At 43.5% G+C, this 47,929-nt stretch carries 48 protein-coding genes and 1 pseudogene; 5 read left to right on the forward strand and 44 right to left on the reverse strand.

All coding sequences use genetic code 11. The features are described 5' to 3' along the window. The first annotated feature begins 105 nt into the window (after positions 1–105). On the forward strand, positions 106–1,293 hold the full coding sequence (locus E2L07_RS09315) for an IS256 family transposase (RefSeq protein ID WP_134228649.1): 1,188 nt from the start codon (positions 106–108) through the stop codon (positions 1,291–1,293). A 727-nt stretch (positions 1,294–2,020) separates the two neighbouring features. On the opposite strand, the gene E2L07_RS09320 is transcribed toward E2L07_RS09315, so the two are convergent. From E2L07_RS09320 to uvrB, 19 genes are all read right to left on the reverse strand, one after another. Further along, on the reverse strand, positions 2,021–2,875 hold the full coding sequence (locus tag E2L07_RS09320) for a MurR/RpiR family transcriptional regulator (RefSeq protein WP_010899704.1): 855 nt from the start codon (positions 2,873–2,875) through the stop codon (positions 2,021–2,023). Positions 2,876–3,122: 247 nt separating this feature from the next. Then, on the reverse strand, positions 3,123–3,758 hold the full coding sequence (gene hisIE, locus E2L07_RS09325) for a bifunctional phosphoribosyl-AMP cyclohydrolase/phosphoribosyl-ATP diphosphatase HisIE (protein WP_010899705.1): 636 nt from the start codon (positions 3,756–3,758) through the stop codon (positions 3,123–3,125). Further along, positions 3,755–4,513: an imidazole glycerol phosphate synthase subunit HisF gene (gene hisF / locus E2L07_RS09330; protein WP_134229424.1), complete on the reverse strand. Its 759-nt coding sequence runs from the start codon at positions 4,511–4,513 to the stop codon at positions 3,755–3,757. The genes hisIE and hisF overlap by 4 nt, the downstream gene beginning before the upstream one ends. Beyond that, positions 4,513–5,247 carry a 1-(5-phosphoribosyl)-5-[(5-phosphoribosylamino)methylideneamino]imidazole-4-carboxamide isomerase gene (hisA, locus tag E2L07_RS09335; protein WP_010899707.1) on the reverse strand — a complete coding sequence of 245 codons (735 nt, stop codon included), beginning with the start codon at positions 5,245–5,247 and terminating at the stop codon, positions 4,513–4,515. The genes hisF and hisA overlap by 1 nt, the downstream gene beginning before the upstream one ends. Then, entirely contained in the window at positions 5,240–5,884 is a 645-nt protein-coding gene (gene hisH / locus E2L07_RS09340; RefSeq protein ID WP_134229425.1) for an imidazole glycerol phosphate synthase subunit HisH, read from the reverse strand. The genes hisA and hisH overlap by 8 nt, the downstream gene beginning before the upstream one ends. Continuing rightward, a complete protein-coding gene (gene hisB / locus E2L07_RS09345; protein ID WP_134229426.1) occupies positions 5,885–6,469 on the reverse strand; it encodes an imidazoleglycerol-phosphate dehydratase HisB in 585 nt (194 codons plus the stop codon). Next, positions 6,466–7,740 carry a histidinol dehydrogenase gene (gene hisD / locus E2L07_RS09350; protein ID WP_134229427.1) on the reverse strand — a complete coding sequence of 425 codons (1,275 nt, stop codon included), beginning with the start codon at positions 7,738–7,740 and terminating at the stop codon, positions 6,466–6,468. Before hisD ends, hisB begins: the two co-directional genes overlap by 4 nt. Further along, on the reverse strand, positions 7,737–8,375 hold the full coding sequence (gene hisG / locus E2L07_RS09355; protein WP_134229428.1) for an ATP phosphoribosyltransferase: 639 nt from the start codon (positions 8,373–8,375) through the stop codon (positions 7,737–7,739). Before hisG ends, hisD begins: the two co-directional genes overlap by 4 nt. Further along, entirely contained in the window at positions 8,372–9,565 is a 1,194-nt protein-coding gene (locus E2L07_RS09360; protein ID WP_010899712.1) for an ATP phosphoribosyltransferase regulatory subunit, read from the reverse strand. Before E2L07_RS09360 ends, hisG begins: the two co-directional genes overlap by 4 nt. A gap of 224 nt (positions 9,566–9,789) precedes the next feature. Next, a complete protein-coding gene (locus E2L07_RS09365) occupies positions 9,790–10,290 on the reverse strand; it encodes an acyltransferase (protein WP_010899714.1) in 501 nt (166 codons plus the stop codon). Then, positions 10,287–10,934: a pyrophosphatase PpaX gene (gene ppaX, locus E2L07_RS09370; protein WP_010899715.1), complete on the reverse strand. Its 648-nt coding sequence runs from the start codon at positions 10,932–10,934 to the stop codon at positions 10,287–10,289. Before ppaX ends, E2L07_RS09365 begins: the two co-directional genes overlap by 4 nt. After that, a complete protein-coding gene (locus E2L07_RS09375) occupies positions 10,924–11,877 on the reverse strand; it encodes a nucleoside recognition domain-containing protein (RefSeq protein ID WP_010899716.1) in 954 nt (317 codons plus the stop codon). The genes ppaX and E2L07_RS09375 overlap by 11 nt, the downstream gene beginning before the upstream one ends. Before the next feature lie 27 nt (positions 11,878–11,904). Next, positions 11,905–12,774: a prolipoprotein diacylglyceryl transferase gene (gene lgt, locus E2L07_RS09380; RefSeq protein ID WP_053430292.1), complete on the reverse strand. Its 870-nt coding sequence runs from the start codon at positions 12,772–12,774 to the stop codon at positions 11,905–11,907. Positions 12,775–12,793: 19 nt separating this feature from the next. Beyond that, complete coding sequence (gene hprK / locus E2L07_RS09385; RefSeq protein WP_010899718.1) at positions 12,794–13,726, reverse strand: HPr(Ser) kinase/phosphatase; 933 nt, start codon at positions 13,724–13,726, stop codon at positions 12,794–12,796. 264 nt (positions 13,727–13,990) lie between these two features. Next, positions 13,991–14,350, reverse strand: coding sequence for a phage holin family protein (locus E2L07_RS09390; RefSeq protein WP_010899719.1), 360 nt, complete (start codon positions 14,348–14,350; stop codon positions 13,991–13,993). 2 nt (positions 14,351–14,352) lie between these two features. After that, on the reverse strand, positions 14,353–14,550 hold the full coding sequence (locus tag E2L07_RS09395) for a PspC domain-containing protein (protein ID WP_010899720.1): 198 nt from the start codon (positions 14,548–14,550) through the stop codon (positions 14,353–14,355). A 17-nt stretch (positions 14,551–14,567) separates the two neighbouring features. Then, positions 14,568–15,662, reverse strand: coding sequence for a DUF4097 family beta strand repeat-containing protein (locus tag E2L07_RS09400; RefSeq protein WP_134229429.1), 1,095 nt, complete (start codon positions 15,660–15,662; stop codon positions 14,568–14,570). A 93-nt stretch (positions 15,663–15,755) separates the two neighbouring features. Further along, positions 15,756–18,629, reverse strand: a complete 2,874-nt coding sequence (gene uvrA, locus E2L07_RS09405; protein WP_134229430.1) for an excinuclease ABC subunit UvrA — start codon at positions 18,627–18,629, stop codon at positions 15,756–15,758. A 5-nt stretch (positions 18,630–18,634) separates the two neighbouring features. Then, complete coding sequence (gene uvrB / locus E2L07_RS09410; RefSeq protein ID WP_134229431.1) at positions 18,635–20,617, reverse strand: excinuclease ABC subunit UvrB; 1,983 nt, start codon at positions 20,615–20,617, stop codon at positions 18,635–18,637. Positions 20,618–20,818: 201 nt separating this feature from the next. On the opposite strand from uvrB, the gene E2L07_RS09415 reads away from it, so the two are divergent. Next, on the forward strand, positions 20,819–21,382 hold the full coding sequence (locus E2L07_RS09415; protein ID WP_134229432.1) for a class D sortase: 564 nt from the start codon (positions 20,819–20,821) through the stop codon (positions 21,380–21,382). A gap of 57 nt (positions 21,383–21,439) precedes the next feature. Here the strand turns inward: E2L07_RS09415 and E2L07_RS09420 are convergent, their stop codons facing one another. The 10 genes from E2L07_RS09420 to secA form a co-directional block, all read right to left on the reverse strand. After that, positions 21,440–21,664, reverse strand: coding sequence for a DUF2198 family protein (locus E2L07_RS09420; RefSeq protein WP_010899725.1), 225 nt, complete (start codon positions 21,662–21,664; stop codon positions 21,440–21,442). 58 nt (positions 21,665–21,722) lie between these two features. Next, a complete protein-coding gene (locus E2L07_RS09425) occupies positions 21,723–22,913 on the reverse strand; it encodes a PDZ domain-containing protein (RefSeq protein WP_243854936.1) in 1,191 nt (396 codons plus the stop codon). A gap of 228 nt (positions 22,914–23,141) precedes the next feature. Then, entirely contained in the window at positions 23,142–24,590 is a 1,449-nt protein-coding gene (locus E2L07_RS09430) for a S41 family peptidase (protein WP_459554161.1), read from the reverse strand. Positions 24,591–24,812: 222 nt separating this feature from the next. Next, on the reverse strand, positions 24,813–26,183 hold the full coding sequence (locus E2L07_RS09435) for a murein hydrolase activator EnvC family protein (protein ID WP_134229434.1): 1,371 nt from the start codon (positions 26,181–26,183) through the stop codon (positions 24,813–24,815). A 33-nt stretch (positions 26,184–26,216) separates the two neighbouring features. Continuing rightward, complete coding sequence (ftsX, locus tag E2L07_RS09440) at positions 26,217–27,113, reverse strand: permease-like cell division protein FtsX (protein WP_134229435.1); 897 nt, start codon at positions 27,111–27,113, stop codon at positions 26,217–26,219. Beyond that, a complete protein-coding gene (ftsE, locus tag E2L07_RS09445; protein WP_175414358.1) occupies positions 27,103–27,789 on the reverse strand; it encodes a cell division ATP-binding protein FtsE in 687 nt (228 codons plus the stop codon). Before ftsE ends, ftsX begins: the two co-directional genes overlap by 11 nt. 578 nt (positions 27,790–28,367) lie before the next feature. Beyond that, complete coding sequence (locus tag E2L07_RS09450; RefSeq protein ID WP_134229436.1) at positions 28,368–28,703, reverse strand: c-type cytochrome; 336 nt, start codon at positions 28,701–28,703, stop codon at positions 28,368–28,370. A 61-nt stretch (positions 28,704–28,764) separates the two neighbouring features. Further along, positions 28,765–29,637 (reverse strand): YitT family protein, encoded by an 873-nt coding sequence (locus E2L07_RS09455; RefSeq protein ID WP_053431917.1) that lies wholly within the window; start codon positions 29,635–29,637, stop codon positions 28,765–28,767. A gap of 386 nt (positions 29,638–30,023) precedes the next feature. Then, a protein-coding gene (prfB, locus tag E2L07_RS09460) for a peptide chain release factor 2 (RefSeq protein WP_134229437.1) occupies positions 30,024–31,125 on the reverse strand; the annotation gives its coding sequence in 2 pieces (ribosomal slippage) (positions 30,024–31,052 and positions 31,054–31,125; 1,101 coding nt in all). 40 nt (positions 31,126–31,165) lie between these two features. Then, positions 31,166–33,682, reverse strand: a complete 2,517-nt coding sequence (secA, locus tag E2L07_RS09465; protein ID WP_134229438.1) for a preprotein translocase subunit SecA — start codon at positions 33,680–33,682, stop codon at positions 31,166–31,168. 406 nt (positions 33,683–34,088) lie between these two features. Here secA and E2L07_RS21735 point away from each other — a divergent pair, with 406 nt between their 5' ends. Further along, positions 34,089–34,286: a SunI/YnzG family protein gene (locus tag E2L07_RS21735; protein WP_420897813.1), complete on the forward strand. Its 198-nt coding sequence runs from the start codon at positions 34,089–34,091 to the stop codon at positions 34,284–34,286. A 144-nt stretch (positions 34,287–34,430) separates the two neighbouring features. Here E2L07_RS21735 and hpf read toward each other — a convergent pair whose 3' ends face one another. Further along, a complete protein-coding gene (gene hpf / locus E2L07_RS09470) occupies positions 34,431–34,994 on the reverse strand; it encodes a ribosome hibernation-promoting factor, HPF/YfiA family (RefSeq protein WP_010899736.1) in 564 nt (187 codons plus the stop codon). A 410-nt stretch (positions 34,995–35,404) separates the two neighbouring features. Here hpf and E2L07_RS09475 point away from each other — a divergent pair. Continuing rightward, positions 35,405–35,641, forward strand: a pseudogene (locus E2L07_RS09475) (transposase); the annotation flags it as partial. Positions 35,642–35,815: 174 nt separating this feature from the next. Here E2L07_RS09475 and E2L07_RS09480 read toward each other — a convergent pair. After that, complete coding sequence (locus E2L07_RS09480) at positions 35,816–36,013, reverse strand: cold shock domain-containing protein (RefSeq protein ID WP_010899738.1); 198 nt, start codon at positions 36,011–36,013, stop codon at positions 35,816–35,818. Positions 36,014–36,917: 904 nt separating this feature from the next. Between E2L07_RS09480 and E2L07_RS09485 the strand changes: the two genes are divergently transcribed. Further along, entirely contained in the window at positions 36,918–37,751 is an 834-nt protein-coding gene (locus E2L07_RS09485) for a DUF6612 family protein (RefSeq protein ID WP_134229439.1), read from the forward strand. A gap of 53 nt (positions 37,752–37,804) precedes the next feature. Here the strand turns inward: E2L07_RS09485 and fliT are convergent, their stop codons facing one another. The 13 genes from fliT to E2L07_RS09550 form a co-directional block, all read right to left on the reverse strand. Beyond that, positions 37,805–38,164, reverse strand: a complete 360-nt coding sequence (fliT, locus tag E2L07_RS09490; RefSeq protein ID WP_134229440.1) for a flagella biosynthesis regulatory protein FliT — start codon at positions 38,162–38,164, stop codon at positions 37,805–37,807. Then, positions 38,164–38,565 carry a flagellar export chaperone FliS gene (gene fliS, locus E2L07_RS09495; RefSeq protein WP_053430278.1) on the reverse strand — a complete coding sequence of 134 codons (402 nt, stop codon included), beginning with the start codon at positions 38,563–38,565 and terminating at the stop codon, positions 38,164–38,166. Before fliS ends, fliT begins: the two co-directional genes overlap by 1 nt. A gap of 45 nt (positions 38,566–38,610) precedes the next feature. Further along, on the reverse strand, positions 38,611–40,209 hold the full coding sequence (fliD, locus tag E2L07_RS09500) for a flagellar filament capping protein FliD (RefSeq protein WP_134229441.1): 1,599 nt from the start codon (positions 40,207–40,209) through the stop codon (positions 38,611–38,613). 19 nt (positions 40,210–40,228) lie between these two features. Next, positions 40,229–40,561, reverse strand: a complete 333-nt coding sequence (gene flaG / locus E2L07_RS09505) for a flagellar protein FlaG (RefSeq protein WP_053430276.1) — start codon at positions 40,559–40,561, stop codon at positions 40,229–40,231. Positions 40,562–40,705: 144 nt separating this feature from the next. Further along, positions 40,706–41,548, reverse strand: a complete 843-nt coding sequence (locus E2L07_RS09510; protein ID WP_134229443.1) for a flagellin N-terminal helical domain-containing protein — start codon at positions 41,546–41,548, stop codon at positions 40,706–40,708. Between the two features lie 268 nt (positions 41,549–41,816). Next, positions 41,817–42,044, reverse strand: coding sequence for a carbon storage regulator CsrA (csrA, locus tag E2L07_RS09515; RefSeq protein ID WP_134229444.1), 228 nt, complete (start codon positions 42,042–42,044; stop codon positions 41,817–41,819). Beyond that, on the reverse strand, positions 42,045–42,500 hold the full coding sequence (gene fliW / locus E2L07_RS09520; RefSeq protein WP_134229445.1) for a flagellar assembly protein FliW: 456 nt from the start codon (positions 42,498–42,500) through the stop codon (positions 42,045–42,047). Positions 42,501–42,575: 75 nt separating this feature from the next. Further along, positions 42,576–43,163: a DUF6470 family protein gene (locus E2L07_RS09525; RefSeq protein ID WP_010899747.1), complete on the reverse strand. Its 588-nt coding sequence runs from the start codon at positions 43,161–43,163 to the stop codon at positions 42,576–42,578. Between the two features lie 24 nt (positions 43,164–43,187). Further along, entirely contained in the window at positions 43,188–44,375 is a 1,188-nt protein-coding gene (gene flgL, locus E2L07_RS09530; RefSeq protein WP_134229446.1) for a flagellar hook-associated protein FlgL, read from the reverse strand. A gap of 19 nt (positions 44,376–44,394) precedes the next feature. Continuing rightward, positions 44,395–46,065 carry a flagellar hook-associated protein FlgK gene (gene flgK / locus E2L07_RS09535; protein ID WP_134229447.1) on the reverse strand — a complete coding sequence of 557 codons (1,671 nt, stop codon included), beginning with the start codon at positions 46,063–46,065 and terminating at the stop codon, positions 44,395–44,397. Positions 46,066–46,097: 32 nt separating this feature from the next. After that, positions 46,098–46,595, reverse strand: coding sequence for a flagellar protein FlgN (locus tag E2L07_RS09540; protein WP_134229448.1), 498 nt, complete (start codon positions 46,593–46,595; stop codon positions 46,098–46,100). A 16-nt stretch (positions 46,596–46,611) separates the two neighbouring features. Beyond that, the gene (gene flgM / locus E2L07_RS09545; protein ID WP_010899751.1) at positions 46,612–46,872 is read right to left on the reverse strand and encodes a flagellar biosynthesis anti-sigma factor FlgM; all 261 of its coding nucleotides are present in this window, start codon (positions 46,870–46,872) and stop codon (positions 46,612–46,614) included. 466 nt (positions 46,873–47,338) lie between these two features. Next, a complete protein-coding gene (locus E2L07_RS09550) occupies positions 47,339–47,779 on the reverse strand; it encodes a TIGR03826 family flagellar region protein (RefSeq protein ID WP_010899752.1) in 441 nt (146 codons plus the stop codon). Positions 47,780–47,929 lie beyond the last annotated feature (150 nt).

The raw sequence follows: 47,929 nt of genomic DNA on the forward strand, positions 1-47,929 counted from the left end.
ATTTTGTGTAAATAGAAATGCACTAAATGATGTTCATAGAAAAAAGAAGACCCTTTCTGTAGAATAAAGTTAGCCGACTAAATTCACAGAAAAGAGGTCTTCCCTATGAATCATCTTACTACAGATTTAATCGAAGCACTAGCACAAAAACAAGATATCGAAGAAGTTTTTCGTCAGCATTTGGAAACAGCTATCAATCAGCTGTTGAAACATGAATTAACTGTCTTTTTAGACTATGAGCCTTATGATCGAGAAGGTTTTCATTCTGGTAATTCCCGTAATGGCTTTTACGATCGTACGTTTAAAACCGAATACGGAGAACTACATCTTCGTATCCCTAGAGACCGTAATGGCGAGTTCCAACAACAAACAATAGCTCCTTATAAGCGTTCCAATGATACGCTGGAACAGTTTGTCATTCATCTTTATGAAAAAGGGATTACGACAAATGAAATCGCTAATCTTATCGAGCGAATGTATGGACATCACTATTCCAAACAAACGGTTTCGAACCTAACGCAACTTGTTTCTGAAGACGTGCAGGCTTTCCATGAACGAAAGCTGGAAGAACGCTATGTGTGCATTTACCTAGATGCCACTCATATTCCGATTCGACGTCAAACGGTTGAAAAAGAAGCTGTCTACATCGCTATTGGTATTACGGAAGAAGGAAACAAAGAAGTTTTAGACTTTACCATTGCACCAACAGAGTCTTCTCACGTATGGGAAGAACTCATCCAATGCCTACATGAGCGAGGAGTAGAAAACGTCCTTCTTTTCATTTCCGATGGATTGCCAGGGATGACGGATAGCATTCATCGCGTCTATCCAAAGGCGAAGCATCAAGTGTGCTGTGTACATGTCGCTCGAAACATTTCCAGTAAAGTACGTGTAAAGGATCGCGCAGCCATTCTCGATGATTTCAAGGCTGTCTATCAAGCGAAAGACCGTGAAGAAGCTTTAGAAGCCTTAGAACAAATGCAAAGTAAGTGGGAAAAGCCCTATCCACGTGTCATTGAATCTGTGATGAACAATGAACAGATCTTAACGTTTTATGATTTTCCAGCTTCCATTCGTCGCAGCATCTACTCGACAAATTTAATTGAAGCTTTTAACAAAGAAATCAAACGATATGTCAAACGCAAAGAACAATTCCCGAATGAAGAATCCTTAGAACGTTTTCTCGTGACACGGTTTCTAGACTATAATCACAAATTTGGCATGCGTTGTCATCGAGGCTTTGAAAAGGCAAAATCAGAATTGATACACATGTTTGAAGCACTAGAATATTAAGCTCTAGCACCAATCCGCCATCCTTGACCTTGTTTGCGGTCGTGGTGTTGTGTACGTTGGCGGATGGGAAAAATAAAGCCCTATGTGGGACTTCATCCGCACACCGAGCGTACCACGACCGACCTTTTCTAAGTTCTCGCTGGCTGGGTCCCTGAACCCAACCAGCAAGAACTAAGAAAAGGCACAAGGTCAAGGACAAGCAGCTACCGCTGTGGCTCTGTGTTTCACCTAAAATAGAAGTTTTACCAAGTAAAATAAGCAGGGCTAACCTATCTACTAGAAACAGGGGTATTTACACAAAATTATTGACACACCCCGACACAAACCCATCAAAATCTCTATACCAGATAAAGTGAAAAGGAAATCCCATAGCATACTCTGAAATACCTGTTGAACTTATTCTACTTGGTGGAAAAAAACGACATGTAACAAAGGGATAATCATGCTCATTCCAATGATCTTTTTATTGACCCTTCCCAAAGCAATCACCTCTTTTAAATTTATTATATAATACAATACATACTCTGGACTCTACTAAGAATACAGCCTACTTGCTTTAAAAGTAATAGGATATACAATAGGGGCTAGAATCAATAATACTTGGAATGCTTCACTAGTATTAAAATGATTCAGGGTTTACGTTTATACATGAATGAACAGAAAAAAGTTCGGACCATTTTATTTTGATGATCCGAACTTTTTTCGTCTGGCTAGTTTTGTCCCAGCCTCACTTTCGTTTTTCTTCTGTTTTCTTTCGCGATGCATCAAACGCATCAAGGAGGTCGCTTCCGATTCGGTGGAAAACAGAAACGTAGAGAGCGTCGATCACATTTAATTGGCTCGTCCTTGAAGCAATGCTTCCGATCCGCTGCTGTACTTCAATATCAGGGATGAGTAATGAAACAGCCGCTTTACGGGTAAGAGCAGAACGGGATGACGCTGTAATTCCAATAAGCTTAACGTTTCGCTCCTTTGCATAGTCTGCTATGTCGAGTACTTCCTTCGTATTTCCAGACGTACTCATACAGATCACCACATCCTGCTCATCCATCATCGTAATAAATGGGATCATCTGATGATAGTCACCTGAGGCAAGTGAGTGGAAGCCTAAACGCATAAATTTATACTGACCGTCGATACATGACGTAAATGAGCCACCAACACCAAAAAAGGCTATTTTTTTGGCTTTCACCATTTGCTCAACCGCTTCCGTAAATGCCTGTTCATTCATCGCTTTTGTTGCCATATCTAAAGCCATTTGATTCAACGACGAGACCTTTTGAAATAAGATCGGCGGGGAATCATCGGTTTCTAAAAGGGAGGCACTGTTAATGTAAGCTTCTTTTCGGGTTAGTTCTTTCGCTAGCGCCAGCTTCAGTTTCGGGAAGCTTTCTAAACCTAAGCGCTTACAAAATCGGACAATGCTTGATTGGCTGGCATTGGCTTGCTCCGCCAACTGCTTTGTCGTCATCGTTGGGACAAGCTCCGGATGTTTCAGGACATAGTTTGCAACCTTCGTCTCCGCCGCTGGAAAAGAAGCTAATTCCTGTTCTATTTTCGCAAGTAACATCGTTTGTGGCACAAAATCACACCGTTTCTCATAAATTGTTCCTTTTCTATCATCGTCGTTTTTTTATTGAAAATCAAGTCTTCATTTAAGCAAAATGACCTTCTACGATTTGTTTCAACAAGCTTGATTTGACCATTAAGTTTTAATGTGAGAGAGTCTTGGCTTGTTGCCAGTCCTACAGGGGAGTCATTGTTTATTTATCCCTGTCCCTTACAAAAGAAAACGACCTTGCACGAGCTAAGCAAAGTCGTTCCATCCGTCACTCCTCTTTTGGGCGATGCCTTTCTTCAAGTACGGCTAGCACCTCATCGACGGGAAGCTTCTGTTCACGAAGAAGGACGAGTAAATGATAAAGCAAGTCAGCCACTTCCCACTTCAGCTCTTCGGCATCGCGATTTTTTGCAGCAATGACTACTTCTGTTGCCTCTTCTCCGACCTTTTTCAATATTTTGTCTACACCTTTTTCAAATAAATAGGTCGTATAGGCCCCTTCAGGCATTTCAGCTTCTCGCTCAGCAATAAGCGCTTCAAGCGTTGCTATGATTCCAAATCGATCGCTAGCTCCATATATTTTTTTTCCGAAAACCGATTCAAAAAAGCAGGAATACTTCCCTGTATGACATGCGGGCCCTTTCAGTTCGACTAGAACGACTAATGCATCGCCGTCGCAATCGTAACGAATGTCGACCACTTTTTGTGTATGACCAGACGTTGCCCCTTTATGCCAAAGCTCTTGTCGCGATCTGCTGTAAAACCAAGTTTCTCCTGTTTCCACCGTTTTTTCGAACGATTCACGATTCATATAAGCGACCGTTACAACTTCCTTGCTTTGCGCATCTTGGACAACAGCCGGAATAAGCCCCTTGTCGTCAAATGTTAGATCATCAACGTTCATCGTACCGCCACCCCTTCTTCACGCAAATGCGTTTTCACTTCAGCAACTGATGTTTCTTTATAATGGAAAATGGAAGCGGCCAAAGCGGCATCCGCATAAGCATTCATAAAAACGTCCACAAAATCTTCCTTTGCTCCGGCACCACCTGAGGCAATCACTGGAACGCTCACGGCTTCACTCACCTTGGTCGTCAAGGCAAGGTCAAAACCCGTCTTCGCACCATCTTGATCCATGCTTGTGAGCAAAATTTCCCCAGCTCCGCGACGGACTGCTTCTCTCGCCCAGTCACACACTTCCCATTCTGTCGGTGTCCGTCCTCCATGGGTGTAAATACGCCAAGATCCAAGGGCTACATCGTATTTTGCATCAATCGCAACGACGATACACTGGGAGCCAAAATAGTCGGCACCTTCAGTAATAAGCTCTGGACGCGTAACCGCTGCTGTATTTAACGATACTTTATCTGCTCCTGCACGCAGCACGCGCTTCATGTCCTCCAGGGAGTTGATCCCTCCTCCAACGGTAAACGGAATCGCCAACGTTCCTGCCACTTTTTCGACCACATCAATCATCGTCTCACGCCCTTCGTGGGAGGCGGAAATATCAAGAAATACGAGTTCATCTGCTCCTTGTTCATCGTAAAAGGCAGCAAGCTCTACAGGGTCACCAGCATCACGTAAGTCAACGAATTGCACCCCTTTGACGACCCGGCCATCCTTCACATCTAAGCATGGAATGATCCGCTTTGTGAGCATTAGCTCTCCTCCTTTAACGCATCTTCCAGCGTAAATTGATTCGTGTACAAGGCTTTACCGACAATAGCCCCTGCGATTCCGTTCTGCTTTTCGTTTCTGAGAGCATCGAGGTCTTGTAAGGAGCTAACCCCTCCTGATGCGATCACCTGTTTTCCTGTCGCCTTCGCTAGCTGAACAATCGCCTCCGTATTCGGCCCCGACAGCATGCCATCGCGAGAAATATCAGTAAAAATAAAGACTTCTGCCCCATGCCGGGCGAGCTCTTGCCCAAGCGTTTCCGCTTTTACCGAGGACGTTTCCAGCCAGCCTTCCGTTGCCACGTACCCGTCGCGCGCATCTAAGCCGATGGCGATTTTTTCTCCGCCATATTTCTGCAACATTTCTTTCGTAAACGCAGGATTGTTCACGGCCACACTCCCTAAAATCACCCGACTGATTCCCCGGTCTAGGTAATACGCGATGTCCTCTGCCGTTCGGATTCCGCCCCCAACTTGAACGTTCACATCGAGCTCTGTTGCGACCTTAACGACGTGCTCGTGGTTCATACGTTCTTTTGCCTTAGCTCCATCTAAATCGACCATATGAATCCATTCAGCACCTTGTTCGGCAAACGACTTTGCCATGGTAAACGGAGAATCCCCATAAACGGTCTCTTGATTGTAGTCGCCTTGGACGAGACGAACACATTTGCCGTCGCGCATATCAATCGCCGGGTAAATGATAAACTTAGCCACGCGCCTTCACTCCCTTTTCCACCATTGCTCCGTAATTGCGTAAAATACTCATCCCAACGTTGCTGCTTTTCTCTGGATGAAATTGAGTCCCAAAAATGTTCCCACGCCCAACGACCGCTGGCACCGTTTCATAATAATGACTTGTCGCAAGCAGAACATCGTCCGCTTCCGTCTTCACGACATAAGAGTGAACAAAATAAACATGCCCCTCTTCAACATCCGTTAATAACGGGTGGTTCGGCTTTCGAAAGGTTAACTGATTCCACCCCATATGCGGCACTTTATACGTTGAACCGTCCGTTGCAACACCTGGAAAGCGTATGACGCGACCTGGCAGCAACGACAACCCTTTCGTCCGTTTATTTTCTTCACTCTCTTCAAACAACAGCTGCATCCCTAGGCAAATGCCTAACAGCGGTTTTCCTTCGTCTACCCAATCTTTTATAAAGGCCGTAAGCCCCGTCTCATTTAAAATGGCCATCGCGTCATGAAACGACCCTACTCCTGGCAAAATTAAGCCGTCTGCCTTTTGCAATTCCTCAGGCTGTTCGGAGACGATATACGACCATGATAATCGTTCAAGTGCTTTACTGACGCTGTGCAAGTTTCCCATACCATAATCAATGATGCCGAGCATTTATAACATTCCTTTCGTAGAAGGTACACCTTTGACACGTGAATCGATCGTCGTGGCTTCATCGAGGGCGCGAGCAAGCGCCTTAAAAATCGCCTCAATGATATGGTGTGTGTTTTCGCCATAGTGCACGATGACATGAAGATTCATTCTCGCCTCAAGCGCTAGCTTCCATAAAAATTCGTGCACGAGCTCTGTATCGAATGTGCCCACTTTCTCACTCGGCATGTCCGCACGAAACTCTAGATGGGGACGGTTACTTAAATCGACAACGACTTGAGCAAGCGTTTCGTCCATTGGGACAAAAGCGCTACCGTACCGACGAATCCCTTTTTTATCAGCGAGTGCCTCCTTAAGCGCTAGACCAAGGCAAATGCCAAGATCCTCGGTTGTATGGTGGTCATCCACTTCGGTATCTCCTTTTGCATCGATCGTCAAATTGAAATGACCGTGCTTCGTAAACAAATCGAGCATATGGGTCATGAATGGAACTCCAGTTGTTAGATTCGATTGGCCTTCGCCGTCAACCGCAAATGTGAGTGAAATTTGCGTCTCTCCAGTCTTTCGCTCAATTGTTGCCTTTCTCATCGTTCATCCTCCAATCGAATGTCAATTGCTCGAGCGTGAGCTTCCAGTCCTTCTAGCCGGGCAAGTGCAGAAATTTTTGCACCGTTCTCCAATAGAGCTGCTTTGCTATAGGAAATAATGCTTGATTTTTTCACGAAATCGTCCACATTTAATGGACTTGAAAACCGAGCCGTCCCATTCGTTGGAAGTACGTGATTCGGTCCGGCAAAGTAATCACCTACAGACTCCGAGCTGTATGGACCTAAAAAGATCGCCCCTGCATGCCGGATTTTTCCCAAGAAGGACATTGGCTCTTCTGCTAAAATTTCTAGATGCTCTGGCGCAAGCTCATTTACAACAGATACGGCTTCCTCCAACGTTTCCGTTACGTAGATTGCCCCGTAATCACGAATGGAAGCAGCCGCAATTTCCCGCTTCGGTAAAGTTGTGAGCTGTTGATCCACTTCTACTGCCACCTCTTCGGCTAACGCTCTTGATGGCGTGACGAGAATGGCGGAGGCACGTTCATCATGCTCGGCCTGAGACAATAAATCAGCTGCAATGTAGCGCGGATTCGCTCGTTCGTCAGCCAACACAACAATCTCCGATGGACCTGCGATCATGTCAATGTCCACATGACCAAAAACAGCCCGTTTTGCTAAAGCGACATAAATGTTACCAGGGCCCGTAATTTTATCAACGGCAGGGACTGATTCAGTACCATAGGCTAAGGCAGCGATCGCCTGAGCACCCCCAACTTTTAAAATCGTCTTAACTCCTAACTCAGCCGCAGTTACAAGAACACCGGCCGGGATGGAGCCATCTTTTTGCGGTGGTGAAACGATCACAATGTTTTGTACTCCCGCCACTTGGGCTGGGATGACATTCATCATGATCGAAGATGGATAGGCTGCTTTACCACCTGGAACGTAAAGACCGACAGAATCAAGGGGGGTTATTTTTTGTCCGAGAATCGTTCCGTCCGGCTTTGTCGTCATCCATGAATTTCTTTTTTGCCGTTCATGAAAATCGCGAATGTTTTCAATCGCCTCGCCGATCGCTTGAAGTACAGGCTCCTCCATTTCTCGGTACGCTGCTTCGATCTCGGCTTGCTGCACACGTAAAGTTGTCAAGTCGGCACCATCAAATTGCTTGGTTAATGTAAAAAGGGCTTGATCTCCCTGTTCGCGTACTTGGGCAATAATTGAATGGACGGCATCTTGCTGCATATCCGTCCCCGTATCTAAATCTCGTTTTAAGCTAACCGAATCATTTATTGTTACGATCTTCATCCGCCATCCCCCTCTACTACTTGCAACAATCGTTCAACCATTTCATCTATGCGCTCATCCTTCATGCGATAACTTACCGGGTTGACGATGAGACGCGAGGTGATCGTCATCATTTTTTCTAGTTCCACAAGTCCATTTTCCCGCAACGTTCGACCTGTCGACACAATGTCAACGATTCGATCGGCTAGACCAATCAGTGGGGCAAGCTCAATCGAACCATTGAGCTTAATGATTTCCACCTGCTCTCCTTGCTCCTTAAAATAACGGGTCGCCAAATGAGGATATTTCGACGCCACTTTTGGATTCAGATCGTGCTTTTTCTCATAATTCGGTAACCCGGCAACCGCTAAGTAGCATTCACTAATCTTCAAGTCAAGCACTTCATAAACATCCCGTTCTTCTTCAAGCATCACGTCTTTTCCTGCAACCCCTACGTCAGCAACCCCGTGCTCGACATAGGTTGGAACATCCATCGGTTTGGCTAAGATGAAGCGCATATTCTCCTCAGGAACGTCGACAATGAGCTTTCGCGAAGCCTCGAACTCAGCTGGCAAGTTGTAGCCTGCTTTTCTCAATAACCCTACAGCTTCATCGAAAATTCGCCCTTTCGGCATCGCTACCGTTAACATGCTCATGCGTCCTCGCCCCCTCTACCTGCTGTTCCAATACAGTAAATCACATCTTGATAGTTTGACGACATTGCATCTACATCTGTCACGCCAGCTAAATCTTGTAGGACGACCGCTTCTCCGTTTGCTCGCTTCTTTCTCGCCAGTTCAATTGCTTCAAACCGACGCTCATTACTAAACAAAATACATGTTTGCTCATGTCCATTTGATATGATTTCTCCATTCAATGCTTCCACCAGTAAATCGATGCGCACACCGAATCCAGTTGCCTGAGCTGGACGATGGAATTTCGATAACAACTCATCATACCGGCCGCCACTACATAACGGCACACCGAGCCGGTTGCCATAGCCTTCAAACACGACGCCCGTATAGTAGCTCATATGGAGAACGAGGGTTAGATCAAATTTTACATATTCGCTCGCACCGTAACTCTCCAACACCTCATAAAGTTTCGTCATTTCCGCAAGGGCCGTTTTTCCTTTTTCCGTTTGGATCAGCCCTCTCGCCTCTTCGATCGCAGCCCGCCCCCCGCGTAATGACAGTAAGTTCATGAGTCTGCTTTTATCAATAGTGGACAGGTTTAAACTTTTCACATGCTCACGGTAGCCTACATAATTTTTCTCATATAAAAACCGACGCAAACGATCCGCCCGTTGCTCATTACCGACCACATCCATCAGCAAAGCATTCACATAACCTACATGGCCAATCGCCACCTTAAATTCGGATAGACCCGCCCGTTTTAATGCGGCGATCATGAGAGCGATCACTTCCCCATCAGCACTCGCCGTCCCGTCACCAATTAATTCAACACCTAATTGCTCAAATTCTGCTGGCTTGCCCCCTTCGTTTTGTTGCGCTCGGTAAACATTGGACTGATAGGCAAGTCGTAATGGATACGCCCGATCTTTTAAGCTGGAGGCAACAAGGCGCGCAATTGGAGCGGTCATGTCAGGTCTGAGCACAAGGGTATTCCCTTGTTGATCCAACAGCTTAAACAACTGCTGATCTAAAATGGCCGATACAACTCCCACCGTCTCATAATACTCAAGCGTTGGTGTTTCTATCATATCGTAACCCCAAAGGTTGATTTCTTCGGTCATTTGATCACAAATATTCTTTTTCGTCTTATACCATTCAGGAAGGGTATCCCGCATGCCAAATGGTTTCTCAAACATAAACGGCTTTGACATTCTCCACACTCCTAGCTTTAGGATCAACAAACAGATACTTTAGTTCGCTAATATACTAACAAGATAAAGGATTAGTAGTAGTTTACCTAGTTTTTTGAATTTCGTCAACAATTAGGTGCGCATCTTTTCTATCGTATCCTTACACTAAATCCTCAGCTTGATGCGAAACTTCATGGACAAACAGGGGCAAAAATCAAAAAGACTAGCCCTTCCAATAGCAAAGGCTAGTCTTTATCGTCACGATTTTGTTTAATGACCTGCATCGGGTTCCCACCAACAAATGCACCTGGTGGGACATTTTTGTGAACAACAGTTCCAGCAGCGATAATGGCACGGTCGCCGATCGTTACCCCAGGTAAAATCGTTGTATTTGCGCCAACCATCACTTCATCGCCAATGATCACATCACCGAGGCGATATTCCTCAATTAAATATTCATGGGCAAGAATCGTCGTGTTGTAGCCGATGATGGAATTACGTCCAACAGAGATGCGCTCTGGAAACATAATATCAGGCATAACCATAAGAGCAAAGGCTGTTTTTTCTCCTACATCCATTTTTAGAAACGTGCGATACAGCCAATTTTTCACGCTGACAAACGGCGTATAGCGAGCGAGTTGGATCACCACGAAGTTTTTAACCACTTTCCAAAACGGAACGGTTTTATAAATTTGCCAGAGCGAATTGGCGTGTTTCACCGGATAACGCTCTGTGTCTCGACTCATCTTGCTTTCACTCCAACGATGTCGAGCAAGTCGGGCATTGAGCGCAGGACATAATCCGGATCAAATTGACGAACATAGTCTTCCCCTCGAATCGCGTAGCCGACGACCGCTGTTTTGACACCAGCATTTTTACCACCTAGGATATCGTGAGAGTTATCTCCGACCATGATCGTTTCTTCTTTTTTTGCCCCGAGGGCGTTCATCGCTTTTTCGAGTGGTTCTGGGTTAGGCTTTACGTTCTCCACATCGTCCAAGGCGACGATTACATCGAAAAACTCATCTAAGCCAAACAATTTGAGTCCTTTCATCGCCGTTTCCCGAATTTTCGTTGTAACGATCGCAAGCTTAAAGCCTTGCTCATGCAATGTTTTGACTGTTTCGTACACCCCTTCATAAGGTTCAACAAGCTTGTCGTGATGAGCATGATTATGCTTGCGATACGTAGCGACCATCTCTTCGACTCGTTCAGGGTCTAGACGCTTGAAGCTGTCCGTTAACGGAGGACCGATGCATTCAATCGCATCTTTTCTGCCATATTTCCCAGGATAATACGTCTCGAAGGTGTGTAAAAACGACGAAATGATCAGCTCATTTGTGTTGATTAACGTTCCGTCTAAATCAAATAACACTGTATTAATTTCCATATGTTGCTTCCTTTCGTTTCAAGGCTTCCTGCTTCTCCAGACGATTCCAAATATAAGCGACTGCAATTGTGAGAAGCACAGCGGTTACAACCCGAATGATCAGCAATGGCCATACCGGAATGCCGAGCGGAATGAAAATGAGCGTATCTTCAATAACCGCATGGCATGCGACGAGAAAAATGAACACAAGGTACAGATCCTTTTTCTTGACACCGTCCTCTTTGATTGCCTGTATCATGACGCCTGCACCGAATGCCAGTCCGAATAGGAGTCCAGAGGCGAGCGTCGTCGATGTATTTTCACGAATGCCTAGCACTTTTGTAAAGGGTGACATCCATTTTGAAAACGTCTGGAGCCAATTTAAGTCTTTCATCACCTGTACCAAAATCATAAGCGGAATGACGATCAGTGCCAACTGAGCAACCCCAGCAGCAGCTGTCCATAATCCGTCGCCCACCATGTTTAGCCAGCCGTGTATTTCCGGTCCTGCGGAACTGGAAACAAAACCATATTGAGCGATCTCTTGACCACCAGACCAAAACAAGTGAATCAAAAAGGCAGAACCGAAAGCAAGTCCGAGACGGACGGCGAGAATAACGGACATGCGAATCCCCACCTTCGTCGCCACCGCTGACTCGATAAACAAGTTATGGGAGAAGGATAGCATCACCGCAAGGATAAACACTTCCTTGACCGTTAGTTCCATCGTTAAAATCGCACCGATTCCTGCATATAAATTCAAGGCATTTCCTAACACGAGAGGAATGGCGGCTTCCCCGCGTAGGCCAATATAGCCCATCGCCGGTGCAAGAAAGGCCGCAAGCCAATCAAGGACAGGTGTATGTCCAAGAATCGTGACAATTAACGTAACAGGAAAAATGACTTTCCCTAATGTCCACGTCGTCTGTAGTCCGACGAGGAGCCCTTTTTTCAGCGTATTCATTCCTTTCTCTCCTTCCCCAAATCCAGACTACTTTTTCTTTTTCTTCTTTGTCTTTTTCTTGTTACCATTCGTCCGGGCTGGTTGATGGGGGTCTAAATACCGCTCTGTCGCAAGACCCTTTGCTCGCCGATACCACCATAATAACAGGGCACCGACAATGAGTAGGATCGAAACAATTTGCGCCGTTCGAAGCGAATCGCCGATCATTAAATTATCTAAGCGCATCCCTTCAATGAAAAACCGTCCGATCGAGTACCAAATGAGATAGGAGAAAAATAATTCCCCTCGGCGCAAATTAACTCGTCGCAACAAGAGTAAAACCACGACACCGATAAAGTTCCAAATAGACTCATACAAAAAGGTCGGATGGTAATACGTTCCGTTAATGTACATTTGGTTAATAATAAATTCGGGTAGCATGAGCCCTTCAAGGAACTCGCGTGTGACCGGTCCACCGTATACTTCTTGGTTCATGAAGTTTCCCCAACGGCCGATCGCTTGCCCGATTAATATACTTGGTGCAGCCACATCCATAAGCTGCCAAAACGAGAGCTGGCGCTTTTTCGTTAAGATATACGCCGTTAAGACCCCACCAATTAGAGCTCCATGAATGGCAAGACCGCCTTCCCAAATATAAAAGACTCGAATCGGATCATCAGCAAATTGTTCCCAACGGAAAATCACATAGTAAAGCCGCGCGAAGATAATCGCCACTGGAATGACGTACATGACAAAGTCAGAGAATGTATCTTTTGGCATTCCTCGTCTCACCGATTCCCGCGACGCCATCACATACCCAATAATGACCCCAAGGCCAATAAGGACTCCGTACCAATAAATTGTAAACGGACCGAGCTGTAAAAAAACACGATCAAGTGGTTCAATCATTTCCTCCATGGTTTCACCTCAAAGCCTATTAAAATTCTTGCTCTCCTTCTTCAATCACATCATTTAAGCGATCAGAAAATTGCTGTGCTGCATTTATGCCTAAACGTTTTAACCGGAAATTCATCGCCGCTACTTCGATAATAACCGCTAAGTTCCGACCTGGTCGGACCGGGATGGTCAACTTCGGAATATCAACATTCATAATTCGCAAGTAATCTTCACTTAATCCGAGGCGATCATAAACTTTCTTCTGATCCCACAGCTCAAGGTTGACGCAGAGGGCAATTCGTTTAAAAGGTCGAACAGCACCTGCCCCAAATAGAGTCATAACATTGATAATCCCTAGACCGCGGATCTCAAGTAAATGTTGGATTAATTCAGGTGAACGCCCAACGAGTGTGTCTTCATGCTCACGTCTAATTTCGACCGAATCATCCGCCACTAACCGATGTCCACGTCGAACGAGATCGAGAGCCGTTTCACTTTTACCGACCCCGCTGCTTCCTGTAATGAGCACGCCAATTCCATAAATATCGACAAGGACACCGTGAACGGCGGTTGTCGGGGCAAGCTGACTCTCTAAGAAGTTCGTTAACATACTACTTAGCCGCGTGGTCGTGATGTTGGAACGCAGGACAGGAACGCCCACTTTTTCCGACGCCTTCAATAATTCAGGTGGAACCTCAAGTCCACGCGAAATAATAATCCCAGGTGTATCATACGTACAAAGCTTCGACATTCGCTCTTCTTTATCTACTGGTGACAGCTGCTTATAAAAAGAAAGCTCTGTTCTCCCTAACAACTGAAGACGCTTCGCCGGATAATACGTAAAAAAACCAGCCATTTCAATCCCAGGTCGTGAGATATCACTCGTCGTAATCGAGCGATGAATACCTTCTTCTCCTGAAAGCAATTCAAGTTGAAACCGTTCAAGCAAATCGTTTGCTGTTACTTTTGCCATTTCTCAAAACCCCCATCTCATCTTACCATACTCTCTATTTCAAAACATGAATCTCACACTCACCTTTCCATTTTACCACGTTTCTACATAAATCCATTCATTCGTTTGCTATATTAAATAGGATAGGATAGAAAGAAAACAAATTGAACGAAATAAAACCTCACCGATTTGCGAGGTTTCAGACGATGGGAGATCCCTTCCCAATAGTAATCTTCGTATTTCCCTATTAAAAACAGATAAGGACGACCCTTATCTGTTTACGGATTAACGTTTTTCTTGAAGCGGCTTAATGACGAATGTTTGAATAAGCGCATTTAAAATGGCGATTAAGACAGCTGCAAGGAGGGCCATGCCAAACCCATCAATTTGGAACGCATTCCCCATGAGACCTGCTGCTAGCATTAACGTAATCGCATTAATGACGAACATGAAGAGGCCAAGGGTTAAAATCGTTACAGGTAATGTTAAAAGAATGAGGATGGGGCGAACGATAATGTTTAGCACCGATAAAATGATACTAGCGATGACCGCGGCCCCTATACCAGATAAATAAAACCCTTGAAAATAGCCAGCTATCACCATCAATACGATGGTGTTAACGAGAATTCCTGCGAGCCAGCCCATAATTAATCTAGATCCTCCTCATTTGGGACGATAGCTGCGGCAATGATGTAGCCAATCAGCACAGGGAAAAAAGCTGTTACTAACGCAAGAACGACGACACCGATACGTACGAGCGTCGGGTCAATATTAAAGTATTGGCCAATTCCTCCACAGACACCAGCAAGCTGGCGATCATATTGGGCTCGAAATAACCGTCTCATTATTCATCACCTCTTTCTTACCGGTCTTTCACCACAACAGACCCTGTGTTCGTGAGTGCTGTGATTTTTAAGCGCGGCGATTGTTCCTGATTGCCTACAAAGCTCATGACTTTATGGGCAAAGTCTTTCCGCTCCTCAAGGATCTCAAAGGAAGAAAGCCTGCAAGAATATCCGCCAACGTTCGTCTTAAGCTTTCCTTCAACGCGCAGGCTTGTAGGTACGGATACTTCAATGCTTCCGGTAGTCGCCTTGAGCTCAGCAAATCCCGATTCGTTTAGTTTTTCTAGTTCATAGACGATCGACCCGTTCACCGTTTCAGCATCTAAGTCTTGCATCGCGCCCGTTACGGTTATGCCGCCATTAATGGTCTTCATATCTACAACATCAGCAGAAAGTCCTCGTAATTCAATGCCTCCATTGACCGTTTCCGCCATTAGTTTTTTCGCCTCTGCTTTTTCAAATGTAATCGGTCCATTGAGAGTGTTCACATCAAGCGTATCCGCCTTTACTGGATCTCCCTTGATTTCGCCATTAAAGGAATAAATCTTTACCGTTTCAAATGAACGCTTTGGCACAAAGACCTTTGTCTCTACTTTGATCGTCTTTACTCTCGTATGGAACAACAACTTCCGTTCATCGACTCGGAAGGTTGCCTCTTGCAAGAAGAGCTTTCTTGCTTCTTCCGTATCCTTTACCCGATAGACCTTGGCATTACACTCAATTCGAACGTCGGGCTCATCCCATGGAATCAAGGTTACAGGCCCGTTTTCAAGTGAGATATCCAGAGAAGCAGGGGACACATTTCGGTGTTGGAAAATGTGGTCAACCGTTACAAAGGAGCCAAAGTTAAAGTCAAGGTCAAAGTCTTTAATTTTCTGGATCGCTGACTCGACAAACTCTGTTAACTTGCTTGGGTTAAACCCCCACTCACGCTCCCGCTCCTTCCGTCTTTCCTGCTTCTGTTCACTATGATCCCAATCAACCGACGTGGAAACGGCTGTAGATGCCTTTTCCTCCTCCTTCGTGCCCATCGCCTCTAACAGCTTAACGCCTTCTTCTGCGGTAATCTTGCCCTCTTCGATCATTTTTAAAATCATTTTCCGCTCTTCCATCGTTTTGACTCCTCCTTGCGATTTTTTGCACTACTGGAGTTTACGTTCATACCGAGAAAAAGTTTCATTCTACTTTTATTGTAGGGCAGTTTGTCAACTACGCTGCAATTCATGCTCGCGAATACGAGAGTCCATCCGCTTACGATCTCGCTCTAAAATCGGACGCAAATACTTACCTGTATAGGACCCTTCTACTTCAACTACTTCTTCAGGGGTTCCTTGAGCAACAATCGTTCCCCCTTTGTCGCCACCTTCCGGACCAAGATCAATAATATGATCAACCGTTTTAATCACATCTAGATTATGTTCGATGACAAGCACGGTGTCACCATTATCTACAATTCGTTGCAATACTTTAAGGAGCCGGTCAATATCATCCACATGGAGCCCTGTCGTCGGTTCATCTAAAATGTAGAGAGTTTTCCCTGTTGCTCGCTTATGAAGCTGAGAAGCAAGCTTCACGCGCTGCGCCTCACCTCCAGAAAGGGTGGTGGCAGGTTGACCAAGCTTAATATACCCTAAACCGACATCGACTAACGTTTGAATTTTTCGCTTGATCCGCGGGATGTTCGTGAAAAATTCTAATGCTTCCTCCACCGTCATGTCTAAAACATCGGCAATCGTTTTTCCTTTATACGTAATGTCAAGCGTTTCCCGGTTGTAACGTTTTCCATGACACACTTCACAAGGAACATAGACGTCTGGTAAAAAGTGCATCTCGATCTTGATGATGCCATCACCGCGACAAGCCTCACACCGACCACCTTTAACGTTAAAGGAGAAGCGCCCTTTTTTATAGCCGCGTACCTTCGCTTCATTTGTCATCGCAAACACATCGCGGATGTCGTCAAACACCCCTGTGTACGTTGCTGGATTGGAGCGTGGCGTCCGACCGATCGGCGATTGATCAATATCAATTACTTTGTCCACATGCTCAATACCGACGATCTCTTTATGTTTTCCTGGCTTGTCTTTCGCTCTGTGTAACTTTTGCGCAAGGGCTTTATGGACGATTTCGTTAATAAGCGTACTTTTCCCCGATCCTGACACCCCAGTTACAGCAATAAACACACCGAGGGGAAATTCCACATTCACTTGTTTTAAGTTGTTCTCACTCGCTCCCTTGACGGTAAATGACTTTCCGTTCGGCTGGCGACGCTCACTTGGAATCGGGATAAACTTTTTCCCCGACAAATACTGCCCGGTAAGCGACTCGGCATCATTCATAATTTCCTCAGGACTACCTGCAGCTGTGACTTGACCGCCATGAACACCAGCTCCTGGTCCAATATCGATAATATAGTCAGCCGCTAGCATCGTATCTTCGTCATGTTCCACGACAATCAACGTGTTCCCTAAGTCACGCATATGAGCAAGAGTCGAAATGAGTCGGTCGTTATCCCGCTGATGAAGGCCAATGGACGGCTCGTCTAAGATGTAGAGAACGCCCATGAGCGAAGATCCGATTTGTGTCGCGAGGCGAATGCGCTGGGCTTCTCCTCCAGATAAAGTGCCAGCAGAGCGGCTTAACGTTAAATAATCCAGACCGACATTCATAAGAAAGCCAAGGCGGTCATTTATTTCTTTTAAGATTAACCTCGCAATCGAAAAATCTTTTTTGGACAGCTCTAACGACTCAAAAAATGTTTTAGCTTCTTTTATCGATAGCTTCGTCACTTCTCCTAAATGTTTACCGCCAATTAAAACAGCTAACGCTTCTTTTTTCAAGCGATGACCTTTACACGTTGGACAAGCCTTTTGCACCATATACGCTTCAAGTTGATCGCGAATGTAATCCGATGACGTTTCGTGATAACGACGTTTCACATTCGGGATGACCCCTTCAAAAAGGATCTCATTTTCCCGCACTTGCCCTAGGTCATTTTCATACCGGAAAAAGATTTTTTCATGGCCACTGCCATACAAAATTTTCTCAAGCTGATGGTCGGGTAGCTGTTCCACTGGTGTATCCATATCAATTCCGTAATGGTTGCAAACCGCTTCCAGCATTTGCGGATAGTATTGCGAGCTAATCGGCTCCCACGGTGCAATGGCGTTCTCACTTAACGTTCGAGATCGATCAGGAATTACAAGTTCAAGGTCAACCTCTAGCTTTACCCCTAGCCCATCACACGTCGGACAAGCGCCAAAAGGGCTGTTAAAAGAGAACATTCGCGGCTCAAGCTCAGGAATAGAGAAGCCACATTGGGGGCACGCATGGTGCTGGCTAAACAGCAATTCCTCTTTGCCAATAATATCGACAACAACTCGCCCATCGGCCAATTGCAACGCTGTTTCAAGAGAATCCGCTAAACGAGTTTCAATGCCTTCTTTTACGACAATTCGGTCAATCACGACTTCAATCGTATGCTTCTTGTTTTTGTCTAGCTCTATTTCTTCCGCTACCTCACGCATTTCCCCATCTATGCGCACCCGAACAAACCCTTGCTTTTTAATATCCTCTAGTACTTTCACGTGTGTCCCTTTTCGTCCAGATACAAGAGGGGCGAGAATTTGCAGCTTTGTCCGTTCTTCATAAAAAAGTATCCGATCCACCATTTGCTGTACTGTTTGCGAGGAAATTTCAATTCCATGCTTCGGACAGACAGGTTTTCCGATACGCGCATAGAGAAGGCGCAAATAATCAAAAATCTCTGTCACCGTTCCTACAGTTGAACGGGGATTTCGACTTGTCGTTTTTTGATCGATTGAAATGGCCGGCGACAAGCCTTCAATCGAGTCCACATCAGGCTTATCCATTTGTCCGAGGAACTGACGTGCATAAGCAGAAAGGGACTCTACATATCGCCGCTGTCCTTCAGCATAAATCGTATCAAAAGCCAAAGATGACTTCCCTGAGCCAGACAGCCCGGTTAACACGACGAGCTTATCTCGAGGAATGGTTACATCTATGTTTTTTAAGTTGTGGGAGCGTGCTCCTTTTACAACAATGTTATCTAACCCCATTTTTTTCACCCTTCCGCTTTCAACTCAAGAATGAGATCTCTTAGCTCAGCAGCCCGTTCAAAGTTGAGCGTTTTTGCAGCTTCTTTCATTTCCGCTTCCATCCGCTCGATGACCGCTTCTCGTTCTTTTTTGCTCATTTTTTGCTTTGGTGCATGACTCGTATATTCTTCTCCGTCTTCTGCCACCATCGCCGTTGCTTTAATCACATCTGGAATCCGCTTTTCGATCGTCTTCGGCGTAATGCCATGCTTTCGGTTGTACTCTTCTTGGATCGAGCGTCTCCGCTTTGTTTCATCAATGGCAATCTGCATCGACTTCGTCATACGATCCGCATACATAATGACGTAGCCATTGGCGTTCCGCGCTGCCCGTCCGATCGTCTGAATTAAAGAGCGCTCAGCACGTAAAAAACCTTCCTTGTCCGCGTCTAAAATAGCCACTAGTGAGACCTCAGGTATGTCTAATCCCTCACGAAGTAAGTTAATCCCTACAAGAACATTAAACGTACCTAGCCGTAACTGCCGGATGATTTCGATTCGCTCTAACGTCTTCACTTCAGAATGGAGGTAGCGAACTTTAATGCCAACTTCCTTTAAGTAATCGGTTAAATCCTCGGCCATTTTTTTCGTCAATGTTGTCACAAGCACCCGCTCGTTTTTCGCCACTCGCTCGTTGATTTCTCCAATTAAATCATCAATTTGACCTTCGATTGGCCGAACCTCTATCTCCGGATCAAGCAAGCCAGTCGGTCGGATGATTTGTTCAACCATTTCTGGGGTGTGCTCAAGTTCATATGGACCAGGAGTAGCCGAAACAAATACCGCTTGATGAACTTTATGTTCAAACTCCTCAAACTTAAGGGGACGGTTGTCTAACGCTGATGGCAAGCGAAATCCATGATCCACAAGAACACCTTTTCGCGCTTGGTCCCCGTTATACATGGCACGGATTTGTGGAATCGTCACGTGCGACTCGTCGATGATGATAAGAAAATCATCGGGAAAAAAGTCGAGCAACGTATAAGGAGTTTCTCCCGCTTTACGTAACGTTAAATGGCGGGAGTAGTTTTCGATCCCTGAACAGAATCCCATCTCGTGAATCATTTCTAGGTCATAGCGGGTCCGTTGCTCAAGCCGCTGAGCTTCCAACAATTTTCCTTGATCATGTAGTTCTTTCAGCCGCTCTTCCAATTCTGCCTCAATTGACTTGGTCGCTCGCTTTAATTTTTCTTCGCGGGTAACGAAGTGAGAAGCTGGAAAGATGGCCACATGGTTCCGCTCACCTTTAATTTCACCTGTCAGAGCGTCAACTTCCGTGATGCGATCAATTTCATCACCAAAAAACTCCACACGGATGCATTGCTCGTCCCGTGAAGCTGGGAAAATTTCGACAACGTCTCCTCGAACACGGAACGTCCCACGGGTAAAGTTCACATCGTTACGATCATATTGAATGTCTACGAGCTGGCGCAATAAATCATTGCGTTCAATCTCCATGCCCGTCCGCAATGAACAGACGAGTTCTTTATATTCTTCAGGTGAACCTAAACCATAAATACAAGAAACGCTCGCTACGATAATAACATCGTTTCGTTCAAATAAAGCACTTGTCGCTGAATGCCTAAGCTTATCTATTTCATCGTTGATACTTGCATCTTTTTCGATATACGTATCGGACTGGGGCACATACGCTTCCGGTTGATAATAATCATAGTAACTCACAAAATACTCGACAGCATTGTTCGGGAAAAACTCCTTAAATTCACTATAAAGTTGTCCCGCCAACGTCTTGTTATGTGCAATCACAAGTGTCGGCTTATTGACTTGCTGGATGACATTAGACATCGTAAACGTTTTCCCAGTACCTGTTGCACCAAGCAACGTCTGATGTTTTTTTCCTTCATTAATCCCTGCTACAAGCTGCCGAATGGCGTTCGGTTGATCTCCTTGGGGCTTGTATTGAGAGACAAGTTCAAATGACTGACTCACAGTGACAGGACCTCCTCTACGATCATTTCAAGTGTGAACATTATATCATAGTTTTACTGGAAACACACAAATTTTACGAACATTTGTTTTGTTATTTACGTTTTGATCATGGAAAAACATTTAAGAAACCGTTAGTGAATATTTGATGGTATAATTTTGTTATTCAGAACTTGTAGTAGGATCGAATTAGAGGAGGAAGCCATGGGAAGAAAGCTCGCTATTTTCATTATGGCTATCGGGTTAGCTTGCCTCATCTATGGAGGATGGCAACTATTTTTGACATCGACGCTACAGAAGCAATCGTTGACAGAGGCACGAGAGATTACCGGGGAACAGGTTAGCAGCCCAGAAGATTTTCAAGCCAACATGGGAGATGTGATTGGAATACTGGAGATCCCGAAGCTAGAGGCAGAGCTACCGATCGTTTCCGGAACCGATGAAGACGAACTCGATCGGGGGGTCGGTCATTATACAAGCACCGTCCTGCCAGGACAAAACGATCAGATCTTACTATCAGGTCATCGCGATACCGTTTTTCGCGATATGGGAAGATTGGAAATAGGGGATGACTTGACCGTCCATATGCCTTACGGAAGTTACACGTATCGGATTGTTGATACGGAGATTGTCGATGCTAATGATACATCGGTTATACGTTCGACGGCCCCAGACGAAGTGCTGACCCTCTCGACATGCTACCCTTTCAATTTCATAGGGAGTGCGCCCGAACGATATATTATTTACGCCGAGCCGTACAATCAGTAATCAGCAAATATCACATTACGTTAACCACGAGAAAGGAGCCGCAGCTGCGGCTCCTTTCTACATTCCTGGTTTTTTTTTCAATACTCGTTTACCGAAATGCCAGCCTGCAAGCAGTGAGATCAGGGCAATGGCAATAACATACCATGGCTTTTCATGCAAACGAAACCACGCAAACAAAACCATAAAGGATACAATCGTTGCTCCTAGTAGGTGAAACGTTACTCGTGTCACACCGACCATAAGGAGAATTGGCAAAACGAGTGCAAGGAAAACATCCATCATCTATATGTAATCTCCTTTTAATGCAAATACGATAGTGGACAAAAGTTACAAGTTGACGTTAAATAACGGAATCTTGTAACTCATGATCTTCTTTTACTAATAGTACACCAAGCTGATGATGTTCTCCATCATAAAGCGCTCCTTGGGCAAAACGGACTTCCCCTGCTTTATCGATAACCTCAAGTCGACAAAATGCAGAATTCTCTTGAAGCGCCTCATAAAACGAATACTCGTTATTAACCATTTTCCCATTCACTCGTAAAATCGTCTCTCCTATTTTTATCCCCATTTTCTCAGCCGGGCTACCAGGTAAAATACCAAGTACTTTACAACCTGTCCCTTGATTGGTAAACAGGCTTGTACTTGAGCGATCCTTTATTTTTGCCATTAAATGAATACCTTCTCGTCCGACAATCGCCACAATGGCAAAAAGAACAGATAGCCAAGGAACATACCAAGTAATACATACGATCAGCGCAAGGGTAAGGGCTAACCCTAGAACTTGATTACCTACCTTTCGTGAAACCACTTTTGGCAATGAAGACCAAACCTTGAAATCAGTACCGATTAAAAACGGAACCACTAGCGGCTGAAGTGATACTCCTGCAACCGTTAATATAGGCCAAAAGGAAAAGGTCGGGATCGCTCCCTCCGGAATGAACAAGACGACAGGCAAAAGCCACAGCCTTTTCACCCGGTGGAAACCGACCCACTTGCCGCGTTTGCTCCTCACAACAACTGGAGACGAAAAGCTACCACCTCGTTTCGCGATCAGCATCCCTTCAGCTGAAAGCAACAGCACGGTCAAGTACATGATCACTAAAACAGGGATCTGACTTGCCGATTGAAGTCGTTCGTCAAACCACGGCCAACCGGTTGTAACAAAAGGTGCCAATAAAACAACACCAATCATGAATGCCCCTACATAGGCAGGACTAATCCAACGAATATTCATTGTCACGACAGTTAAAAGATAAACAATCAATAACAGCCATAGCCAATCAATTGAAACCGTTAAGCCAATGACTATGGTGACAAGGGAAAGAAGACTCCCTGCGATCAATCCTGGAAGAAATGGGACCACGTAGTCCGCACGTATGCGAAGCACTCTCGTGTGGAAATGTTCTCGTTCCCGTCGGACTCGCTGCCAACCGATAAGGCCCATCAAGGCTAGTCCGATGTATAGTAAAGGATGGATAAAAAAAGCAGCAATTCCTATGATGATGCTTAGTATGATTGCTCCAACCATCGACAAATGCTCCCCCTTCGCTCAACTCTCTCTTACTATCTTATCGTGAAATGATCGTTTCGTCATGGACCTTTTGGGTATTTCCTTTAATTCTTGCCCAATAGTGAAAGTTGAAGACTCACTCGTTGCAATGCTTTGCGGTCCACATCTCTCTCATACGAAAGAAGGAGTACACTGTTTGTGCACTCCTCTCAGATTCGACGCGCTTTACATGATTCCTTCTTTTAATCATTGAGCCTGCTCTACAATTAAATCTAAGGCGACACGCAATTGTTGATCATTTTCTTGATCACGAACTAAGTCAACAATGCTTTGTTGTAAAGCTATTGCTGTTTCTTCATCCAAGACACCTGTTGTCTCAAGCTCCTGAGAATCTTGGAAGGCACGAACAGCTTTTTCCGTCTGTTCTCCAAAGTAGCCATCTGTTCGCCCAGGTTCAAATCCTAATCCCTTCAGCATCATTTGTGCATGTTCGATTTGGTCGTTCAACATATCAAGCTCTAATGGTTCTTCCACGCTTAAGGGTGCAGTGTAAAAATAGTCAGGTTGCAAGACTTCAACTGTCGGCTCCACTCCGACACCATTAATATCATTTCCATCAGACGTTAACCAGCGAAACAGAGATAGCTTAATCTCGCTACCATCCCCTAGCTCTATTGACTGTTGTACAGTCCCTTTACCGAACGTCGTTTCCCCGACCACATCATAATGACCTGCCTCCTTGAGTGCGGCGGCTAGTATTTCTGAAGCTGATGCACTTCCTCGATCAGTCAACCCGACAATTGGGTATGGCTTTTCCTCTTTTAGCGTGGATAAGTAGCGCATTTTCTCCCCGTCTCGGTTTTGAATCTGCACAATCGGTTCCCCTTCTGGAATAATGAGACTACCGATATCTTCCACGGCGTTTAAATAACCACCAGGATTTCCTCTAACATCAATAATTAACCCGTCGATCCCTTCGCCTTCTAACTGGGCAAGACCTTCTTCAAAACGATCAGCTGTATCTTCTGAGAAAGAGGTAATTTCAAGCATTCCAATGGTCAGTCCGTTTCGTTCAAAGCGATGAACATGAACTGTTTCGATTGGAATTTCATCCCGCTCTACTGTTATATTAACGACATTTGACGCACCAGGACGTTCGATCGTCAAATCCACTGTCGTCCCTTTTTCTCCCCTGATTTTAAGAACCGCTTCATAAAGAGAAAGGCCTTCGGTCGATTCTCCATCAATTTCTAAAATCCGGTCATTTGGCTGTAGTCCCGCTTTTTCTGCTGGAGATTCGCGAAATGGAGCCACGATTGTGACATATCCATTGGTCATACTTACCTCAGCGCCAATCCCTTCAAAATGGGAATCTAGAGATTGGACAAATTCTGCTGCCGTTTCTGGATCCATATAAACAGAGTAAGGATCATCCAATGTGCCTAACATTCCTTCAATCGCGCCTTGTAGGAGCTTTTCCTCATCCACTTCATCTACGTAACGATCCTGAATGAGCTGGAACGCTTGCTGAAACTTGGCAAAAGCCTCCTCATCCGATAACGTTGCGGGAGGGCTTGATTCAGAACTAGCCGTTTCCTCTTGGGGTGAGCTAACGTTATCACCGGCCAACCCAAAGTTTGATAAGTAAGCGACCGCTCCAACAATGGCTGCAATCACAACAACCATAACGAGCATACGATTTCCTTTCACGTTGTTCCACCTCTTTCAACATCCTGCATCACCTAATCATACTCCTCTTCTTAGTTTAACGTTTCAAGCACTATTCGTCATCCACCGTTTCCCCTAATTCCGAAAAAGAATCCCTATCGAACGTTCCTCACTAGGAAAAAGAAAGAAAAGAAGACATTGCATATCATAGCAATGCCTCCTTTATAAGGTTATGAGGTTGTCTTACATTTAATTAATATAATTCATTGGGTTTACAGGTGTCCCATTTTCATGCACTTCAAAATGAAGATGTGGTCCTGTTGAGAGCCCTGTGTTCCCCATAATTCCGATCGTTTGTCCTTTTGATACACGCTGTCCAGCAGAGACACTTCGACTCTCCAAATGGGCATATAATGTCGTTACTTGTCTTCCGTTATAGCTGTGGGCAATGATGACCATGTTTCCGTATCCACCACTACTGTAAGACGATTGAACGACCGTCCCGTCATAGGCGGCAACAACAGGGACATTACTTCTATTACCTCGAGGAATATCAATACCCGCATGAAATTTTCTTTGTCCGGTAATCGGATGCGTACGATAACCGAAGTTAGATGATATAGGTCCCGTCGCTGGTCTCATAAATCCAGAACCTGACGATGACGGTGCTAAATGAGTTTCTCCGCCACCTCCGCCACTGCTACCGCCATTAGAGCGTGAGGTTGTACCAGAATTTGAGCCTGAATCAGAGTTTGAGCCTCCGTTTCCACCAGATGAAGAAGTTTGTGCTTGCTGAGCTGCTGCCTCTGCTGCCGCTTTTTCGGCAGCTTTCCGTTCTTCTTCTTGCTTTTTCCAAAGCTCATACTCTTCTTGTAATGCTTTTTCTTGCTGACGTAAAAGCTCTTCATCGTTTTCAAGTGACTCTAAATCACCATGCAGCTCATCTTCACGGCTAGCCAGTTCACCCATTACCTTTTCTTTCTCTTTTTGTTGCTCTTCTAGTTCAGCCATTAGATTTTCCAGCTCGACCAAGTGACCTTCTAGCGTCTCTAATTTTTCTTCTACTTGCGCCTTCGCTTCTTCTAATAGGCGGTGATCTTCAATATGTGCCTCTAGAATGCTACGATCTTGTTCGGCAATAACCGATAGGGCACTCACTCGGTCAAGAAAATCTCCGAAGCTTTTCGCTCCTAAAATGACTTCTAAATAATCGATGGAACCACCGTTTTGATACATGGCGCGAGCCCGTTCTTTTAACAGCTCATCCCGCTCAGCAATCCGCTCTTCTAAAATTTCAATTTGCTCTTTTAACTCTTCAATCTCAGCTTGTACTTCTTCAATTTCTTCGCGCTTTTCTCGAATTTTCCCACTTGTTTCCTCTACTTCTTTATCTAAGCGCTCAATTTCAGCAGTGATGTCGCCCAGTTCCTTTTCAACTTCCTTAAGCTCAGCTTCCGTCTTTTGTTTTTGCTGTTGTTTTTCTTGACGTTCCTTTTGGACATCAGAAATTTGATTTTGAAGAGATGAATTTGCCTTTGCATCTTCAATACTAGATTGAGAGAATAAGATGCTAAATGTGAGTAATCCTGCGGCCGCTACTAGACTGATTTTACGGTTCATGAACTCCCTTTCCTCCTCATAAGCACTTGTTCTTTAAACTTTAAGAAACTTGCGAACAGACATAATGCTTCCCCACATTCCGATAAACGCCCCAACAGCGATCAATACCACAGCTACTTGTAAGATCGATGGTGTTACAGGAGTCATCGAGAACAAAAAGCTTTGAACTTGTCCACCAAAATTGTTGTACACATAGTAGTATCCGCCCCATAGTATCGCAATCGGTATGAGAGCTCCGATGACACCGAGTAAAATTCCTTCGATAAAAAATGGCCAGCGGATGAAACCATTTGTGGCTCCAACGAGTTTCATAATTTGAATCTCTCGTTTTCTAGCAAAGATGGTTAACTTGATCGTGTTCGAAATCAAAAACATCGATGTGAGCATCATTCCAATGATCAAGACGAGCCCACCTGTACGAACAAAGTTCGTGATCGTAAAGAGTCGGTTGACAACTTCACGCCCGAAACGGACATAATCGACATGGTTCATCGCTTCGATTTGATCGGCAATTTGCTCCGTTAATTGCGGATTTGTCGCACGGACAACAAACTTGTCATTTAACGGGTTTTCCTCACGGAGAGACTCAAATACTGGAGCAGTCTCCTCATCTAAACTACCAATGAGTTGATCCAACCCTTCATCACGAGAAACGTATGTAACACTCTCAATGTTAGGGATTGTTTGAATTTCGGCTTCAAGAGCTTCCTGTTGTGTTTTATCAGCTGTTAGCTCTATGTATACATTTATCTCTACATCGTCCTCGACCGTGGTTGCCACTTGGTTCATATTCATGATCATGAGAATAAAGGCACCAACCACAAACAACATAACAGCAACGGCGCTGATCGAAGCGAATGTCATCCAACCATTTCGCCCTAGGTTTTTTGTTCCTTCGCGAACGTGACGAGACAGGGTTCTAAATTTCATACCCATAGTTCCCCCTTGCTTCATCCCGAACGACTCGTCCATTTTCAATTGCAATGACTCTTCTCTTAATCGTGTTAACGATCTCCTTATTGTGAGTTGCCATAACAACAGTCGTGCCGAGACGGTTAATTTCTTCTAAGGTGTCCATGATTCCCCACGCTGTGTCGGGGTCTAAATTCCCAGTTGGCTCGTCCGCAATCAACACATCCGGCTGATTAACGATAGCTCGTGCAATCGCTACACGCTGCTGTTCTCCCCCTGAGAGTTCACTCGGTAAAAAGCGTGCCTTGTTCTTCAAGCGGACAATGTCAAGAACATCCATTACTTTTTTCTTAATCGCCTCAGGGGATTCTTCAATAACCTCTAAAGCGAAGGCAACGTTCTCGTAAACAGATTGTGAGGTTAATAGTTTAAAATCTTGGAAAACGACACCAATGTTTCGTCGGAGGTATGGTATTTGCCGTTCCTTTAAGGAGGAAAGATTTGTATTGTTGATGACAATCTCCCCTTTAGTAGGTCTTTCCTCACGATAAATCATTTTAATGAATGTTGATTTCCCAGCACCACTAGGTCCAACGATATAAACGAACTCACCTTTTTCGATATTTATATTGATTCCATTAATCGCTTTAACACCGTTCGGATAAGCCTTCCAAACATCTTTCATTTTAATCAAATTCAATCACTTCCCCATGTTCTTGCGCAGATTCATTCTCTCCCGCTAGAACTTCCTGAAAAACATGTCGATAGACACAAAATCCTATCAACTTATGTCGGTTGTTCCACCCAACACATTATAACATCAATTGTTTAACGGTGATATTACAATTTAATTTCAAAGCTTGTCATATTCTACTACCATTCTGAAACCCCCTGTAAACTAGCGGTTTTCCGACCCGTCTCTCATTTGATATGTAAAAAAGAATTATAGGAAATTACTTTTTATACCATGTAACAGGTCTCATTTTCCTATTATGGTTACATTCCCTTCTGAATCTATATCATTATAGTATAAACCAATAAAATCCAATTCTCTTCACATTTATTCCTTTTTTTCATTAGAAAAACTCGGCGTTCCGCCAAGTTTATTAAGAGAAGTTTTTTCCTTTAGTCCTTTATAAAAAATAATCACTTTTAAAAAGGACAAAAAGCTCTAGATGCCTTCACACTAGAGCTTGGGTAAATAGATGATACGTCCTTTTTGAGTAGAAGAGCCTCTTTCACACTCCACGACTCCACTAATGTTATTTGCGATCACTGTGCCTCAATCCACTTTGCTAAGTTTTCCGCTTCTTCTTGGTCTACATTTTGTGGAGGCATTGCCCCTTTACCGTGTTCAATCGCATGGATAATTTCTTCATAAGAATAGGCACCATCAGTCAATTGCGGACCTGCGCCTCCTTCAAGATTTCCTCCATGACAGGCGATACAAGCTGCTTCGTATGTTTCACGGGCCATCGTCGCATCAAAATCCCCTACTACTTCTTCCGTATCTGCTGGTGTTTCTTCCACATCTTCACCAGCTCCACCACATGCCACCAGAGAACCTAAGACCATGAGACCACTTAGGGCAAACAAACATTTTTTCATTGCAATTCCTCCTTGAAGTCATGAAATAGTGTTCGTTCACAATAGTTCTAGTTTTTCAAGGCTACGCACGCTTAAACCCTTCTCCAAGGACTTCTGTTGCACTTGTTACAATTACAAAAGCCTGGGGATCAATGGATTGCACGATTTGCTTCAACTTGGTGACTTCACTTTGTCCTACGACACACATGAGAACTGGACGTTCTTGGTTTGTGTACCCACCATAGCCGACCAACTTGGTGACACCACGATCAATGTCTTGGAGAATGCCTTTACGCACTTCTTCTTGCTGATTTGAAATAATTAGAGCTACCTTCGCATATCCTACCCCAATCTGAACAAGATCAATCGTCTTTCCTGTTACAAAAAGGGCGATTAATGCGTAAAGCGCATATTCTATACCAAACAAAAAGGCCGCGGACATGACGATCAGACCGTCGATCATAAACACGCACATGCCGACAGATAGGCCTGTGTACTTATGGACAATTTGTGCGGCTAAATCCGTTCCGCCTGTACTTGCCCGCGCTCGAAAAACAATCCCTAATCCTAAACCGACGCCCATTCCTCCAAAAATAGCACCGAGCAAAGGGTCTAATGTTGCAGGGGGCAGATCTTTCGTCAACAGGACAACCAATGGAAGAAAGGAGGTTCCGATTAACGCTTTGATCCCATACTTCAATCCTCCCAATAGCCATACCCCTAACAGAAAAAGCGGAATGTTAAACGCCCATTGAACATAGGCTGGTTCAAGACCTAATGTATAATTAATGAGGATACTAATCCCGCTTACGCCTCCAGATGCCACTTGGTTCGGTAATAAAAACAAATTAAATGCTAACGCTACAAAAGCTGATCCAATCAGCACATATGTATAATCAATGACCCCTTGCCTAACAGGGGAATGTGGTTGTCTACGGTGTTTTACTGTACGCAACTGATTCACGCTCCCTCTCCCATATTCTATCTTATTTTCGTGCGTTCAATCCACTGGAAGAGTATATCACCGGCTAAGACGACTGTAAATGCAAACTAAGTAACGTAATGCCGCAGTAAAGTACACTATTTATCCACATATAAAAAGAACAATCCACAATATACACATACTTATTCACAGATGTTTTTAATATATCAACAATTATCATCATTTTTATCCACATACGTGAACAAGTGTGCGTGTTTTTCGTTCTTTTTTTGATTTCTTTTGTGGATAAAGCATTTGGAACATCATTTGCTCCGGTTATTAACTTACTGCCCATCCTTAATGGTAAGCGCAGAAAAAGCCCTTCCCCACATTGTGGAAAAAGGCTTTTTTGCTTTTCATTATGAGACATTCCAGCGAAGGTAAGCGTCGATGAAGGAATCAATCTCTCCATCCATCACCGCATTCGTATTCCCAACTTCCACATTCGTACGGTGATCTTTTACCATACTATATGGATGGAATACGTATGAACGAATTTGACTTCCCCAACCGATTTCTTTTTGTTCCCCGCGGATTTCAGCCAACTCTTTTTGCTGCTCCTCCAGCTTTAACTGCAACAATTTGGCCTGTAACATTTTCATCGCTCGTTCGCGGTTTTTAATCTGTGAACGTTCACTTTGGCATGTGACAACCGTATTTGTCGGAAGGTGGGTAATTCTCACAGCTGAATCAGTCGTATTGACATGCTGCCCACCGGCACCGCTAGAACGATACGTATCAATTTTTAAATCTTCCGTTGAGATTTCAATCTCGACACTACCGTCAAGCTCCGGCATTACTTCACATGAAACAAACGACGTATGTCGCCGTCCGGACGAATCAAAAGGAGAGATCCGCACAAGACGATGTACACCTTTCTCCGCTTTCAAATAGCCATAAGCGTTATGTCCTTTAATTAATAAGGTAACACTTTTGACCCCAGCTTCATCCCCCGGTAAATAATCCAATGTCTCCACTTTATAGCCTTTGTTTTCTGCCCAACGGGTGTACATTCTTAACAGCATGGAAGCCCAGTCTTGAGATTCTGTTCCTCCCGCACCTGGGTGAAGCTCTAAAATGGCATTGTTTTTATCGTAAGGCTCATTTAACAGCAACTGCAATTCAAACTCATTTAATTCTTTCACTAAATCTTTTAGACCTTGCTCTAATTCCTGTTGTAAGTCTGCATCCGTTTCTTCCTTACAAAGCTCATAGGAGACTTCCAAGTCCTCATAAGTCTCTTCAATCCTTAAAAATGTATGGACGGTATCCTTTAGAGCGTTTGCCTCATCAATGACTTTTTGCGCAGCTGCTTGATCATTCCAAAAATCAGCTGCTGTCATTTTTTTTTCTAACTCAGCAATTCGCGCTTGCTTTGTTTCGAGGTCAAAGAGACCCCCTAAAGTCCGCTAATCGCTTAGCCATCGTTGTTAATTCTTGCTTTACTTCCACTAATTCCATACCATCACCTCAAGGAGATTGTTCCTCATTACTACGGACATTATTGCCCGCAGCAATTTTTGTATTTTTTCCCGCTACCACATGGGCACGGCTCGTTTCTACCAACCGTTTCTTTTTTTCGAACCGGCTGACGCTTGGCCTTAGAGTCACCGTCTGTTGGCCTCGGTTGAACCGCTTGTCCCTCTGCTACCTTTTCACGTTGAAGGTTTTGCTGAACTTGTGCTTTCATCACATACATCGCCACTTCTTCTTCAATCGAGGCGACCATGGCTTCAAACATTTCAAACCCTTCAAAGCGATATTCCCTTAGCGGATCGTTTTGCCCATAGGCACGTAGATGAATCCCTTGGCGCAGCTGATCCATTTGATCAATGTGGTTCATCCACTTACGATCAACGGTCCGCAACATAATTACTTTTTCGAACTCACGCATATGCTCTGGTGTGAATTCCTCTTCTTTTTTATTGTATCTCTCGATTACTTTGTCATAAATGATCTCGACAATTTCCTCTGGGTCTTTACCCCAGATGTCTTTTTCTGTTAGATCGTCTTCATTTAAAAGATTGGCTTTCATGAAGTTAACAATCGCACCGTAATCCCAATCCTCTGGTACTTCGCTCTCCGGTGTATGGAGCTGGACGTTCCGTTCGATTACAGATAAAATCATTTTCTCCACAATCTCACGTAAATTATCGGATTCTAACACTTCCATCCGCTGTTTATAAATAATCTCCCGTTGCTCACGCATGACATCGTCATATTGTAAAATTTGCTTCCGGGCATCGAAGTTGTTTCCTTCCACTCGTTTTTGCGCTGTTTCGACCGCACGAGACACAAGCTTACTTTCAATCGGCTGATCTTCTTCCATTCCAAGCTTATCCATCATCGCCCGCATATTATCTGAGCCGAAGCGACGCATAAGTTCGTCTTCCATTGATAAATAAAATTGCGAAGACCCTGGATCTCCTTGACGACCAGAACGTCCACGAAGCTGGTTGTCAATTCGGCGGCTTTCATGGCGCTCGGTTCCTAAGACGTGAAGACCGCCAAGCTCACGTACACCTTCGCCTAATTTAATATCGGTTCCCCGACCCGCCATGTTCGTCGCAATGGTCACGGCACCACGGTGCCCAGCATTTTCAATAATTTCTGCTTCCTTCTCGTGATTTTTCGCATTTAACACATGGTGAGGGATCCGACGCTTTTTCAGCAATGTAGAAACAAGCTCTGACGTTTCAACACTTACTGTACCTACGAGGACAGGCTGTCCCTTTTTATAAAGCTCTTCAATTTCGTTGACAACGGCTTTGAATTTTGCGTCCATTGTTTTGAAAATCAAATCTGGTCGGTCATCACGAATGACCGGCTTGTTTGTCGGAATCACCATAACATCCATGCCATAAATGTTACGGAATTCCTCTTCTTCTGTTTTTGCCGTACCAGTCATCCCTGCAAGCTTTTGATACATCCGGAAATAGTTTTGGAATGTAATCGAAGCAAGGGTCATGCTCTCACGCTGAATTTGCAAACCTTCTTTAGCCTCAATCGCCTGATGAAGACCATCACTGTAGCGCCGCCCTTTCATCAAACGTCCTGTAAACTGATCGACAATGACAATTTCTCCGTTTTCAACTACATAATCCGCATCGCGATGCATGACTACATGGGCTTTCATCGCTTGATTAATGTGATGAAGAAGTTGTACATGCCGTTGATCAAACAAGTTATCGATATTAAACGCACGCTCCGCCTTGTTCACACCTTCTTCTGTTAGCTGAACAGACTTTGTTTTTTCATCAAGCGTGTAGTCCTCTTCATTTTTCAATACACGTACGAATGAGTTCGCTTGTGAATATAGCTTTGTGGAACGCTCAACAGAACCAGAGATGATGAGCGGCGTACGCGCTTCGTCAATAAGAATGGAATCGACCTCATCAACAAGAGCGAAATTTAGGGAGCGCTGCACCATTTGCTCCTTATAGAGCACCATGTTATCCCGCAAGTAATCGAACCCAAATTCATTGTTTGTTCCATACGTAATATCGGCCTGATAAGCCTCCTTTTTCTCTTCCTTGGAGAGCCCTGGCACGTTCAAACCTACCGTTAACCCAAGAAACTCGAACATCGCGCCCATTTGTTCGCTATCACGACGTGCCAAATAATCGTTGACCGTCACTACATGAACACCTTTACCGGCAAGGGCATTTAAATAAACAGGCATCGTCCCAACGAGCGTCTTACCTTCCCCAGTTTTCATCTCAGCGATATTTCCTTGGTGAAGGGCGATCGCTCCAAGAATTTGAACAGGATATGGAGTCATATTTAACACACGTGTTGCTGCCTCTCTTACAACAGCGTATGCTTCTGGAAGCAAGTCATCGAGAGATTCCCCGTTCTTATACCTCTTTTTAAATTCCTCTGTTTTTTGACGCAACCCATCATCGGAAAGTGACTTCATTTCGTCACTTAACGCTTCTACTTGGTCGGCGATTTTTTGATTTTTTTTCAACTGGCGCTGACTTGGATCGCCAACAACCTTTTTTAGTAACCCTAACATGACATTCGCCTCACTTTTCTTTTCTCCTTACAAAAACTTGGCCAGTCACCAAGTCCAAATGCGAAAGCCGCCGCTTTTCATTCGCGTTAACAATAAATTCATGTCTATCTTTCTTCGTTATTATTAAACGATGGATAATACAAACTTACCCTTCATTTTACCAACTCCTTGTCCTAATAACAAGACAAGGCTATAGGATCTTCCATTTTATGTACGTATGCTTCCTGACTTGTGTTTCACACTGTTTACAATAGAAAATGTGAACTTTTATGAAGAAAAATGAAACAATTTTGTTCGTTTCTACGTATTGTGTAATAGAGAAAGACACTTGTATCACTGGAAGGGGTAACGGTATGATTCAACCGAACATTCAACTCTTGCATGATCACATCGTCATTCACTGGTGATGGCAACGATCCGTATCCCAGTAGCCGATATTATTGAAATTGTTGATTTACATAATCCTACTTCAGACGAAAAGCCTGTTATACGAATTGTAGATCCCAATGGCACAAAAGCGTATAGTTGCATCCGTACGAAAAAGGCTGATTACTTAATCTATTCGAATGATCAAACGTGGCGAACCGAGGTATTATCATGCTAATACATCATTACGTCCCGTAACAAAGAGGGGTATTCAGCAAAAGGCTAGCCTACTAGCCATCCTTTTCGGGAGTGACAAAAATGCCATTGAACACTAGGAAGAGTGTAAAAAAGAGGGGCTTCGGGGCCCCTCCCAACAGTCGGCTTATTCAGGTTCAATTAGCCCGTATTTTCCATCTTTGCGGCGATAAACTACATTCGTATCACCACTAATTGCGTTTGAAAAGACAAAGAAGTTATGACCTAACATGTCCATTTGCAAAATCGCTTCTTCTGTATCCATCGGCTTCAAATTAAATCGTTTCTTACGTACGACTTGAAGATCATCTTCCTCCTCAAGCAATATCTCTTCGCGCATGCCGTCCATTGGCTCTAAATCATTTTTAAACATATATTTTAAACTGCCTTCTTGGCGAAATTTTCGATTCACCTTTGTTTTATGTTTGCGAATTTGTCTTTCAAGTTTTTCAATCACAAGGTCAATCGCTGCATACATGTCACTATGCTTTTCTTCCGCCCTTAGCAGCAATCTAGACATTGGAATCGTTACTTCAATGATGTGTAGATTATTCAGTACTTGCATTCTAACATTCACATCCGCAACTGGAGTCGTGTCAAAATATCGCTCAAGCTTCCCCACCTTTTTTTCGACATATTCTCTTAAAGCCGGAGTTACTTCCAAGTTTTCACCACGTACATTGAAGATCATATGACCAACTCCTTTCATACTCTATATATTCTACATACCCATTTGTAAATCCTTTTTAAACGTCTTTAATCAGAGGTAAATTTCGTTAAATTTTGTCGAAATATCGAACTTGCCGTCGTAACCTTCTTTTTCAATTTGTTCTTTCCATTATATATGTTCGCTAACTTTTTCCTATTCTTATTAATGGGAGACTCATTTTAAAAGCCAAAGGCGGTTAAAGTGAAGTTTCTTAAAGCACAGAAAACGGGTGATCCCAAAAGTTTATCTTTTGAGGCAGCTTCTTTGCTTATTCGTTCGAAATGGCGACTTGGCGGACGCTTTCACCGCAGGCACAAGTGCAACATCGACTCACGCACACTTTGTTTGCATTCGTCGTGTTTTCTTTGCCACGGGCAACGCTCCAGCTTCCTATGGATTTTTCCGATCTCATTCCAGAGAACCATGTGGCACGTGTGGTAATTGACATGGGCGAACCGTTGAATGATCAGCTATTTGACGAGGTGTACAAAGGGGGCGGTCGTCCTGCGTATCACCCGAAGATGATGACGAAAATCCTATTGTACGGGTACACGCAAAAGTGGTTTTCGTGTCGTGCGATCGCCAAGGCTTTGACCGAACACCTTTCGATGATGTGGCTCGTCGCACGAAGCAACCAACGAAAACACATCCACACAAAAATCGGGAGAACCGCATCAAACGGTTCTCCCGATTTTATTTTTTTAGGTACTTTTGGGACAGCCTCAGCACAAAAAAGCCCATCTCCTATAAGGAGAGGGCTTTGATCAAGCTATAATTACAAATCCTTAACCTAGGAATGTGAATTAAAGCTTAGTGACGTTCGCAGCTTGAGGTCCGCGAGCTCCTTCAACGATATCAAACTCAACAGATTGACCTTCGTCTAATGTTTTGAAACCGTCTGTGTTAATGGCAGAGAAATGAACAAATACATCGTCACCATCTTCGCGCTCGATAAAACCGAAACCTTTTTCTGCGTTAAACCATTTTACTTTTCCTTGCATACTTTCACATTCCCTTCGTAAGTTAAATCATGCGTGGATTAATTTCCACACTTTTACTATAACAGTGTCGATACACAAAGTCAAATATTGTTGTCCCCGATGTTTCGACCATTCTAGACATATTTTTCAAAGTTCCCCACGATTTTATTCATGCGGACCAAAAAAATTTCAAAAGAATAAGCCTTTATACCTGCACTCAACATCTATTTCTTTTTATTTTCAACAAAACCAATGGCTTTATTCGGGTCCTGCCCTATTCACTTTTTTGTTGCAGTAAGTACCAAAAAGCCCATCAATAACTGTAATTCAAAATAACCCATACCATCCAATTTAGAAAAGAATACCTTTATACAACATAATAGGGGCAGTCATTTTATGAACGAATGGTCAATCATAAACATTTTAAACGACAGCGGGTAAGCCATTAGACCTAATTATGTTTACATAAAAATTATTGGACTTAATTGGGCGATCCATCAAGATGATGGTTAAGAAAGAAGGGGTTTTGCTGACGAGTAAACAATTAGTGTCCAAACCTATGAAATTGAGACAACTGTCGTTCCTAATGAGGTAAAAGAAGCAGCAATTCGCTTTCATAATGTTGCTCATCATTACTCGATAGGCAAACGATCGAACGGTTTGCTTCCTTCCTTTTTCCACCCGTTTGCACGAAATTTCGCTTGAATAACGGAAAGCCCTTTATGTATGTTTTTGGTTTTATTTCTTCCCACTATTCAAATCACCCAATTTGTAGTAAAATGGGAAACGTTCTGTACATTTTAGGGAGAAGGAGAAGATACAGATGAGAAAAAAAGCGTAGTTAGGCCTTTTGCTGTCTGGTGTCCTTTTGTTAGCTGCTTGTAATGAAGAAAGTAGCACGGAGGTACCGGAAGAAGGTACAGATGTGGAAGAAACAGAAGAACAGAATGAAGGGCAAAACGAAGAACAAAACGAGGAATTAACAGCTGAGGACGTGTTGGCTCGTTCGACTGAAGCTATGAGTGAAGTTGAAAGTTTCACAACTGAGATGGAGCTACACCAAGTGATCAACCTTGACGACGAGGAAATGGAAACCCATAGCTCTATCAAAATGGACGCTACCTTAAACCCCCTTGCTTTTTACCAAGTAATGGATACGAACGTGCCAGAGGCTAATCAAACAGTTTCTACAGAATCTTACTACACAGAAGAAGGCATGTTTATGCAAGCTCCAGGTTATGAAGGATGGATTAAATACTCAGATGACTTCCAAGAGCTAGCGAATGCACAAGTAGCTCCAGAAGAGCAGCTTGAAATGTTAAAAGCATTCGGTGACGAGCTGTCCCTTGACGAAGACGGTGATCATTACGTATTAACCATTTCTGGCTCAGATCAAAATTTACAAAGTCTCATCGATTCCATCATGGGGATGACTGGTGGGACGATGGAAGGCATGGAAGAGTTATTTCAGATGATGTCATTATCAGATGTAGAATATACGGTCAACATTGACAAAGAAACGTTTTTACAACAATCGATGTCAATGAAAATGACGATGACAATGGAAATGGAAGGGGAGTCCATGTCCATTCAGCAAACATCTACTGGAACGTTTTCTAATTTCAATGAGGTCGATCCAATTGAAATTCCAGCAGAGGTTGTTGAATCTGCTGAAGAATTTGACTTTGACCTTAGCGAAATAGAAGAAATTGATCTACCTGAATTAGAGGAAGAAGAAGCTGAAGACGATGCAGCTTAAATGAAACCCTGTATATAATTAAAGCCTTGTGGGAGACACCACAAGGCTTTTCCTTATTCACGTTTGTCGAAAAACACACCTTCCACAGTTGGTCCATCATAAGGGAGATCATATTTTCGATTCATCTGTTTCTTTTGTTTAAATTGATTAATTTCCTGATGAATCAATCCACTCATCTCCGCTAACTTTTCCTGGATGGCCTGACTTTTCATCAAAATCTCGCGAACGATTTGCTTACTTTTTTGATCTTTTGGTCGCTCCAATCCCATTTCCATTACTAAAGCTCGTTCTTTTAGCAGCTGTTCTATGTTTTCCATCTGCTTCTCCCTTAGATCATGGTTAGAATCAAGAGGAGCATGGACTTTAGCATACAGATCGTTTGTTAGCTGTGACAACTGTTCCAGAGAGCTCATTATGCTTCTCCACCATTACCGTGTCTCTTTTTCCGATCAATTTGTAATGCTTCCTTCCAAGTATCGCGGAATTGCTTTACTAAGTCTTCCGCTTCCGAAAGTTTCGTTAGGTTGTTTTCCAGGTTCGCTTCAGTTAGACGATTTAAAATAAAATCATAGAGTGCTAGCATATTTTTCCCTAATTCCGTATCACCTTTTAATGTCACCATCAACTCACGAATAATGTTTTGTGCTTTTTGTAAATGGGTATTTTTTTCTTCAATTTCGTTATTCTCAATCGCATGCTGAGCTTGTGAAATAAATTTTAAGCAGCCATTGTACAACATTAACGTTAGTTCTGCTGGTGATGAAGTTTCAACCTTGTTCGTTTGATAAGTTTGATACGGGTTTTTCATGGCCATGTTGATTTACATCCTTTCCATTTACGAGGCTATGATCAAAATCCATTAAGTAACAAAAAATTGTTGGAGAGAAGCATATTGCGCGTTCGCCTGATTCATCATTTGTTCCATCCGCGAAAATTGCGCCCAATAGCGATTTTCAATTTGAGTTAATCTTTGCTGAAAACGATCAATTTGTTTATCCACATCCAATATTTGTCTTCCGATAATGAATTGGTGCGCTGTTCTATTTTCATTCCCTGCACGAGCAACAATATCATTCATCGTTGACGATAAGGAGCTACGAATACGCCCCACTAGCCCTGTTTGACTATAAATCTCTGAGCGTTGTTGGGAGGTACGATCCTTCGCAGGAATAGACGTTAACGATGAGTTAGCTGTCCCGTTTAAAAGCTGGTGTACAGAATCTGGATCAGCCTCTAAGGCCGCTCGCAATTTATCTTCATCGACTTCAAGAAGGCCGCCCAATCGGTAATCACTGCTCGTCGTAATACCGATCTGTGTAATTAACGAAAACTGCCCATTTGTTTGCACAGGTGTATACAAATCTGCTCTCATTTGCGCTAAAAGGGAATTCAACATCGAATCATTTCGCAACAAGCCACTTTTTGCTTTTTCATCCCAAAGCTCTGCTTCTCGTTCGGAAAGCTCTCTTCTTTGTTCCTCTGTTAACGGTGGATAATCACGGTATCTTGGTTCCGATAAAAGGGATCTTAATTCTGTAATTGTAGCATTGTACGTATCAACAAACTCCATAACTTTTTCGAAGGCTGCATCTGTGTTTGATGAGACGTTTAACGTTTCAAAACCTTCTGTCGTCCCGGTTAGGTTAAAGGTGATTCCACCAACCGTTATCCGGTTAGTACGAGAATCGCTTACGACAATCGGTTCACTCGACATGATCGGATCAATAAATTCCACTTCTGCATTTGTACCACTAACTTCATTCGCTTGATCCAGCTTTAACACATCATTTAAAAAGCCAGTGTCGCCACCGAATACAATTTGATAGTCATTTGATCCATCCGCCGCGTTAAAGGCTCCCGTTTCCGTACGCTCAATTATCACTTTATCATAGGTGGAATTATAGGACATTCTTACACCAAGACCGGCAGAGTTAATGTCTCTAAATAAGCTATCAAGTGACTTGGACGTATCAATCGTAAACGACTTTTCTACAGCTGCTCCACTACTATTATAAGTAGTGATGGTAAACGTTTGTCCACGATAATCTTCAATGTTCAACCCGTCAGCGTATACATTTTGTTCATTTAACGCCCGTGTCGTACTTATTTTCGTACTGCCATTTGAAATCGCCTCTGAGCTTATATTTCTTGATTGGGTCGCAATTTGATTCACTTTCAACTGGTACGATCCATTGCGCACCTGTGCATTTGGCTGAGCCGTAAAGGCTTTGCTTGTCGTTGAAGCTTCTTTCGTATTTAAAGAGGAACGTAGACGAATATTAGCGGCTGCATCATCTAGCTTTTTTAATAAAAGGTTTACTTCACGATAGGCATCTCGTTGCCATTCTAACGTGATCTTCCTCTGCGTAAATTTATTTAATGGGATTCTTTCCACTTGCATTAACTGTTTAATCATGCTTTCCGTATCAATTCCACTCGCAATGCCGCCAATTCTCATGTCTTAAGCCCACCTTTCGCTAAATTTTTTTATCAAAAAAGACACTAATCGTTTCCTTCATCGCTGCATAAATATCCAATAACTTCTTAGGGGGAATCTCCTTAACCACTTCATTGGTTATTTTATCAACAATGGTCACGTAGTACTCATTCAAATCTTCATGCAAGGCAAATCGAACCCCTGTATTCAATGTTTCGATGACTTTATTGATGTCATCAATTTTATGTTGAACGTCACGCTTACTTGGCTCATACTCTTCTAATTGAACCGTCTCCTGTGCTTTAACAACTGTTTTAGCTACTTGAACTCCTGCTTGTCCTGCATATTGACTTTTTGATAAATTTATTTCCATTGGAGAACTCCCTTCCATGTAAAAGTTTTCATATCTATTATATCGGTATCTCATTCCTAAACTTTAACAACCTATCAACAAAGTAACGGTTGAGCGAAAATAAAAAAGACCTGGAATAAATCCAGATCTTTAAATGAAAGCAAATTAACGAAGTAATTGTAATACAGCTTGTGGCTGTTGGTTTGCTTGAGCAAGCATCGCTTGAGACGCTTGGTTTAAGATGTTTGTTCTTGTGAACTCCATCATTTCTTTCGCCATGTCTACGTCACGGATACGAGACTCAGCAGCTTGTAGGTTTTCTGAAGCATTATCAAGGTTTTTGATTGTATGCTCTAGGCGGTTTTGGTATGCACCTAATTTAGAGCGCCCAGCAGAAACGTTAGCAATTGCAGTTTCGATTGTTGTAATTGCTTCATTTGCATCTGTTTGAGTATCAATTTTTAGCTCATCTAAATCTTCCTCAACAATGGCAGTTAGGTTAATTCCTTTTAGGCCAAGATCAATATTCATGTGCTCATTTTTATTAGCACCCACTTGGAATACTAATCTACCATCTTCATCAGCTCCAGATGAACCATCAAGTAAGTTTTGCTTGTTAAATTGAGTCGTGTTTTTAATACGTCCTAATTCGGTAATTAATTCATCTAACTCATCTTGTAGTGCACCTCTATCTGCATCAACGTTAGTGTCATTGGATGATTGTACAGCTAATTCGCGCATACGTTGAAGAATTTCTTGCGCTTCATTCAATGAACCTTCAGCTGTTTGAATTAACGAGATACCGTCTTGCGCATTACGAGACGCTTGATCCAAGCCTCGGATTTGAGAACGCATTTTTTCAGAGATTGAAAGACCCGCAGCGTCATCTCCTGCACGGTTGATGCGAAGACCTGAAGAAAGCTTCTCCATCGCTTTTTGCCCTTGGTTAAGGTTGATACCCATGTTACGATGCGCATTCATTGCTGGTAAATTGTGATTAATAATCATAATAGAAAATTCCTCCTTGAAATATGTTTTCCGCCCACATCCTTGTGGTTGGTGTAAACTTAATCCGCGAAAAGGAACAAAGTCGGCCGCCTTTTCCTTTTCCGGTACATTAATAATATCGACACGATTTCACAGGAGTTTAGTCCTTTTAAAAATTTTTTATGATTTTTTTCTCATTACCCCGACCCCGGGTACTCCAAAAGAAGCCATACGAACAACAGAAAGAGCGTAACGCGAGTGTAAACAAAAAAAGACCAGATCCGTCGATCTAGCCTTGTTGGTTCAATAAACCTTTTAATTGGCTTAATGGCACGGTTTTGGCCGCTTCGCTGTTCTCTTGTTGTATCGCCAAATACACTTCTTTTCGGTGAATATCAATATGACGCGGGGCGTTAATCCCTAGCTTTACTTGGTCGCCGTCGATCGAAATAACGGAGATTTCGATGTTATCTCCGATTTGAATCGACTCGTTCGACTTCCGTGAGAGGACAAGCATTTACTTCGCCTCCTTTACCAGCACAAGCTCTTTTTGAAAAAGAGGTTGTTTCCGGTCGTAAGCTGTATCCCCAAGCACTAGCTGTTTTCCCATTTGTTTATTCGCATTGATCACGATCGGAGCTTGCAAATTTACCGTTGTTTCCGAGAAAGGCTCCTTAACTGTTAGCAACGAAAAAATGGCCACATCGTTCTCATTCGTTATGTTGAGCTGAGCAATCGTTGCCTCTGGCAATTTCACACGATACTCTGGAAAAAATGAAAATGGGTTCACGATGATAAACGCTAAATCCACTGTTTTTGTCGATTGAAGGGTATAGTATGGGGTTCCCTCTTCAAATGGCAGAAGGACAAACTCCTTTTCATCTTCAAACGCAGGAATTCCTTGATCAAAAGCAATGAGCCTATCCTCAGCCACTTCCAATTTACCATTGTATTTGGTTTCAATTACTTTCATGTCAAATGTCACCACACTTTAATAAGTCTACAGTCATTTTATCATAGAAAGAGCAGCCGCAAAAAAAGCAGCTGCTTATAGCTCTTTATTCACTGAAACTCCGACGGCTTGAAAGCGAATGCTTTCCTTTTGTTTGACATAAGCTTTCGTTTCCCAGCGTGGGATCGTAATTTCAGGTTCACGTCGTGTTACATGGATATCAATCGTATTAGATGGGACAGAGAAAGTTAACTCACCAGGTTCGTAGTGAAACTTGATGCTAAAGGCCGAACGGGGCATATTAACCGTCACAAGCTGTTTCGGAGGAGATTCACTGTTCACTTTCGCTAAATGAGACAGCACCTTACCCCCTCTACCATTTTCAATTTTCATCATTTGATCCCCTTGTTGCCGGCGTTTCGCTAAATGATCCATATATTTGCGCTTCGCTTCCGCCACGATTTCTCCCGTTAGGCGAAGGGGCGTTTGCAAATTAGACTCAGCAAAAGCCTGTTGCTGATCAATATATAACTTAGCGGCTCGCTGGCTAATGTGAATCAAATCAACATGCTGTTGATATATTTGTAAGTCTGGGGCATGTTGTTTAATTGTAAGAGGCGGGCGTTCAGAATGGCGTCCGGTTTTTGCATTCGTTGTCTGTATATTAAGATATGGCAACTGCAAAATACCCACCCTTTCTTTTACGTACTATCGTAAAAAGTCCATTAACGTTGGCTGCATAATGCGAGCTCCTACAGCTAATGCCGCTCGATGGACGCTTTCTTGGATCGTTAAATCGATAATGACCTTTTCTAAGTCCACATCCTCATTATCTGACATAATACGTTTGGCCGTTATTTCTTGTTGGAGGATGCGACTTTCTAGCATTTCGACCCGATTGACACGCGCTCCTAATTCTGCACGCTCTGCAGTCACTTGATCAATATGCTTGGTAAAATTATCGATGTACGCTGTGAGTTCAGCACCAGAGACGCTCGGGTCTTCAAGTGCTTTTTCCAAACGAAGAATATCACCAAATAATGCGTTGTTAAACACGTTGGTCGGGTTTGTGTTTACTGGAATTTTCACCCCTTTTAATAGCTCAATTTCAACACGTTGCGTGTTAAAGGAGACCGCTTCACGATCAGCCACAACGACATCATTCAAACGGACATTTTTTGTCTCAGCTGCCCCTGTATTTACGTTTGGCCGTGACGACGTAATACGGCCCAAATCTGGATCAATCACAAGTTGAAACGCCTTTTCATTAAATTCATCGCTATCCGTTTCATCAAATGGGAGACTGTTCATTTGTCTCACATCCTGAAACACGAGATGGCCATCGGCATTTTCTCCAACATAGTGATACGTTTGTCCGTCATACACAATTTCGACAGTCTGTAAGTCCGTTCCCGGTTCCAATAAATGGGCAAACCCTAGATCCATTCTTTCCGGAGCCACGATTGGTGGATTGGTCGTATTCGTTCCGTTAAATATATATTTACCGCTGTTTTTCGTATTGGCGATAGATTGCAAATGCTCATAAAGCTGGCGAATTTCCTTTGCGATGTTCGCACGCTGTGTTTCTTCGTACGTATCGTTCGCCGCCTGAGTTGCCAACTCATGAATGCGGGCTAATGCATCTGTCGCTTCTCCAAGTGCTGCATCAGCCGTATCCATCCAGTTATAAACCTCACGAAGATTACGTTTAAATTGTTCAACCTCTGCCACTTGCGTCCGGTACCGTATCCCCTTCATCGCCACAACTGGATCTTGTGAAGCACGAGTAATCCGCTTCCCTGTGGATAGCTGGTCTTGCAACTCGCCTAGGCGCATATAACCTTGAGAAATATGGCGTAACGAATTGCCAGCAAGCATGCCTTGAGTCACTCTCATTCTAGATTTTCCTCCTCATTTAACGGCCAACGATGCCCATACCATTAATGATACGATCGAGCATTTCGTCAATTTGTGTAATATTTCGAGCTGCCGCATTGTACGCATGTTGGAATTGGATCATTAAGGTCATCTCTTCATCCAAGGACACTTGGCTGACAGAGTTCCGTTCGAATTGAACGTTATCACGTAAAACCTCATAGCTATCCCTCTTTGAAACAGCTTCGCTCGTCTCGACTGCTGCTCTTCCCATCACACCACGATAATAGTTACTGAACGTGGAAGCCGTGCCATTGAAATTCAGACGAATGTCCTTAATTTCTGATAAGAGCAAGGCGTTTTGACCGTCACCTGCAAAAGCACGCTTGGCTCCAGGTTTAAAGCTGTTTTCGTCTTCAAGCAACGTACGAATCGCTGCAAAATCTTTTGCCGCTAACAACGTTTGATATTGCTGTCTTGCATCGTCGGTTAAACCATCAAGGTTGACACGCGCCGCGGCAATGTTGTTTGCATTATTTAAAATATCGTCTGATACTTTTAACGTGCCAGCAGGCTTATTCTCATCGAATACGAAAAAGTCTCCGCCTAGACTCACTTCCCCTGTGAGCGGGTCTTCAAGTGTATACCCAATTCGGTGGGCACTATTCAAAGCTTCGACAAATGTTCTGACCATCACATTGAGCTCGGCCAGCATGTTAGGATAGAGGCCATTGACTTCACTGTTGTCAATGTCGGTTGGGTCTTGATAATAGCCAAATGCTTCAATTAAGCCCTTTAATCCACCTTGAGGCAGCTCTTGAACATTTAGGTTGACGGTATCCGTTCCATTTGAAATTGAGATCCCAGACACATATTCATCTCCAAGACTATTCTCAGTTTTTGCCACTTCAAATTGCTGCAACGCATTCTTGTCCGCTCCATTGACAAGCGTAATCCCCGTCCCTTTAAGCGTCACCGTAACTGCTCCTTCAGCGACTGGGTTTGGGTTCCCACCACTTTTCACACGCTGAACCTCAATCGGGATAATCGCCGAAATTTGATCAAGGAGACGATCTTGCTCATCGTATAAATCATTTGTCACGTAACCACTCGGCTCAACCTTGCGAATTTGTGCATTGATTTCATTTAGCTGTGAAAGTAGCGAGTTTAAATGGTCGGTAACGACACCTATTTCATTCCCATAATCGTCGCGAACTTGCTCTATGAGCATATATTGCTCATTAAAAGAATCGGCTAACGATACAGCTTGCTCCCGTAATACGTAGCGAACAGCCGTATCCTCTGGGTCTGCACTTAAGTCTTGTAATTTGCTCCAAAACTGATCAATCTGGTTCGCCAACCCGTTCGAATCTAAATCGTTCAAAATTTCTTCCATTCGAATGAGAGCATCGGCACGGGCGTCCCAATACCCATTTTGCGTATTGTGCTGGCGGTATTGCAAATCTAAAAATGCGTCACGAATCCTTTGAATGGAGCCTGCCATAACGCCTGTTCCTACTTGACCTGGAATGCTCGGTGCATTTCGACCGACACCAGGATACGCTTGAGTCTGTACGAAGTTTACCCGTTGTCTCGTGTAACCAGGTGTGTTTGCATTTGCTATATTGTGTCCGACAGTCCTTAACGCAGCTTGCTGGGTCATCATCCCGCGGCGTGCTGTTTCAAGCCCGTGAAAAGTGGATGTAGCCATGAATCGTGTTCCTCCGTTTCATTAAACAGTTGTTATGCTTTCGAATCAAAAGTGGAGTAGCCTTCTTCGTATCCATGTCGCTCCTTCTGTTGCGGTGGCTGATAACTCGTATGTTCTGCGCTTGGCAACAGCAAATCAAGAGACATGTTCACGAAGCTTAGGGATTCTTGGATTAATAACTGGTTTCGCTCATTCTCAACTTGTAATGCCATAATGGTTTCAATAAGGGCCGATTGCGTCCCTTCTAATTCCGCTTGCTCCTCTTTTGTTACGTGCGGAAGCATCGCCCGAACGGTTAATTCATCCGGAGCCTGACCGCATCGATCAAAAAAAGCAGCTACCTCTTTGCTACGAATTTTTTCTTGCACTTGCCCTTTATGAATCAATGCGGTTTCAGCGCGAACGAGCTTTTCGAGGGAGACCATGTCATTGTTCTTAATCGCTGCTGCTTTTTCTTTCGCACACGTTAGCAGCTCTTCATGGATGTGTAATAGCTCTGTCAATGAGCCTATCACTTGCTTAGCTGACATAAGGAGCCCCCTCTCATTACTTGTTCCAGAAGTCATAAAGCTTGTCGGCAACCGCCCGTGAGTCCACGCTGTACTCGCCTTTTTCAATCTTCTGTTTGATTTCTTCTATCTTCTTCTCTCGTTCTACTTCAATTGGAGAGCCTTTTTGCATTTCCTGCGCCTCTTTTGAAATTTCAAGTTGATCTCGTTTCTGTGGTTTTCCCTTAACGGTCTCGGCTTTTTCTACTTGTTGACGATAAAGCTGTTGGGAGATCGCTGTATACGGATTAACTTTCATTCATCTTCACCTCAATTTCTATCACACCATCATTTGTTCGCTATTGGTTACTCCTAATATCGGTCCATCCACGAAAATCGTTTAGCCTTTTTGCAATCCAAAAAAACGGTTAGGCTTAACAGTTACCTTACTCCTCAGCACGAACCACGTTCCTAAGTCACATAATTTTCTCCTTGAACGACAGGTCTAAAGACACGCTTTAGTAAATAGAGAGCAAGAGAGCATCTTTTCGCAAACGTCATGATAGACACCAAAGGGGCCTTTTATTTAGTATACCCTCGCTAAAGATCCCTTGAACTGGTAACGTTTTCTGCACAGGATAAAAAGGTGTGAATAGCAATTTTTATGACTATGTCGATTCGCTTCTTTTTTACTAATTTGTATTTCCTCCCCTCACTCTATCGGGAAAAATGAGTAGAACAGACCTCACCCGTGAGAATACGTGAGGTCTGAACCATTCTGAACGTTAATCCCTTTTCAAGCGATCTTGGAGAGAGTGATATGTCAGATTTTTTTCTTTGGCTTTTTCATTTGCTTGCTTCCTTTGCTGGAACTGCTTTTCCTTTTCTCCTGCATCCAATCCTGCTTTTAAATTGTCTGCACACCCATGACATAGTCGCCCCTCCCGAATTGTTGCACCGCACGATTCACACGGATACCCCAGGTTGGGAAACTGCTTTAATTGAATTCGTCCCTCGCGTATAAACTGTTCGATGTCTTGAATCGAAACTCCTGTTTTTTCATACACTTCTGTCACCGTTGCCATCCGATTGGATTTTTTACGTAAAAAAGTAGATACCTTTTCGTAATTCTCTTCTCTTTTTCGAAAGCATTTGTTACAAATTGGTCGAAGCGCTTTAACAAACAACTCTCCGCAAACTGGGCAATTAGCTAAATTGTTTTTCATGACTTTACCCCTCTCCATGATTCCGTATTGTCAAAACTTTATATAAAAATAGGCTATTAAATCCTATGTTAGAGGGCTTTATAAGCAAAAAAATTGCCACTCCCTGATTTCTGTAGATAATTGAGGTTACCACACATGTATTTTGCAATA

It is taken from the genome of Halalkalibacterium halodurans, assembly GCF_004376175.1.
In the GTDB taxonomy this organism is placed as follows: domain Bacteria; phylum Bacillota; class Bacilli; order Bacillales; family Bacillaceae_D; genus Halalkalibacterium; species Halalkalibacterium halodurans.

Excerpts from the sequence above, each read along its gene's own strand:
- hisH (WP_134229425.1), bottom strand. The coding sequence starts at position 5,884 with ATGCTCGGCATCATTGATTATGGTATGGGAAACTTGCACAGCGTCAGT.
- flgK (WP_134229447.1), bottom strand. The coding sequence starts at position 46,065 with ATGGCTACATCCACTTTTCACGGGCTTGAAACAGCACGCCGCGGGATG.
- E2L07_RS09430 (WP_459554161.1), bottom strand. The coding sequence starts at position 24,590 with ATGCTCGTTATGGTTGTTGTGATTGCAGCCATTGTTGGAGCGGTCGCT.
- E2L07_RS21735 (WP_420897813.1), top strand. The coding sequence starts at position 34,089 with ATGGCAACGATCCGTATCCCAGTAGCCGATATTATTGAAATTGTTGAT.
- E2L07_RS09400 (WP_134229429.1), bottom strand. The coding sequence starts at position 15,662 with ATGGAAGAGCGGAAAATGATTTTAAAAATGATCGAAGAGGGCAAGATT.
- E2L07_RS09510 (WP_134229443.1), bottom strand. The coding sequence starts at position 41,548 with ATGATTATTAATCACAATTTACCAGCAATGAATGCGCATCGTAACATG.
- E2L07_RS09435 (WP_134229434.1), bottom strand. The coding sequence starts at position 26,183 with ATGAACCGTAAAATCAGTCTAGTAGCGGCCGCAGGATTACTCACATTT.
- E2L07_RS09420 (WP_010899725.1), bottom strand. The coding sequence starts at position 21,664 with ATGATGGATGTTTTCCTTGCACTCGTTTTGCCAATTCTCCTTATGGTC.
- E2L07_RS09540 (WP_134229448.1), bottom strand. The coding sequence starts at position 46,595 with ATGTCAGCTAAGCAAGTGATAGGCTCATTGACAGAGCTATTACACATC.
- E2L07_RS09550 (WP_010899752.1), bottom strand. The coding sequence starts at position 47,779 with ATGAAAAACAATTTAGCTAATTGCCCAGTTTGCGGAGAGTTGTTTGTT.
- fliW (WP_134229445.1), bottom strand. The coding sequence starts at position 42,500 with ATGAAAGTAATTGAAACCAAATACAATGGTAAATTGGAAGTGGCTGAG.
- hprK (WP_010899718.1), bottom strand. The coding sequence starts at position 13,726 with ATGGCAAAAGTAACAGCAAACGATTTGCTTGAACGGTTTCAACTTGAA.
- hisIE (WP_010899705.1), bottom strand. The coding sequence starts at position 3,758 with ATGAACGTTGATGATCTAACATTTGACGACAAGGGGCTTATTCCGGCT.
- fliT (WP_134229440.1), bottom strand. The coding sequence starts at position 38,164 with ATGAGCTCTCTGGAACAGTTGTCACAGCTAACAAACGATCTGTATGCT.
- fliS (WP_053430278.1), bottom strand. The coding sequence starts at position 38,565 with ATGGCCATGAAAAACCCGTATCAAACTTATCAAACGAACAAGGTTGAA.
- E2L07_RS09450 (WP_134229436.1), bottom strand. The coding sequence starts at position 28,703 with ATGAAAAAATGTTTGTTTGCCCTAAGTGGTCTCATGGTCTTAGGTTCT.
- flgM (WP_010899751.1), bottom strand. The coding sequence starts at position 46,872 with ATGAAAGTTAATCCGTATACAGCGATCTCCCAACAGCTTTATCGTCAA.
- secA (WP_134229438.1), bottom strand. The coding sequence starts at position 33,682 with ATGTTAGGGTTACTAAAAAAGGTTGTTGGCGATCCAAGTCAGCGCCAG.
- E2L07_RS09365 (WP_010899714.1), bottom strand. The coding sequence starts at position 10,290 with ATGAGTCGAGACACAGAGCGTTATCCGGTGAAACACGCCAATTCGCTC.
- E2L07_RS09425 (WP_243854936.1), bottom strand. The coding sequence starts at position 22,913 with ATGGTTGGAGCAATCATACTAAGCATCATCATAGGAATTGCTGCTTTT.
- E2L07_RS09415 (WP_134229432.1), top strand. The coding sequence starts at position 20,819 with ATGGGAAGAAAGCTCGCTATTTTCATTATGGCTATCGGGTTAGCTTGC.
- csrA (WP_134229444.1), bottom strand. The coding sequence starts at position 42,044 with ATGCTTGTCCTCTCACGGAAGTCGAACGAGTCGATTCAAATCGGAGAT.
- hisD (WP_134229427.1), bottom strand. The coding sequence starts at position 7,740 with ATGAAGATCGTAACAATAAATGATTCGGTTAGCTTAAAACGAGATTTA.
- flaG (WP_053430276.1), bottom strand. The coding sequence starts at position 40,561 with ATGGAAATAAATTTATCAAAAAGTCAATATGCAGGACAAGCAGGAGTT.
- hisG (WP_134229428.1), bottom strand. The coding sequence starts at position 8,375 with ATGAGCATGTTAACGGTAGCGATGCCGAAAGGGCGAATTTTCGATGAA.
- E2L07_RS09375 (WP_010899716.1), bottom strand. The coding sequence starts at position 11,877 with ATGAATACGCTGAAAAAAGGGCTCCTCGTCGGACTACAGACGACGTGG.
- E2L07_RS09395 (WP_010899720.1), bottom strand. The coding sequence starts at position 14,550 with ATGAGACGGTTATTTCGAGCCCAATATGATCGCCAGCTTGCTGGTGTC.
- uvrA (WP_134229430.1), bottom strand. The coding sequence starts at position 18,629 with ATGGGGTTAGATAACATTGTTGTAAAAGGAGCACGCTCCCACAACTTA.
- lgt (WP_053430292.1), bottom strand. The coding sequence starts at position 12,774 with ATGGAGGAAATGATTGAACCACTTGATCGTGTTTTTTTACAGCTCGGT.
- ftsX (WP_134229435.1), bottom strand. The coding sequence starts at position 27,113 with ATGAAATTTAGAACCCTGTCTCGTCACGTTCGCGAAGGAACAAAAAAC.
- fliD (WP_134229441.1), bottom strand. The coding sequence starts at position 40,209 with ATGAGAATTGGCGGCATTGCGAGTGGAATTGATACGGAAAGCATGATT.
- flgL (WP_134229446.1), bottom strand. The coding sequence starts at position 44,375 with ATGAGAGTGACTCAAGGCATGCTTGCTGGCAATTCGTTACGCCATATT.
- E2L07_RS09480 (WP_010899738.1), bottom strand. The coding sequence starts at position 36,013 with ATGCAAGGAAAAGTAAAATGGTTTAACGCAGAAAAAGGTTTCGGTTTT.
- hpf (WP_010899736.1), bottom strand. The coding sequence starts at position 34,994 with ATGATCTTCAATGTACGTGGTGAAAACTTGGAAGTAACTCCGGCTTTA.
- ppaX (WP_010899715.1), bottom strand. The coding sequence starts at position 10,934 with ATGGAAATTAATACAGTGTTATTTGATTTAGACGGAACGTTAATCAAC.
- E2L07_RS09360 (WP_010899712.1), bottom strand. The coding sequence starts at position 9,565 with ATGTCAAAGCCGTTTATGTTTGAGAAACCATTTGGCATGCGGGATACC.
- E2L07_RS09315 (WP_134228649.1), top strand. The coding sequence starts at position 106 with ATGAATCATCTTACTACAGATTTAATCGAAGCACTAGCACAAAAACAA.
- hisF (WP_134229424.1), bottom strand. The coding sequence starts at position 4,513 with ATGCTCACAAAGCGGATCATTCCATGCTTAGATGTGAAGGATGGCCGG.
- E2L07_RS09390 (WP_010899719.1), bottom strand. The coding sequence starts at position 14,350 with ATGGGCTGGCTCGCAGGAATTCTCGTTAACACCATCGTATTGATGGTG.
- hisB (WP_134229426.1), bottom strand. The coding sequence starts at position 6,469 with ATGAGAAAGGCAACAATTGAGCGAAAGACTGGAGAGACGCAAATTTCA.